The organism is Hymenobacter sp. CRA2 (assembly GCF_002007105.1).
Taxonomy (GTDB): Bacteria; Bacteroidota; Bacteroidia; order Cytophagales; family Hymenobacteraceae; genus Solirubrum.
In genome coordinates, this window is sequence record NZ_MVBC01000021.1 from 1 (window position 1) to 57,671 (window position 57,671).

Genomic DNA, 57,671 nt, shown 5'->3' on the forward strand with positions numbered 1-57,671 from the left:
CAGGCCCGTACCCGTGAAGCACTGGAGGCGGCTATCCAAACCGCGGTTGAGTGGATTTCCAGCAAGGATGCCAAAGCCTGGTTCAACCATTGTGGTTATCATGTACATCGTTCATGAATCCGCTATAGAACGGCGGCTTTATGAACACAGCCAAAACTTAGGACAAACGGGCCGTTTCACCGGGCGTTACCAGTGCAATCTTCTTGTGTACTTCGAGACTTTCCCTGACGCAATTCAGGCTATTGCCCGCGAGAAGGAAATCAAAGGGTGGAGTCGAACGAAGAAAGAAGAGCTGATTGCCACCATGAACCCGGGTTGGATGTCCATTGACCTACGAACCTGGGCTGGCTAGTTTAGCACGTCATGCAGAGCGCAGCGAAGCATCTCGCGTGCTGACGTTAGAGAGCATTTCTCTCGTTCAAAGATTTTACTACCTCGCATCAGCACGCGAGATGCTTCGCTGCGCTCTGCATGACGGTCAACGGCGACGTTCTGATAACCTCACTCCCACCCCGCTCGTCTAAACCGGCTACACCCAATCCGTAGCCGCCCATGAGTCTCTGGGAAATCATCAAGCGTCTGTTTCCTTATGTCCGCCCGTACCGCGGGCTGATCATTGCCACGTTGCTGCTGACGCTGGTGGGCTCGTTGGCGGCCCAGGTCAACCCCTTCGTGCTGCGCTACACGGTGGACACGGTGCAGGCGCTGCTGAACCGCAACGCCACGCTGGCCCAGGGCATGCCCATGCTGCTGCTGGTGAGCGGGCTGCTGCTGGGCAAGGAAATCATCAACACCTTCATCCAGTTCGGGCAGAAGTTCTACGGCGAGAAAATCCGCATCAACGTGTCGAGCACGCTCATGCACGACGCGGTGCACAAGGTGGTCAGCTACCAGCTCGGCTTCTACGCCGACAACGGCAACCAGACCGGCAAGCTGCAGACGCGCATCGACCGGGGCGTGGAGAGCCTGATGAAGCTGGTGCAGAACTTCTTCATCGACATTCTGCCCTTGTTCGCCAATTCCATCGTGGCGCTGGTGGTCATGTTCACCGCCAACGTGTATGTGGGGCTGGTGGCCGTGGCGGTGCTGCCTATCTACTTCTGGCTCAGCTACCGGCAGGCCGATAAGCTCAACGGCACCCGCCGGGCCCTGCGCGGCCTGCGCGAGGCCCGCAGCCAGGGCCTCGTCAACCTCATCGACTCGGCCGTGGTCATCAAGAGCTTCGTGCGCGAGGGCTACGAGGAGCAGAAGCAAAACCAGCAGCAGGATGCCTTGCAGCAGGCCCAGCTCGAAACGCGCAAAACCAACTTCCTCTACGACGGCCTCAAAACCTTCACCGAGCAAATCGGGGTGGTGCTCATCATCATCCTCACGGCCTACCTGGTTTTGGACCGGCAGATCAGCATCGGGGCCATCATGTTCCACATCCTGCTGTTCAACAACGTGTCGGCCCCAATCCGGCAGCTGCACCGCATCTACGACGAGATGAACGACGCGCTGACCTACTCCGAGGGCTTCTTCGACATCCTCGACGCCCAGGACGCCCAGGAGCCCACCGGCCCGCTGCAGCCGGAGCACCTCACGGGCACCTTCGACATCTGCAACGTGGACTTCAGCTACCCCAGCGGCACCCAGGCCCTGCACGACGTGTGCCTCACCATCGAGGCGGGCAAAACCACCGCGCTGGTGGGCCTAAGCGGGGCCGGCAAGAGCACCATCATCAACCTGCTTTGCAAGTTCTACGAGCCCCAAAGCGGCAAAATGCTGCTCGACGGCAAGCCCCTTACCGACTACGACACGCACGCCCTGCGCCAGCAAATCGGGCTGGTGCTGCAGAAAAACCACATTTTCAAGGGCACCATCGAGGAAAACATCCGTTACGGGCTGATGGACGCCACCCTGGAGCAGATTCAGCACGCGGCCAAGCAGGCGTATCTGCACGAGCAGATAATGGACCTACCCAAGGGCTACCAGTCCGACGCCCAGCAGCTCTCGGGCGGGCAGCAGCAGCGTATTGCCATTGCCCGCTTGTTCCTGAAAAACCCGCCCATCATCTTCCTCGACGAGCCCACCGCCTCGCTCGACGCCATTGCCACCGAGCAGATTAAAAACTCGCTCGACGCCATCAAGAAGGGCCGCACCGTAGTCATCATTTCCCACTCCCTGGCCCAGATTGTCGACTCCGACGTCATCTACGTGATGAAGCAGGGCCGCATGGTGGAAAGCGGCACCCACGAGCAGCTCTACGACCTGCGCGGCACCTACCGCGAAATATTCGACGCCTCGGCCCGCAGCCTCAACATCGAGAAACTGGCGCGGGTGCTGGTGGACGACGGGGACGAGGTGGAGGATACGGCGGCGTAGTTACAGCTGTTTTCTGAACGGCTATTGGGCAAGTAAAGACGCGTATTGGCGTTTCATCGTTGAACGACTGGTAGTAAGAAAGCCTGCAAGACGGCGCGGACGCCAATACGCGTCACACCGTTGGTGAAACTGATATATATTTGTCTGAACAGGCATTCAACAGTCATGAAAATAGTTACCTATATTTTTCTAGCCATTGTAGCAATAATTTTAATTGGATACAAAATAGCAGATTACAAGTTCATTAGCTATCAGGAAAAGGAGTATCAAAGAGCACAATTTGCCAATATCACCGAATCACCTAGAACATTTCCTGATTCTATCAAAATGCCAGACAAAAACTTTTGGTATTTGATTAATACATCGAAAGCCAAATACCCTTTCAACTACCGTTTGCAACTGGCTTACCTAACTGACACGCTATCTAAATGCAGCAACAAGGACATAATAGGTTTCGAATGCACTTTTAGAGAAAACATGGTTAGATTATGGAATTACAATATTAAATCCATGTATCAAATTATTGAAGGCAACTATATCTCAACTGATGACTTTGTGTATTTCAGAGGCTACTTGATTTCTCTGGGGCAAGAAATTACAAATACAGCTATACAGAACCCTGACTTGGTATCCGTGCCATTGGACAGAACTGAATGGTCAGGGGAAGACATGATATATGTTGCTGATCAAGCATATTCCACTAAAAACCGCCAATTGAAGGGCTCAACTGCCCCAAGAGACTCGGCGTCAGCGGTGGATTACGATTTTGGCAACTATAAAATGACTGGCCATTATATACCTCTTGATGAGTTTCCCCGGCGTTTTCCGAAGCTAACAGCACGTTATTAAGGCATGTCAAAGGCGCAATTTATAGTACCCCACTGCACTCACTTGGCGCGAGTTTAGCTACGCCGAACTCGCGCCAGCCGTCAGTCTTTACCTCGCCAATTACACTATGACTCTAGACCTCACCGGCATCACCAGCAAAGCCGCCATCCATCAGCTGTTCAAAGAGAAACTGGGCTTTGAAGACTGGTACGGCGCAAACTGGGACGCTTTCTGGGATTCTATTGTAGCCATTGTGGAAATGCCGGAGCAGCTGACGCTGACCAACTGGCAGGAGTTTGCCGAACACTGCCCGCGCGACATGCAGATTCTGCGGCAGGTAATCCAGGACTACGCGGTGGAAATGGCCCCGAAGCGCATCGTGCTGGCCTGATTGAGTACCCGGTACGGGCAGGCGGCGCTTGCGGCAAAACAGCCCGGGGCCACTGAAAATATTTCCCGCTCGCCTCACTTGCCCAAGCTCAGCCTTTCAATACCTTATGTCCGGTCCGGCCCTTGCCGGGTCGGGCTATTTTTCTTCACCAATTACCTTCTTTATCCATGCCCGCTTACCAGAGTTATTTCGACAACTTTTTCGCCACGCTGCCCCTGTCGCGGGTCAACTTCAAGCAGCTGGGCACCGCCACGCTCGGGGCGCTACGCGAGGCCCAATTGGGCAAGGAATTCGCCCCGCACGAGGCCGAGCTGACGGCCGCCCTGGCCGGCTTCGACGTGAACCTCACGGACGCGGCCGAATCCACCAGCGGCGACACGGCGGCGCTGCGCGCGGCCCGCCAGCAGTGGCTCTCGTTCGTCGACGACACCATGAAGGACTACGTGACGCCGCGCCTGCGCAAGCTGCCGGTGTACGCCGATTTCAAGAAGTACCAGAAGAGCAAACTTGCGGCCCTACCCCACGCCGAACTGCTGCAGCAGGGCAAGCAGCTGCTGGGGCTGTATGAGCAGCACGCCGCCGCGCTGCAGTATCCCACGCTGCCGGCCGACGCGCAGGCCGTGTACGCCCAGCTGACCGTCGCCCACGAAGAGCGTGGCACGGCCGGGGCCGCCATTCAGGGGGCCCGCGTGGCCCTGGCAGCCGACTGGCTGAAGCTGGCCCGCGCCCTGTGGCGCCTCAAGGCCCAGCTAGAGCTGCGCTTCGAGGAGCCAGCCGAGGTGTACCGCTTCTTCGACTTCGGCAAGGTGCGCGACGGAGGCAACCGCAAGAAAGCCGCCACCAAAGTGGTGCAGGCGGTAGACTAGCCCATACATAGGCCGCTTCCGGCGCCCGTACGGCCGCCTGCTTCTCGAAGCGGGCGGCCGTTCTTATGCGACAAGCGCCCCGCGTGCAGAAGCGGCGGGTTGTTGCAATGACAACAGCCTTCCGCTTCTTGAAGCAGCGCCTTATTTGCCCTGTGCAAAGGCAACGCTTCGGGAAGCACCGGCCTTTATCAGCGCTGGTGATAGGCTGCTTCGAGAAGCAGAGGCCTGACAACTTTCCAACAGCCGCCCGCTTCTCGAAGCGGCACACTAAGCGGACCACTAAGCGACTTCCCGGCGGCTACGGTGCGAGCCAACCTATTAGCCGACGCAAAGGCGGCGGAGCATTCCGGGGCCATGGCGTCCGATAATTACCCAGGCCACCTTGTTCTATCGGACGAATCAATAGCGCGGAACGCCTGCTTGCTCAGAGCACATGGTAGAAGATGAAGTAATTCATCGTCAGGTTGAAGGCGGCGTGGGTCACTATGGCGCCCAGAATGGATCCGCTACGGGTACGGGCGACGCCAAACAGCAAGCAGGTGCCAAACAGGGCGGCCACCCACAGCAGCGCGGGGCCGGGCAAGAACCGCCAGCTGCCGCCGAGGTACACGAGGCCGAAGTGCGCCAGGTGCACCCCGGCAAATGCCGCGCTGTCGAGGAGGGCAGCGCGGCGGTGCCCGAGGCGGCGGGCGCTGCACTCGTGCACCAGGCCGCGGTAAAACAGCTCCTCGCCGACGGGACTGAAGATCATACTCGGCCCCGAAAAAATCAGGAAGTACACGAGGCGGTTCTGGTCGTTGAGCACCTGGGCGAGGTTGCCGTAGGTGCGGGCAATGTAGGCCAGGCTATTGCCTTCGCCCAGGCCAAACAAGAGGCGCGTCAGGCCGAAGAGCACCGCGCAGCTCAGGGCCCCGAGCACGGCGCCCAGCAGTACGCCGCGCCAGCGCGTGGGCCGCACCAGCCCGATTTGTCGGCGGCCGGCCGGCGTGAGCAGCACCCACGGCAGCAGGGCCATGGCCACGAAGATGAGCGCCACGACCTGGTAGCTGCGCGTAACGTTGGCCTGCAGCACCAGGGCAAACCGCACGAGGCTGAACACGGCAATCAGGCCGGCGCCCGTGCGCCAGTCGAAGCGAAACCACGAGGCGGCCCAGGGCTTTACCAGCGGGGCCGCTGGTGCTGTTACCACAGTTGGCATAGAGGCAGAAAGCGGCCCAAAGGCCCTATTAGCGGTGAAAATAGGCGGTATTTATCGGGGCCGTTTTGCTACGCGCCCTCTCCCCGGTTGCAGCCGATGCGGTGATTGAAGCCCATCAGCAGGCCAAGCAACGGCAGCGACAGGACCACCGGGGCCACGTAGGCGGGCGCCGTAGTATCGAGCCAACTCAAGCTGCAGTACAACACCGCCGCGCCGACTGCCATTCCGGCCAGGCCCAGCACCAGCTGCCCCTGGAAGCGTTCCGTGCAGTTGTTTTCCTTCAGGTACTTGTAGCCAACGCGGGCAATGCCCAGTATCAGCCCCAAAGCCCCGCCGAGTACGGCAAACAACACGGACTCATACAGGCTCTGCCCGGCGTCCACGACACTGCCCAGCAGGCCGCCCACCACACCTCCCAGCACGCCGGTTACCGCGCCGATCAGCGTTTCTTCAAATGCCAGCAGTATTACTTCGACGTTGATTAGCTTGGCCATAGACTTAAGGTTGGTGGGATGGTATCAGATTGGCAAGCAAGCATTCTGCGCGTTAATTATCAAACACCTCTGCCGGACAGCCTGGAAGCTTTGATACTTTAATTCCTGGCTTACCTGAAAGCCCACGAACAGGAATATTGGGTCACCACCTTTTCGGAAGCTATGCAAGCCCTGACCCGGTAAGCGCGGCGTGCCGGGCCCATCGGGGCGGTGCTGTTGCAGGGTCGGCAGAGTAGCTGGACCCGTGTCGGCGCCCGCCAACGCCCATCCTTGCCCATCTTTGCGCCGCTACGGCCGCTGCGCCGTACGACCTTCCCATTTACCCGTTCCTTCGCCCCGCGCATGTTGCCTGTCAAGCGCCTCGCTCTTCTTTCCTTGCTGGCGCTGTCCACCACGCTGGCCGCCGCTCAGAAGTCTGCCTACTCCGTGCAGCCGCTCACGCTACCCCAGGAGTTGGCCGATAAGAACAACCAGTTTTCGGGGCTGTACCGGCACGGCAATCAGCTGCTGCTGCTCTCGGAAAGCCGCCTGCAGGAGCGCGCCGAGGCCAAGGTGTACGCCGTGGACCTGGCCAGCGTCGACGCCCAGCTGCGCGATAAGTCGGTGGCGCTACGCTACCGCAAGTACGCCATCCGGGGCCTGGAGCCGCTGCGCGCCCGCATGGACAGCGCCTGCCAGCACTACGAGGGGCTGGAGGCCATTACGCTGGTCGACAACACGGTGTACCTCACCGTCGAAACCACCACGCCCTCGGCCTACGGCTACCTGCTGCGCGGCGCCCTCGACGAAGGCGGCGGCAGCATCACCTTGGAGCCGAAGTACCTAGTGCCGGTGCCCAAACCGGCCCTGACCAACGGCGCGCATATCTCCAACGCCGGCTTCGAGGCGCTGACCAGCTACAACCGCGACGTGCTGCTGCTCTTTGAGTACAACTACTTCGCCCACGACAACTACGCCTACCGCCTGCCCGCCGGCGCGGCCACCCACGACGTGCCGCACTTCGTGCCGGTGGCGCGCCTGCCCTTCCGCCTCACCGACCTCGTGTACGAGGGCAACAACCGCTTCGTGGGCATCAATTACTTCTACAAGGGCGACGACGACAGCGAATACCGCACTCCGGCCGAGGACGCCAACACCAAACTCATTCAGGCGGGCACAGGCTATAAGAACTACTCCCGGCTGATTCGCCTGGAATACAAGAAGGACCGGCTGACGTGGAAGCCCTTGTTTGAGCTGCCCGCCGAGTACCAGAGCTACAACCTGGAAGGCATTGCGGCTTACAACGGCGGGTATTTCCTGATCAACGACAAGTACGGCCCCTCGAACCAGTCGACGCTGCTGTACTTGCAGAAGAAGTAGGTTGAGCCAGCGAGTAGCTGCGTAGTTTACGGCGACTTTACTCGTATCGGACCGCCAGATTGGCCCATATACAGATGCAGCTTCTATCTTCGAGCTTCCTCATGCCTTGTATGCTCGATATCAACTGTGACATCCAGATCTTGTTTCAGAACCACGGCGTGGGCGTGGTGGCATTGGCAGACAAAGCCCTGTTGCTGACCCGCACGCCGGCACTGGTCTGGGCACAAGTCGTGCTGCAGGAGTATCCGGACGGCGTATCTTCGCAGCTCGACGTGCGCTTGGATATCGGTCCGCAAATGCTGATTGAGTCCTTCGGGGATGTTGGCGAAGACGCGGAAAGTGCGGTGCAGAACAACCTGCGCAACTTCGCCCACAACAGCTTCCACGTGCTGCTAGCGGCGCTGCAGCAAACCACGACCGACAAGCAGATTGACACCGAGGAGTGGACCATAAACGGCCGGCAGTGGCGCGTGTACATGGGCAACTACGGCATCAAATCCCTGGGCGGGCAACCGGTAACGGTGCCGCAGGAATTGGTTACGACCTTAGAATCCATTATCCGGCAGTTGCCGCTCACCCAACCCCACCACTGGTTCCGCCTTTTCCTTTCCTGCCACCAGCGCGAGCTGACCTATGTGGAGTTTCTGATGGATAACGCGCCGGTGCCGACCGTGGAGGAGCAACTACGGCAGCTCGACTGGCAGTTAGCGGACGATTTTTACAGCGTTCGGCTCTTTCTGATGCTGCAGCAATTGCCTACCGGTACTGCTTAGCTCCCTATACCATGCCCGGCGAAACCAACCTCACCCAACTGCTGCGCACCATGCAGCCCGAATTGCAGCCCGGCCGCTACGTGTTTTGCACCGTCGATTCACTCTTGGGCTTCGACGTGAGCGAGGCCATAGGCCTGTTTCGGGAGCGGGAAGGCTGGACGCTCATTCTGCCCCAAGCCGCCGCCGACCGCCTGCAACTGCCCTACTCGTACGTAGCGGCCTGGCTGACGCTGACAGTGCATTCGGCCCTGGAAGCGGTGGGCCTGACGGCAGCCTTTGCGCAGGCGCTGGCCCGGGCCGGCGTGAGCTGCAATGCGGTAGCCGCCTACTACCACGACCATATCTTCGTGGCCGAGCGCGACGCGGAGCGGGCTTTGCAGGTGCTGCGGCAGCTGGCCGCTACCGCGTCCTGATACCCACTGCCTGCGCCTATGGATAACTACCAGGAAAGCATCGACGCCTTCGACCAGCAGGCCGCCGCGTACCAGGCCAAGTTCATGGATGTGCACCTGTACGACGACACCTACGACGCCCTCTGCGAGTTGCTGCCGCCGGGCGCGGCGCGGGTGCTCGACGTGGGCTGCGGCCCCGGCAACATTACCCACTACCTGCTCGCCAAGCGCCCCGGACTGCTTATCGACGCCCTTGACGCGGCCCCGGGCATGATAACACTGGCCCAGGCCAACAACCCCCACGCCACGTGCCGGGTCATGGATTGCCGCGACATCGGCCAGCTTCCCGGTCCGTACGACGCCGTGGTTTGCGGCTTCTGCCTGCCCTACCTCGACCAAGCCGATGCCGCCCAGCTACTGCGGGACGCGGCCGGGCTACTGGGTCGCGGCGGCGCACTTTATGGCAGCCTCATCGAGGGCGACTACGCGCACTCAGGCCCGCAAACCAGCAGCAACGGCCAGCACCGCGCCCACGTGTACTACTACAGGGCCGGGCAGGTACAAAGCTGGCTTGTGGCCAGCGGCCTGGAGTTGCTGACGCTGGTACGCAAGACGGACGCGGCGCCCGGCAGTCCGGCGCCGGTTCAGCTGATTTTTATTGCCCGCAAAGCGTAGGCGCAGCCCCGCGCCGGCCCCGGGTGTATTCGTTGGGCGGCGGCTTACGTATGTGCCCTCGGGCTGGCTTGCTGCCCCAGCCTGGCCGCATTCCGGCGCAGCGTAAAACACATGGCGCTTTCGGGTTCCGGCCGCAGAGCCGGGTTGCTGATACTGGGTATTCTGGGCGTGGTGCTGCTCGGTGCGGGCGTGCTGGGCACGCGCTATGGCCGCCGCTACCTCGAGCAGCAGCTACGCCAGCACCTGGCCGCCAACTCCGATTTGCGGGTCAGCCCGTTACAGGTGCGCCTGTCGTGGCGCGACTTTCCCTACCTGACGGCCCAGCTGCAACCCCTTACCTTCACCGATACGGCCTACCGCCGCGCCGAGCCCGTGCTGCAACTGGGCCGCGTGGATGCCCGCCTGGCCCTGGGCAGCCTGCTGCGGGGCCGCGTGCGCGTAACCCGCCTGGTGGTGCACGGCGCCACCCTGCGCACCTACGTGGACGGGCGCGGCCGGCGCTGGACGCTGCACGGCCGGCGCCGCTCCGGCCCCGGGCAGCCGCCCGCATTTACCTTCGAGCTCGACGCCATCCGGCTCCACAACGTGCGCCTGGCTTTCCGCAACGATTACAAGGGCAGCGCCTTCGCCGCGCAAATCCACGAAGCCCAGCTCCGCGCCGGCCTGCACGGCGACGAGCTGCGCCTCAGCGGGCAGCTCAGTGGCTTGGTTGACTCGCTGCACAACCGCAGCGGGGAAGTGCTGGGGCGCCGCCCCGTGCAGGCCTGGGTGCATTACCGCTACGCCTTCAGTCGGCGGCAGGGCACCTTCTGGCGCACCCGCGCCACGCTCAACGGCGACACGATTCACGTAGCGGGCACCCACACCACGGCGGTTGCCGAACCAGCTGGGTCCATCCTGCGCCTGCGCTTCGAAGGCGAGCAGGCCCTGATGGGCGTACTGCGAACGGCCCTGCCGCCCAGCTTCGAGCCCTTTCTGCACGGGGCACGCAGCCCGAGCAAGGCCCACATCCGCTACACCATTTCGGGCCTGAGCAGCCCCACCGTGCTGCCGCGCAACGTGCTGCGCTTTCAGCTGCGCCGGGCCCGGCTGCTGTGGCCCGATTCCACGCGGCGCATCAACCACTGGGACTTGCTGGCCGTGCTCGACAACGGACCAGCGCACAGCTCCCGCACTACCTCGCTCACGCTGCAGCGCTGCCGCATCTACTCGCCCATGGGTGAGCTGAATCTGCGCGCGACGGTACGCAACTTCGACCACCCCAGTATTATCGGCGAGCTGCGCGGCCGCACCGATCTGCCGGCCCTGGCCGCGCTGGTAGCGCCCGGCGCGTGGCGGGCCGAACGCGGCCGGGCTACCCTGGATGTGCGCCTGCGCGGTCTGCTGCTCACGGCCGCCAACCAAACGCCCGCCGAAATGGCCGGCCGCTTGTCCCTGCGGGGTAGCGTAACGCTGCAGGATGCAAACTTCGAGCTGCTGAGCCGACGCGCCCATGTGCGCAACCTCAACGTGCGCCTGGGCCTGCGCGACAGTTTGTGGCAGCTGACGGACCTATCGGGGCAGGTAGCCGGCATGCGCTTCCGGGCGTCGGCGCGCACGCTGTACCTGCTGGAATACCTCACCGGCCGGCGCCCCGCCACCCAGATTACCGGTTCGCTGGCCGCCGATGAGCTGCGCGTAGCCGAGCTGGGCCAGCTGCTGCGCCCCTCCCGCCCGGCTGTCCCGCGCAACCAACGGCGGTCTTCCTCCCCTGACACTACCTTGCTGCCGTCCGGGCTGCGCCTGAACCTCGGCCTGCAGTGCGCCCGGCTGGTACTGCCCGCCGATACGCTGTATGAGGTAGCCATGCACGTGGCCCGCGACGCTCAGCGCACCCGGCTCAGCAAAGTATCGGCGCGTATGTGGGGCGGCCTGATGCAGGGCCAGGCAGCGTGGCCCGTGCCGAGCCGCCGGACGCTGGAGCCGCCCACGTTTCGGCTGGCGCTGCGCTTCGGCAACGTGGATTACCTGCGCGTTATCCGGCTGCTGGCCCACCCCGACAGCCGGGTGCCCCGGCGGGCGGGTAGTCCTCGGGCCACGGCGAACCAGCGCAGCAGCCTAGCCGTGCGGGAGCTGCTGCTGGCGGCCAACGGGCAGGCCACCTGCCAGATCAACTCCCTGCGCCTGCCAGTGGGCGAAAACCTGCGCCACGTGCGGCTGCAGGTCAGCAAAACGGGCGCTCAGCTGCGCATGCCCGCGTTGTACTTCGCCACCAGTACTGGCGGCGGGGCAGGCTTTGCGCAGGCCACGGCCCGCGTGGTCGAGGGCCGCCTGGCTGCCGCCAGTGCCAATCTGGACTTGCGCTACGCCACCGTGGACGTGCAACGGCTACTGCTGGCCCTGGCCAGCTTGCAGCCACCGGAGGAAAAAGAAGCCATCCGCCGCCGGGCCGCGGGCGAAAAGCCGGGCTCCGGGCGGGCTTCGGCGCTGCTCCGCAACGACCTGCTTACAGCTCGATTGCACGTTCGGGCCGAGCATGTGCGCTACGGAGCCCTTACCGGCACGGGCTTCCGCCTGACCTCGCAGCTGCGGCCCGGCGAGGCCCGGCTGGACGAGTGCGTGCTGCGCGCCTTCGGGGGCGAGGTAAGCCTGCGGGGCCGCCTGCAAACCGATGCGCCCGATGGCCACCACCCCGTGCACGTACAGGCCTTGCTGACTAACATTGCGCTGCCGCGGCTCTTCGAAGTAGCCGACGCGCTGCGCCTGGAAGTACTCGGCAGCGACAACGTGCGCGGCACCATGCGCTGCCAGGCCGACTTATACAGCGACCTGGGCCCCGATTTTCTGCCGGCCATCGAGCGTACGCGGGGCTACGCGCAGGCCAGCATTCAGGACCTGGAACTGCGGAACGTGACGGCCCTGGAGCAGGCGCTGAAGTTTATTGGGGAGCACCGCACCAGCCACCTGTACTTCCGGCCGGTCAATACGCAGTTCTTCCTCGATGGGCCGCGGCTGCTGGTGCCGCAGCTGCTGCTCAACAGCAACCTCACGGATATGGAAATCAGCGGCGAGTACTACCTCACGGGCCGCTCCAATCTGTACGTGGGGCTTAATCCCGTGCAGGCCCTGCTCGGCAATAACCGCAAGCGCACGGCGCGCATCCGCGAGAACCAGCCCAACCGCCGCCCCGACCGGCATCTGCTCTACGTGAACCTGCACCGGCCCGACGGGGGCACGCGCTATGCCGTACGCCTGTTTAAGCGCGGCGAGAAAAAGCAGCAGCAAGCCGCCTTGTACCAGGAGTACCGGCAGCTGCTCCGCCGCCAGCCCGTGGATACTACCCTGCTCCTGCTGCGCCAGTGACGGGTAACCAGGCCATTTGGCACTACCGGCTAATCCGCTTTTTGAAACAGACAGGCCAGGATGCGCGGCATGGTGTTGCGGTCGTCGTCATCGAACCATTCCTGCACGCGCCGCACCTGAAAATGCGCCCGGAAGGCGGCTTCTGTAAAGTCAGATAGGTGGTGCACAAAGGCGGGTGGTTCCACCGTGCTACCCGGGCTGATTTCGAAGCGGGCCCGGCTGCCCTGGTACTGCCGAAAGGGGTGCAGTTCGCCCAGGTAAAACCAGCCGCCCGGCCGCAGTACGCGGCGGGCTTCGGCAAACACGTGGTCGAGGTTGGCAATGTGCTCCAGCACGAGGCTACAGGTCAGCAGATCGGCCGCGGCGGCCGGGGCGAAGTGCCAGGGCTGGGTGATGTCGGCGGACTGAAACCGGATGTGCGGCTGCGGCAGCTTGCGGCGGGCCTGCTCCATCATTGCCGCCGAAAAGTCGACGGCGGTGAGCTGCCCGACCTGCGCGGCCAGCCATTCGGTGTTCTTGCCCGTACCGCAGCCCAGCTCAATAGCCGCGGCGTGCGGCCCGGCCGGCGCCAGCGCCCGGATGGCGCGGGCTTCCAGGTCGCGGGTTTTGTTGAGCATGGCGTCGTAGCTGCCGGCCCAGGCGTCGTAGGCTTGCTGGATATTCATACCCCAAGCTGCACAAAAAAGCCGGGCCGCGCGTGGTTGGCGCGGCCCGGCTTTAGCTGAAACAATGGCAGTTAGCTTACAGTAGGCGGATTGCGTCCGGCGTCGGGGGCGCCGCCGGCTAGCTGCGTCACCATGTCGTCGAGGATTTGCTTGTTGTAGCCCACGCGGTTGGCGTACTCCAGGCACAGCCCGTACTCGCGCGGGTCGATTTGGCCGTCCTGCAGCATCATCTGCACCAGCGTCTGCAGCTCCAGCGTGCGTTGCAGCCCGTCGGCGGCCACCACGAAGCTGAGTACGCTGAGGTTGTCGGCAATGGGGCGCACGTCGTCGTAGCTCAGGCCCAGGCGCTGCCCGATCTGCACCAGAAAGTCGCCTTCGTCTTTGTCCAGGCGGCCGTCGGCAGCGGCTACCAGAATCAGGTTTTGGAAGAAGGCCAGTTTCTTTTGCTGGGTGTCGAGCAGTTTATCGAGCGGGTGGGCGGTCTGCTTGGTTTGCATGAGTCCGGGAAGGTTCAGCGTGAAGGATGGGACAGGCCCTGCGGCCGGGTCGGTTTATTCAACGGCCGCCTGGGCGGAAGGTTGGCGGCAGCCCAGGCAGCAAGCCCGCCCTCACCCGGCTCGACAAGGACCTCGTTACCCCATTTCTAAAGTCTGATTTTACCCGATTATGTGAGTCCGGTGGGTATCGGGTTGCCGTAATATTGTCAGCGGTAGCGGGTACCACCGCCCGCTCATTCATTCGTCTCCTTTTTTTCCTGCCGTCATGAACCAACAACCTTCAACTGCTTTCGTGGGGGCCTCCTGGATGGCCCTGATTATCGGCGTGCTGGCCTACAACATTGGCCTGTGGAACGCCAGCATGGCCCTGAACGAAAAGGGTTACTACTTCACTATCCTTATGTACGGGCTCTTTGCTGCCATTTCGGTGCAGAAAAGCGTGCGCGACCGGCTCGAAGGCATTCCGGTGACCAACCTGTACTTCGGCATCAGCTGGCTGTCCACTATCCTGGCCGTGTTGCTGCTGGTGGTAGGCCTGTGGCACGCCTCGCTCACGCTCAGCGAAAAGGGCTTTTACGCCATGTCGTTTACCCTGAGCCTCTTTTCCGCCATTGCCGTGCAGAAAAACACCCGCGACAACAACCCGCAGCCGAACACCGCTCCTACCCCGCACGTGGAAGAACGCCGGCGGGTGGAGCAGGAGGCCTAAAGACCTCTTGCCCGAACGCAAAACGGCCCCGCGGAAGCTCCGCGGGGCCGTTTTGCGTTAAGCCGATAAGTGTCTTCTACAGCTCGTCCTTCATCACGGCTACGGCCTCGCGCAGCGTCAGGTCTTTGCGCAGGGGCTGGATGAAGCGGCGGGTGCGGCCCTGGGCGAGGCTGTCGGCAGCGGAGGCAGGCGCGGCCATAGCCACGGGGCTCACGTCGAGGGCAACGCCCTGCTGCTGGATCTGCTTGAACTTCTCGGCCGCCGCGTGGGCCTGCTGCTGCTCGGCGCGGTAGGCTGCCAGGTTCAGCGACACCACCGTAGTCTGCCGGCGCTTGGCCATGTCCTGTACCGCATCGTTGAGCACGCGAAAGGCGGGGTTGGCGGCCACGCGGCTGTTGCTGGCGGCTTTCAGCTTGTCCACGGCCGGGGCGGCGGCCCAGGTCTGGTACTTGGCCGGGGCAATTTCGTCCCAGGGCAGCGGGTAATCGGTGTCCTGCTCGCCGTCGGCCAAGGTGCTGTAGCCATCGGGCACCAGGATATCGGGCGTCACGCCCTTAAACTGCGTGCTGGCGCCGTTGATGCGGTAGTACTTCTGGATGGTGAGCTTGAGCGAGCCGAAGGGCTTGAGCGCGGCCAGCTGCGGGTTCTGGTCGGTGTTCATGATGTCGTCGAGCTCGAAAATGCGCTGCACCGTGCCTTTGCCGTAGGTGGTGTTGCCCACAATCACGCCGCGCTTGTAGTCCTGAATGGCACCAGCCAGAATCTCGGAGGCCGAGGCGCTGTAGCGGTTTACCAACACCACCAGCGGGCCGTCGTAAAGCACTTTCGGGTCGGGGTCGCTCACCACTTCGGCGGCGCGCTGCCGGCTCTTTACCTGTACCATGGGGCCGCTGGGCACAAACAGGCCGGCCATGTCGGCCGCGTCCTGCAAGGAGCCGCCGCCGTTGAAGCGCAAATCCAGCACCACGCCCTGCACGTTCTGGGCCTTGAGCTTTTCCAGCTCGGCGCGCACGTCCTCGGCCGAGTTGCGGCCGCCGTTGCGGTTGAAGTCGGCGTAGAAGCTGGGCAGCAGGATGTAGCCGAACTTCTTGCCGCCTTCGTTAATCACGGCCGACTGCGCGTAGGCTTCCTCCAGCACCACCACGTCGCGGATGATGGGAATGACCTTGACCACGCCGTCGGGCTTTTTCACCGTCAGGCGCACCTCCGTGCCCTTTTTGCCGCGGATGAGCTGCACCACTTTGTCCTGGCGCATGCCCTCCACCGACACGGGCTCGGCGGCGCCCTGGCCCACGCGCAGAATCACGTCGCCGGCTTTCAGCTCGCCCTGCCGGTACGAGGCCGAGCCGGGCACGATGGTAGCCACAATGATCTGCCCGTCTTTCTCCCCGATCTGGGCGCCGGTGCCTTCGAGGCGGCCGGTCAGGGCCAGATCGAAGTTGGTTTTATCCTTGGGCGCGAAGTACTCCGAGTGCGGGTCGAAGGTGTTGGCCACGGTGTTGGCAAACGCGGCGAGGCGGTCGGCTTCGTCGGTCTGGCGCAGGTCGTTGAAGTACTCGTCGTAGTACTTGAGCACCTGCTTGCGGGCGTCGGCCTCCAGCTGAGCGGGCGTGCGCACCGGCGTCGAAATGGTGGCCTGCGAGGGTTTGGCCTTGGCGGCGGCCAGCGACTTGGTTTGCTGGCGACTCTGCTCATCCATCATTTCCGAGACGCGCGCCAGGGTTTGGTACTTGAGCAGGCGGCGCCACAAGTCGCGACGGGCGGCGGCATCGGCGGGGAAGTCGAGCTTGTCGGGCTCGGTTTCCAGCGTTTCGTTGGCCGTGAAGTCGAAGGGCTGTTGCAGCAGCTCGCGGTACAGGGCCTGCGTTTCCTGCACGCGCTGGTCGATGAGCTTGGTGCTTAGGTCCAGAAACTCGTGCTTGCCCTGCTGAATTTCGTTGTCGATGTTCTTCTCGTACTGGCGCAGCTGCTTCACATCCTGCTGCAGCAGAAAACGCTTGCCGCCGTCGAGGCGCTTGAGGTAAAGGTCGAACACGCGCTTGGAGAAGGCGTCGTCGAGGCGCTCGGGCTGCACGTGGGCCACGCCCAGGCCCTGGGCTACGGTAGCCAGTAGTACTTCTTTTTTCTGGGGCGGCACCCCGTCGGCCGGGCGCGGCACCGTGCCGCTGCCGGGAAACATCAGCAGGAAACCGGGCAGCAGCGCCGGGAAGAAGCCCAGGGTGGAGCGAAAAGACAACATATAAGCGGAAAAGCGAAGTCGAAGGAAAGGATGGAAAAGCAAGCTACCGAATCGGCGAGGATAAATCGGCGGGGGTGGCCGGTAGTCTGACTACCAAGACACTAATGCCCGAAACGGGTTGCACGCGGGCGGCAGGCTCACATAAGCATGTGAGCCAGTGCAAATCACTTGCCAGCGCACGCGGGGCAAAAACTGAAGCAGGAACATGCGCAGCTGCTTCCGGTATCTTCGCGATGCTCAACGACGAATGCTTTAGTGACTTTGGAAGCGACGGTAACGTATCCGCTCGACTGCGGACGCCACCATGTACTGGACCTGGATGCCGACGAATTCGGCAACTACATAGCCCTGCTCAGCACTGGCGAAGTGTGGACAAATGAACAACGCGTGCCGCTACGCCAACGGTTCACCTCGGCTTACATCCGGCAAGTGGATGCGGACCGGTTTGTCATCGTAGAAATCCGCCGACGCTCCCGTAACAACGCCTTTGTATTCGACGTCACGGGCCGTAAACTGCTCGACTTCGATGCCGGCGACGCGGTGGCGGATGTGTTGGTGCAGGCTGGCCAGATTGTCATTTCCTACTTCGACGAGGCGGCGGGCAGTACCGGCCCGGGCGCCGATGGCCTAGCCGTGTTCGATGCCACCGGCCGGCAAACCTTTGGCCTTAATGCCCAGCACCCCGGCTTCGTGCTGGACTGCTACGCCCTGTGCAAGCTCGGGGCGGACAGCGTGCTGGCGTACACCTACACGGGCTTTCCGCTCGTTGAGCTGCGCCTTACCGATTACCGGCTCCTGACCCAGCCGACGCCCCCGGACGTTGCGGGCGCGCACGAGCTGACGACCAGCTACTCGAACGTCGTCTTCTACGGTTCGTACGCGGAATCTGCCCGCTTCTGTTGGTGGGACCGTAAAACCAACGTCAAGCCCTTTGGCCACCTCCCTACGGCTGGCCTGCGCGGCATCGGGGCCGGCAAGTTTCTGACTTTCGACGCGCGCAGCTTCACCATCATCGACGCCATGGCCTTGATGCAGCAGGAGCACCGCCAACGCTGATGGGCCGTTACTCCAGTTATTGCCCATGGAAACCTACGTTCTCGGTGATATTCACGGCGCGTACCGGGCCCTGGAGCAGGTGCTGGAGCGCAGCCCCTTCCGCCCCGGCATCGACCGGCTCATTCACCTGGGCGACGTGGCCGATGGCTGGCCCGATACGCCCGAGTGTGTGGAACGGCTGCTGAGCATTCCTAACAGCCTGTGGGTGGTGGGCAACCACGACTGGTGGACGGCCGTGTGGATGGCTACCAAGCCGGACTTCGCGCGCCTCAACCAGAACTGGTACACCCAGGGCGGCCGCGCTACCTACGAAGCCTACCAGCGCGGCCCCGCCGAGCGCATTCAGCGCCACTTCGACGAGTTTTTCGGCAAGCAGGAAACGTACTTCGAGGAAGGCAGCAACCTTTACCTGCACGGCGGCTACGACCCTGCCCAGCCCATTGCTGAGCAAGACCCCTTCGAGCTGTTCTGGAACCGTGACCTGTGGCGGCAGGGCCTAACTGCTACGGCCTACCACGAGTGTTTTATCGGCCACACTCCTACCTGGCCGGCCAGCAGCGTGCCTGTGCAGCGGGCCAATGTGTGGAACCTGGACCAGGGCGCCGGGTACGGCGGGCCGCTAAGCATGCTGAACGTGCGCACCAAGGAGTACGTGCAAAGCGACCCAGTGCAGAGCCTCTACCCGGGCGTGCAGGGGCGGTAACAGACCAACTTCTGGCGCTTGGTGTACCGCAGTCTTTCTTAGGCCACAAACATCTCCTAGCCCGAATAGTTGATATAGTACCATTATAAATCCGCACTGTAGCCAGATTTGCACTCACCCGCAACTATTGTACTTATACCTATATAAACGTCGCAAATCGCAAACAACATATTTCTACCAAAAACGCCGTTTTAGCTACTATATCACACTAAAAAGCAACGTTTATAAGGCAAGTTATACCCATAAATTATTGTTGAGCTTGCCATTAGTGCATTTCTTATCTCATTCCACTAATTAGAAATTATAAATATCAGTTATTGTAAATACATAAGAAGTTTGGGTAAATTCTCGCCACACTCACCAACCCTACCTTCTTATGAAAAGACAACTAACTATCCTGCTGTTGGCCTTGCCTGCCGTTGTGCAGGTGGCCGCGGCACAAACCCGATCTGTCAGCGGCCGGGTGACGGACGCGGCCAACGGGCAGGGCCTGCCAGGCGTGACGGTACTGGCCAAAGGCACTTCTACTGGCGCCACTACCGACGCCGACGGGGCGTACTCCATCAACGTGCCGACTGGGACTACTACGCTGCAGTTCAGCTACGTGGGGTACCAGACCATCGACCGGCCCATCGGCAGCGCCGGCACCCTGAGCGTGGCCCTGAGTGCCGACACCCGCCAACTGGATGAAGTGGTGGTATCGGGCCTGGCGTCCACGGTGAAGCGCTCCAACCTGGCCAACTCCGTGGCCACCATTTCGGCCAAGGAGCTGACGGGCATCACGCGCCCGGTGACGGTGGATGCGGCCCTGAACGGCAAGCTGGCCGGGGCCAACATCTCGCAGAACAGCGGCGCCCCGGGCGGGGGCTTGTCGGTGCAACTGCGCGGCATTTCCACCATTTCGGGCAGCTCGCAGCCGCTCTACATCATCGACGGGGTGTACGTGAACAACGAGCAGATCGGCAACGGGGCCGGCTCGCCGGCATTTTCGGGGGCCTCGGCCACCACGTCGCGCACCACCCAGGACCAGACGGTAAACCGCCTGGCCGACCTGAACCCCAACGACATCGAGAGCATCGAGGTGCTGAAGGGCCCGAGCGCGGCCGCCATCTACGGCACGCGCGGCAACGCGGGCGTTATCATCATCCGCACCAAGCGCGGCAAGGCCGGGCAGACGCGCGTGAGCATCACCCAGGACATCGGCATTGCGCGGGCCTGGCGGCTGCTGGGCAAGGAAGACTGGTCGGAGGAGAAAATCCGGCGGGTATTCTCGGGCCAGACGGCCGAAGATGAGGTGGCCCTGTGGCGCACCCAGACGCAGGCCGGCAACGTGTACGACTACGAAGAGGAAATCTTTGGCAACACGGGCGTGCTCAGCAACACCACGCTGAGCGTGTCGGGCGGCAGCGAAAACACGAAGTTCTACGTGTCGGGCTCGACGAACAACGAGTCGGGCATCGTGAAGCACACGGGTTTTCAGCGCAACTCCATCCGGGCCAACGTGGACCAACGCATCGGCAAGCTGGTGGACCTGAGCCTGAACACGAACTACATCAACTCCAATAACCAGCGTGGCTTCACCGGCAACGACAACAACGGCATCAGCTACACCTACAACCTGGCCGCCACGCCCAGCTACCACGAGCTGCACCGCCTGCCCGACGGCACCTTCCCCGACGCCCGCCGCACCCCCGATAACCCGCTGGCCATTGTGGAGCGGGCCAAAAACGACGAAACCACCAACCGCTTCATCGTGGGGCTGAATGCGGCGTTTCATATCATCGAGCGCGAAACCTCCTCGCTGCGCTTCACCGTGCTGGGCGGCACCGACTTTGCCAACACGCGCAACTTCCTGCACCTGCCCTCGGACCTACAGTCGCAGCGCGACCTGCCCAACCCCGGCGCCTCGCGCCTGACCAACACCAACGCCTTCTTCACCAACCTGCAGGGGGCGCTGGTGTACGACTGGCGCCTGCTCGACGGCAACCTGATGCTGACCTCACAGGCGGGCACGGTGCGGCTCACGCGCAAGTTCAACCAGAACTTCAGCCAGGGTGTGGGCCTGCTGCCGGGCCAGAGCAGCACCAACGCGGGCACCATCATCACCCAAAACAGCTTCGAGAGCGAGCAAGCCGACGTGGGCGTGTTTGCCCAGCAGGAAATCAACTGGCGCGACCGAATCGTGGTGACCGGCGGCATCCGCTTCGACAAGACCAACACGGCCGGCGACAAGGACAAGTGGTTTCCCTTCCCGAAGGCCTCGATTGCCGTGAACGTGGCCAACTTCGACTTCTGGACGCTGGACGTGGTGAACGTAGTAAAACCGCGCTTTGCCTACGGCCAGACGGCCGGCGTGCCGCCCTACAGCGCCATCTTTAGTCCCTTGTCGACCATTGGGGCCGGTACGCGGTTGGGTCTGTTGCAGCAGGTGACCATCGGCAACCGCGACGTGGAACCCGAGCGCGCCACCGAGCTGGAAGCCGGCCTGGACCTGGGCTTCCTGGAAAACCGCATCACCTTCGAGGGCACGGTGTACAAGAAGAAGGTATTCGACATTCTGCGGCCGTACACGCTGGCCCCGGGCACGGGCGTGCAGCAGGTGGCCGGCATCGGCGACTTGTCGCAGACGGTGGGCGCCTACCCGGTGGGCGACCTGGAAAACCGCGGCATCGAGCTGGGCCTGGGCATCACGCCGGTGCGCTCCGACAACCTGACCTGGACGGCCACCACGCAGTTCTGGCTGAACCGCAGCAAGGTCACGCGCTCCGTCATCCCGGTCAACACCGTGGGCCTGGGCTTCGGCAACACCTTCGGGCGCAACCTCTGGGCCGAGGGCGAGTCGCCCTCGCGTTGGTTTGGCACCCCCGCCGACCCCAACGGCGTGCTGGGCCTGACAGGCTACGAAGACGCACAGCCGCGCTTCCAGATGTCGTTGCTGAACACGATGACCGTATTCAAGGGCTTTGAGCTGTCCTTCCTGTTTCACTGGAAAAACAAGGGTTACATCAGCAACCTGAGCCGGGAGCTGAAAGACGAAGGCGGCACCACCGAGGACTGGAGCGAGCCCAGCGGGCAGGTAGACGCGCAGGGCAACCCCATTCCGCGCGGCGTGGCCCGGCAGAGCGCCACGGCCCGCGAGTTCATTCAGGATGGCAGCTACGTGCGCCTGCGCGAGGCGTCGCTGTACTACACCATTCCGGTGGCCGTGCGCACCAAGCTCTTCAGCACCTACGTGTCCAACATTCGCCTCGGCGTATCGGGCTACAACCTGATTACCTGGACCGATTACGTGGGCTACGACCCCGAGTCCTCCAACTTCGGCAACGTGGCCAACGCGGCCACCGTGGACGTGGGCTCTTTCCCGAACACGCGCCGCATGTTCTTCCACGTGGCCGTTGAGTTTTAATCTCCCTCCTTTTGACTAGCCTCATGATACGTTTCGTTCATACGCTACGCCTGTGCGGGGTGGCGGCCGCTTTGCTCCTGACCTCGTCCTGCGCCTTCTTCGAGACGCCCGAAGTCACCGACCCGAACAACCCCGATGTGGAGGTGTTCGTGAACAACCCCTCGCTCTCGCAGATTCAGGCCCTGGCCTCGGGCACCGAAGCCTCGCTGCGCCTGGGCTACCAGGGCCAGGGGCCGTACCTGAACATGACCGGCACCTTCGGCCGCGAGGTGGTGGTGCTGGCCTCCAACGAGTCGCGCTGGTACACCGAGCTGCTCGGCACCCGCGACCTGGACAACGCCGCCTTCTACAACTCGGCCTACAACGACTTCGCCCGCTGCCGCCGCGCCGCCCAGATCCTGCGCGAATCGGCCAACACGGCGGCGGTGCTCTCGGCCGAGCAGAAGCAGGTGACGCAGGGCTTTGCCCACACCATGGAAGCCATCAGCGAGCTGTACATGCTGAACCTGCAGGGCGAAAACGGCATCCGCATCGACGTGGACAACCCGCTGCGGCCGGGGCCCTTCGTGTCGTACACGGCCAGCCTCGACCACATCCGCGACCTGCTCGACCAAGCCAACACGGAGCTGACCGGCGGCAGCGCGGCCTTTCCGTTTACGCTGACCACGGGCGGCTTCACCGGGTTTGACACGCCGGCCACGTTCCGGCAGTTCAACCGCGCCCTGGCCGCCCGCGTGGCCGCGTACCGGCAGGACTGGGCCGGCATTACCACCAACCTGGCGCAGTCGTTCTACAGCGAAACGGGTAGCCTCACGCTCGGCCCGTCCATTGCTTACACCCCCGGCCAGCCGCTGGATACCGGCAACCCCTACTTCCAGGCCCTGAACTCCAGCCCGGCTACGCTGGTGGTGGTGCAGCGCTCCATTCTGCAGGACACCCTGCGGCTGACGACTACCGGCCGCGACGCCCGCGTGCGAACGAAGATGGCCCGGCGCGCTACGCCGCGCAGCCTGGGCGGCATCAACGGCACTTACCAGCCGACGGTGTACACCTCCAACACGGCGCGTATTCCCATCATCCGCAACGAGGAGTTGATCCTGCTGGCGGCCGAATCGGCCATTCAGCGCAACAACCTGCCCGAGGGCGTGCGTCTGCTTAACCTGATTCGCACACGCTCCGGCAACATCGGCCCGTACACCGGCGCCGTGACGCAGGCCGCGCTCATCGACGAACTGCTGCTGCAGCGCGAGTTTTCGCTGTTCTACGAAGGCCACCGCTGGGTTGACTACCGCCGCTACAACCGCCTCGCGCAGCTCGACCGGGAGCTGCCCAATCATCAGGTATTTGCGGCCATGGCCCGGCCCTTTGCGGAGGTGGCCTGGGACGCTGCCAACCCGTAATCCCACTCTTGCCGCCCCTTCTCTCTCCGAAACCGGGTCGGGTAGCCTTCGTGCTGCCCGACCCGGTTTTTTATTCCCGCCCGAAAAAGCAGCTGTAGTTATGCAATGTGGGCAGTGTGCGCATCCTACTGCCAAATGCGCTTTTTATGCTTCGACTCTGTACGCTTCTGCTGCTTTTGCTGTGGACAACGCCACTGCTGGCCCAACGCACCCTCACGGGCCGGGTGACGGACAGTAAGGACGGCACCGACCTGGCCGGGGTAACTATTATTCAAAAGAATACCATGAATGGAGTGGCCAGCAGTACCGACGGCTCATTCCAGCTGACAATACCCAGTAGCCCGGACAGCGTAACGTTGGTCTTTTCCTCCATTGGTTACGTACGCATAGAGCGCCGGGTACCACTCAATAAACCGGTCGATATTGCCCTTTCGCAGGATACGCGCCAGTTTGAGTGCGACTTACTTATTGCGTATCCGCGCTATGAGTTAGGGTTATCCAGCGGGGTTCTGCACACGCCTGCAGGCGCTACGCTGCTGTACCGCCCCAAACTGCGCAACCTGGCTACGGTGGTGCTGAGTTATCAAACCAACCTGGGGCGCAATTACCAGGCGTCCGCCGCAGTTACCAGCGCCGAGCAGTACCCGGGGCACACTTTTCAGGGCAACGCGAGCGTGGAACACCGCCGGATTCGCTTGGCTGATGATGGCTTCCACTTTGTCAGCACAGCCCTAACGACTAACGTGTCGCTGCAGCGTTTCCGCTACTTCACCCTGGTACTCGGCACGGGCTATGCGCATCAGCAGACGGAAAACACCCGCGCCTACGGCCTGGGCTACACCTTTGGGGGCCAGAGCTTCGTGCCGGGCGTTGATATTCTGCTACGCGCCCAAGCTACTCGCTGGCCGGGCTACTGGCAGTGGCAGGGTAGCGCAACTCACCAAATGCGGCGCTTAAGGCTGAGCTTGCTGTACAACCAGGTTCGGCAGTACCGAGAGTTCAACTTAGGCGCCAGCTACCCCATATACCGGGAGCGGCCCTAAGCTCCAGCGAGGGGATGGAGCCTTGCGGGCAAGTGCGTAAGTTGCGCTACGCCCAATTGCTTTCTTCCCCGTTTCGTTATGGCTGCTCCTTCCCCCACCGAAGCCGACGTACTCATCATTGGCGCCGGCCTGGCCGGCCTCGTAGCGGCCTGCGAGCTGGCCGAAGCCGGCAAGCACGTGCTGCTGCTCGACCAGGAGCCCGAGCAAAATCTCGGCGGGCAAGCCTTCTGGTCGTTCGGCGGGCTGTTTCTGGTCGATTCGCCCGAGCAGCGCCGCCTCGGCATCCGCGACTCGTTTGAGCTGGCGTGGCAGGACTGGCTGGGCACCGCCGGCTTCGACCGGCCCGAGGACGAGTGGCCGCGGCGCTGGGCCAAAGCCTACGTGCAGTTTGCGGCCGGCGAGAAGCGCAGCTGGCTGCGGCAGCGCGGGGTGCGGTTTTTCCCGGTGGTGGGCTGGGCCGAGCGCGGCGGTTACGGCGCCAGCGGCCCCGGCAACTCCGTACCGCGCTTCCACGTGACCTGGGGCACCGGTCCCGGCGTGGTGGCGCCTTTTGCCGAGCGGGTGCGCGCGGCGGCGCAGCGTGGGCTCATCACCTTCAAGTTCCGGCACCGCGTGAGCGAGCTGCTGACGCAGAACGGCGCCGTAGTGGGCGCAAGCGGCGAAATTCTGGAGCCCAGCAACGTGGAACGCGGACAGTCCAGCTCCCGCAAGGTGGTGGGCGAGTTTAGCTTCCGGGCGGGCGCGGTCATCGTCACGGCAGGCGGCATTGGGGCCAATCACGACTTAGTACGCCAAAACTGGCCCGCGCGCCTCGGTGAGCCGCCGCGCCGCATGCTTTCGGGCGTGCCGGAGCACGTGGATGGGCGCATGCTCGGCATCACGGCGCAGGCCGGCGGGCGCATCATCAACCCCGACCGGATGTGGCACTACACCGAAGGCCTACAGAACTGGGCGCCGATCTGGCCCGAACACGGCATCCGCATTCTGCCCGGGCCCTCGTCCATCTGGCTCGACGCGCGCGGCCGGCGCCTGCCCGGCCCGCTCTACCCCGGCTTCGACACGCTGGGCACCTTGGAGCATCTCATGCGCACCGGCTACGACTACTCCTGGTTTGTGCTTACGCGCAAGATTATCCGCAAGGAGTTTGCCCTGTCCGGATCGGAGCAAAATCCTGACCTGACCAACAAGAGCGTGCTACAGACCTTTGGGCGGGTGCGCGGCGGCGTGCCCGGCCCGGTGGCCTCGTTCATGGAGCACGGCGCCGATTTTGTGGTCCGCCCCACCCTGCCCGAGTTGGTGCAGGGCATGAACGCATTGGTGGGCGGCGAGCCGCTCATCGAGCTGTCGGCGCTGGAGCAGGAGCTGCGCGCCCGCGACCAGCAGCTGGACAACAAATTCAGCAAGGACGGGCAGATTACGGCCATTCGCGGGGCCCGCGCCTACCTCGGCGACCGGCTCATCCGCACGGCCCCGCCCCACCGCCTGCTCCACCCGGCCAACGGGCCGCTGATTGCCGTGCGGCTGAACATCCTTACCCGCAAAACCCTCGGTGGCCTGCAAACCGACCTCAGCGCCCGCGTGCTCGGCCTCGATGGGCAACCGGTGCCGGGCCTGTACGCAGCCGGCGAAGTAGCGGGCTTCGGCGGGGGCGGCATGCACGGCTACCGGGCGCTGGAGGGCACGTTCCTGGGCGGCTGCATCTTCTCGGGCCGCGCCGCCGGGCGGGCCGCGGCGGGTGCGGTATGAGGTTTTGGCAGTATTATTTTCCTTCTCGACTATGAGTCTGGTTCTACTTGCCCGGGTACTTATCGGCCTCATCGCCGCTATCCACCTGTACATTCTCTGGCTGGAGATGTTTGCCTGGACGACGCGCGGGCCCAAGGTGTTTCGCAACTTCCCGCCCACGCTCTTTCCAGCCACCAAAACGCTGGCGGCCAACCAAGGCCTGTACAACGGCTTTCTGGCCGCCGGCCTGCTGTGGGCGCTGTTGATTACCGCCCCGGTTTGGCAGCGGTATGTGGCGTATTTCTTTCTCGGGTGCGTAGCCGTGGCCGGCCTGTATGGTACCATCACGGCCAGCCGCCGCATCTTCTGGGTACAGGCAGCGCCGGCCTTGCTTGCTCTATTGCTGCTGGCGCTGGCTAGCTAGTACCGCAACCCGCAGCTATAATAAATTCCGCCGCAGCCGTTTAGCTCCTGCCCGGACCTCGGCCGTAGTACCGCGGCTCCCTGTTAGCTGCTTTTGCCTGTATGCGCCATTTTGTTTTTCTACTCCTGCTGCTTGCCGGCAGCGTGCTTCCGCTTCGTGCCCAGCGCCTGCAGCCCGGCTTCGACAAAGCCGAGTACCTGGAGCTGCTGCGCCTGCACGCGCGCATGTCCGAGGCCAGCGCGCTTTACCACGGCATTGCGCCGCCCCAGCAGTTCCGGCGCGTGTACCGCTCGCCGGTGCTGGGCCTCGACAACCGTTGGGAATTGTGGCATAACGGGCACGGCGTGGCGGTAGTCGGTATTCGTGGCACCACCGCCCGCACCGAAAGCTGGCTGGCCAACTTCTACGCCGCTATGCTGCCGGCCAAGGGGGAGCTGCATCTAAGTTCCAAGCAAACGTTCCGCTACGAGCTGGCCCAGAACCCACGGGCGGCCGTGCACGCCGGTTGGCTGCTGGGCTTGGCCGTGCAGGCCGACGGCATCCTCGCCCGCCTCGATTCCTGCTACCGCCGCGGCACCAAAGACGTTATCATCACGGGACACAGCCAGGGCGGGGCCATTGCCTTTCTGCTCACGGCGCATCTGCGGCACTTGCAGCGGCAGGGTCGCCTGCCCGCCGACCTCCGACTGAAAACCTACTGCAGCGCCGCGCCCAAGCCCGGCAACCAGTATTTTGCCTACGAATACGAGGCCCACACGCAGGCCGCGCAGGGCAGCTGGAGCGTGAACGTGGTCAATGCCGCCGACTGGGTGCCCGAAACGCCCGTGTCCGTGCAGACGCTCGACGACTTCAACCAGCCCAACCCGTTTGGGACCGGCAACGGCTTTCTGCGGCGCCAACCGCTGCCGCAGCGCCTGGTGTTGCGCTACGTGTTCAAGCGCCTCGATAAGCCCACCCGCAAAGCCCAGCGCAGCTACCAGCGTTACCTGGGCAAGCTGCTCGAAGGGCAGGTGCGCAAATACCTGCCGGAGTACCAACCCGGCCCCTATCTGCCCAGCACCAACTACGTACGCGTTGGGCCCACCATCGTGCTGCTGCCCGACGCGGCCTACCACCAGCGCTTCCCCAACAACTCCGACCAGGTGTTCACGCACCACCTCTTTCTGCCCTACCTGTACCTGGCTCAGCGGCTGCCCTGAGGCTGCTATACCAGTTGGCCGTCTACAAGGCCCGGGGCTACGGCCGGCGCGGGCAGACTGATGATAAACTCGGTGTACTCCCCGGGTTCGGTTTCCACCGAGAGCGTGCCGCCGAGTCCCTGCACGATTTCGCGGCTCAGCCCCAGGCCCAACCCTAGGCCTTCGCCCGCGGGCTTGGTAGAGAAAAACCGGTCGAATACGAACGGCAGCGCCGCCGGTGAAATACCCAGGCCGTTGTCGCGCACCCGCAACTGGATTTCTTCGTCGCTGATGCGCTGGGTAAAGAGGGTCACTTGCGGCACGTATTCATCCGCTTCGGCCGCGTCGCGGGTTTGCTGGTGGCGCTGCTGCACGGCGTAGAAGGCGTTGGCAAATAAGCTGATGAGCACGCGCCCCAGGTCGTGTCGCACCACGTTGACGATGCCCAGAGCCGGGTCGAGCCGCGGCAGTAGCGCGGCATGAAACTGGTTTTGCTTGGCGCGCACGTCGTGGTAGGTCAGGCGCAGGTAGTCCTCGGCCAGGGCGTTCAAATCGGTGTGCTGCCGGGCGCTGGGCTGGGTGCCGCCGTACTCCAGCATGCCGCGCACCAGGGAAGTCACGCGCTGGCCGTGCTGGGCAATTTTGCTTTGGTGCCGCGTCAGGTTCAGCAGCATCTCATCGAACAGTTCCAGCTCGCCGGGGGCGAAGCTGCCTTTAAGCAGCTCGGCCCGCAACTCCTGGCCGAGCTGCCCGCTCACGCCGGCCAGATTGCCGATGGCCTGCGCGGGCTGCTGAATTTCGTGGGCCAGCCCGGCTATCAGCTCACCCAACGACGCCATTTTTTCGCGCAGCACCAACTGGTGCTGGGCCGTGCGCAGCTCCTGCAGCATGGCGGCCAGCCGGTCGCGCTGCGTGGTCAGCTCCTGCTTTTGCTGCGTGACCTGCTCGTTCAGGGCCTGCAGTTGGGCGTTGGCGCGGCGCTGCTGGCGGTTGTGCCACGCCATCAGCAGCACCAGCAGCCCCAGCACGCCCAGGCCGGTAGCCAGGGCGTAGGTGCGCAGGCGGGCGCTGTACTCCGCCCGCTCCTGCTCCAGCTGGTACAGGCGCTGTTGCTCGGCAAAGCCAATGGCATCGAGCTGCTTGATGCGCTGCGGATCATACAGGCTATCTTCGGCCATCTGCATGATGCTCAAGTATTTCAACGTACTATCACTGGCGCGGCGCCGGGTAAAGGCATTGGCCAGCAACCGGCTGCTGCGCATCACGCCCACCACGTAGGGCAGCGTCAGGCCTACGCTGAGCGCACGCCGGGCATAGTACACGCTCGAATCGGCCCGCCCTTGTTCGTGGTACAGTTCGGCCAGGTACTGGAAGGCCCGCGCTACGCTGCGCTGGTCATTCTCGGGCACGGCACTGCGGGCGCTGTGGTGATAATACCGCACCGCCTCGGCCTGCTGCCCCTTGGCCACCGCCAGCAGCCCCAGCTCGCGCAGCACGTAGGGCATGGGGTTGCCCCACGGGCTCTGGTTGATGGTTTTGGAGCGCGTGGTCAGCGCGTACGCCTGCTGTAGAAAGTACTCCGCCGAGTCCAGCTGGTGGCACCCCTCGTAGGTCGAGCCCAGGTTGGTGAGCACGCTGACGAGTTGCGAATCATCACCAACCGGCCCTTGCTCGTAGATGGCTTTGGCGCGGAAATAGTAATTCAGCGCTGGGCGGTAATCGTCGAGGGCCTGGTAGAGCAGCCCCGTCTGGTTGAGGGTGCGGGCCGTGCCCTCGGCGTCGTGGCTGAGTTGGTTGAGCCGCAGCGCTTCCAGATTGGTACGCAGGGCCTGTGGCAGGTTGCCCCGCTCGCCCTGCAGCAAGCCAATGCGCGCCAGGCAGCGGCCTTCGCCCTTGAAGTAGCCGATGCGGCGGGCCAGCACCAGCCCCTCGCGGGCGTAGCGCTGCACCGAATCGAAGTGCGAATAGCGAAAGGAAGCACTCAGATCGGCCAGCAGCAGCACCCGGCTCGTATCGGTGGTGGCCTGTGCCAACGCCCGTCGTAACGCGGGCGTTTGCGGGCTCTGGGCCGCACCTGACGTACCTATTCCAACCGCGACCAGCAGCCCTGCAAGAGCCGCGCAACTGTACTTCATGCCTGAAAACTAGACAAATTTCAGCACTTTTATTGGCCTCACCCGGGACCAGAGCATCTCTGCCTGCTACCGATTGTGCGCATCGGCTCGGCCCCAGAGCACCGCCAAGGCCGAACCCACAGCCGCCGACGCCGTTCTGCCTTCCATGCTCTTATTTGTTTATTCCGCGCTGACTTCCGCCGCGCAGGCGCACTTGCGCCAAGCCCTTCCAGCCGAAGTACAAGTTGTTTTTCGAACCGAGCTGCCGGCTGCAGACCAACGCCCGGCCCTGCAACGGGCGGATGTGCTGCTGGGTAATCCGCCTGCCGACTGGCTGGCGCCCCTACCGCCGCTGCAGTTCTGGCAACTCGACTCGGCCGGTTTCGAACGGTACCGGGCCCTGCAGGTCGGTTTTCCGGTAGCCAACGTGGGAGACTATTTTGCCTGGCCCTGCGCCGAAACCATCGTGGCCGGTGTGCTGGCCCTGTACCGCCACCTGGACGAACTGGCCGTACTGCAGCAGCGGCAGCAATGGGCGGGCCTGGCCGTGCGCCGCCAGCTGCGGCTGCTGCGCGGGCAGCGGGTGGTTATCCTCGGCGCCGGTGGCATTGGGCAGGCCGTGGCCCAGCAGCTCAGCGGTTTTCAGTGCCAGGTACAGCTGATGGCCCGCACCAGCCCCCTGGCTCAACTGCACAGCGTGGAAGAACTGAAAGCCGCACTACCGACCACCGACCTGGTCATTAACTGCCTGCCCGGCAGTGCCAACGGCTTTTTCTCGTCCGAGCTGATCCAAGCTATGCCACCCGCCAGCATATACGCCAGCGTGGGCCGCGGCAATACTACCGACGAGCCGGCCTTGATTGCGGCTCTGCAGAGTGGACACTTAGGCGGCGCCGTTCTCGACGTCACGGCCCAGGAGCCCTTGCCCGCCGACAGTCCCCTGTGGACGCTGCCGCGGGTGCTGCTCACCCAGCACACGGGAGGAGGCCAGCCACACGAAGACGAGGGCAAAGTGGACTTATTTATGCGAAACTTCCAGCATTTGCGCCGTAGCGAGCCGCTGGAGAATCTGGTGGACTTACGACGCGGATACTGAAGCTGCCAGCTGTACTGGCCCAGTTCCTCCTCACCACCCACAGCTTGCCCGCCGGGCTGGGACAACACAACCCAATTCAATCGGACTAAAGCTCAGGTCTTTTAGCCAACAGTTGAGTAATACACACCCCGCCTCTGCGATGGACTTGCGTCATCGTTTTTTCCTATTACCTTGCTCAAGTCACATACTTCACCTACCCCAACCCAAACTTCTATGAAGACACTTAAAACCCTATCTGTTCTTGCTATGCTGGCCCTGGCATCTGCCTGCGGCAAGCAAGACAGCATCCCGGCGCCCAAACCGACGGCCACTTCGAGCAGCGATGTGAAAGTCGACCCGGGCTACGACTGCCTGGACGTGTATGACCCGGTGTGCGGCAGCAACGGCGTCACGTACAGCAACGCCTGCTATGCTCAGCGAGCCGGCGTTACGTCCTATACCCGTGGCGCTTGCGGCGGCGGTGGCGGCGCCATCTAACCCCTCACGGCACCCTCCTATTGCAACATAAAAAAACGCCCGGCCTTGCGGCCGGGCGTTTTTCGTTTCAGAGTGCCTTAGGCTTCTTTGCTGGTTACCTGCGTGATGGCCTCCACCATGGCTTCCGAGATGCCCGTGGTGCTAAAGCCGCCGTCGTGCATCAGGTTCTGCATGGTTACGTAGCGCGTCAGGTCCGAGAACAAGGACACGCAGTAGTCGGCGCAGGCCTCGGCCGGGGCGTTGCCCAGCGGCGAGAGGCGGTCGGCATACTCGTAGAACGCATCGAAACCGCTGATGCCGGTACCAGCCGTAGTTTTGGTCGGCGACTGGCTGATAGTGTTTACGCGCACTTTCTTTTGCGTGCCAAGGCGCTGGCCGTAGCTACGGGCAATGCTCTCGAGCACCGCCTTGGCCTGCGACATGTCGGTGTAATCGAGGAAGGCGCGCTGGGCGGCGATGTACGACAAGGCTACCACCGAGCCCCATTCAGCCAGCGCGTCCTGCTTCTCGGCCACGTGCAGCATCTTGTGGAACGACAGGGCCGAAATGTCCAGCGTCTTCTGAAACCAGTCGTAGTTCAGCTCGCCGTAATGCTTACCCTTACGGATGTTCGGGCTCATGCCAATACTGTGCAGCACGAAGTCAATCTTGCCGCCGAGCTGCTCCACCGCGCCGCTGAACACTTTTTCCAGGTCTTCTACCACCGTGGCGTCGGCCGGGATGATGGGCGCCGAGCACTGCTCCGCCAGCTTATTGATTTCGCCCATGCGCATGGCCAGTGGGGCGTTGCTGAGCACAAAGGTGGCGCCTTCTTCGTGGCAGCGCTGGGCCACTTTCCAGGCAATGGATTGTTCGTTGAGGGCGCCGAAGATGATGCCGCGCTTGCCGGCAAGAAGGTTGTTGGCCATAAGGAGGCTAAGTCGAATCAGGGAAAAGAACGGGCAAAAATAGGGTTTCGCAGGGAAGTGCGCTGAATTAATGAGTGGGCTAACAGAACGTCATTCCGAGCGCAGTCGAGGAATCCCGCGTGCTCCATCAGGGCAACAAACCAGCACGCCATGTCGAGCTTGTCGAGACATCTCGCGTGCTGACTTCAGGTACTATTCTTTTCGTTGAGTTTTCTATCAGGAGTTAGCACGCGAGATGTCTCGACAAGCTCGACATGACGTTCTTTCCAGTTCGACTTCCCCTCTCCTACGCTGCCACCAAGTCGCTTTCCCCGCGCATGGCCAGCAGCTCCCGGGCGCTCTGTACCGCGTTTTCGCTGACGCGCGCACCCGAAATCATCTGCGCAATTTCGCGGATGCGCTCCTCCTCGCTCAGGCGTCGGATGCGGCTCACGGTGCGGTCGGGGCGGTCTTCCTTGTACACGAAGAAGTGCACGTCGCCGGCGGCGGCCATCTGCGGTAGGTGCGAGATGGTGATGAGCTGGTGCTTCTTGGCCATCTGCTGCATCATGCGACCCACTTTCACCGCTATTTCGCCGCTGATGCCCGTGTCGATTTCGTCGAATACTATCGTGGGCAGCGCGGTCTTGTCGGCCAGCAGGTACTTCACGCATAGCATCAGGCGCGAGAATTCCCCGCCCGAGGCGGCCTTGCTCAGCGTCTGGGGGTGGGCGCCTTTGTTGGCGGTGAAGAGCAGGTTGATAACGTCGGTACCCGAGGCAGCGGGCTGACCGGTGCTGTGCTGCACCAGTAGGCGGGCGTTGGGCATGCCCAGGTCAAACAACAGATCGGCTAGCTCCTTCTCAAACTGCGGAAAGGCCTTGCGACGCTGCTCCGAGAGGTGCGCGGCCCGCTTGTTCACCGTGGCCAGGGCGCCGTCGGCGTCGCGGCGCAGGCGGTTTATTTCCTTGTCGAGGTTGAGCACTGAGCCTACTTTCTGCTGCAGCTCCTCGCGCACGGCCAGCAGAGCGGGCAGGTCGCGTACTTGGTGTTTGCGCTGCAGGTTGTAGAGCACCGTCAGGCGCTGCTGCACTTCGTCGAGGCGGCGCGGGTCGGCTTCGGTGCGCTGCTCGGCCTGCTCGGCCTCGTCGGCTACGTCGCGCAGCTCAATCAAGCAGCTGTCCACGCGCTCCTTGAGCAGGCGCGCCGCGTCGGAGTAGCCCGCAATCTGGCCCAGCACCACGCTGGCTTCCTTGAGCGTGCTGGTGGCGCAGTACTCCCCTTCCGACAAACTCTGCAGGGCGTGCGTCAGCTTGAGCTTGATTTCTTCGGCGTGCTCCAGCTCTTTCAGCTCCTGCTCCAGCGCCCCCTGGTCTTCGCCGTCGAGCCGGGCCTCCTCCAGCTCGTTGAGCAGGAAGCTGTGGTAGTCCAGTTCCTTGTTGGCCTGGGCTATCTGGTCCTCCAGGGCCTTCAGGTCGGCGGCCAGCTTGCGGTATTGACGGAAAGCCGTGCTGTACTGCGTGCGCGTGGGCACCAAGCCGGCGTACAGGTCGATGAGGTTGAGCTGAAATACCGGGTCGCCGAGCAGCAGCGTGTCGTGCTGGGAGTGGATGTCCATCAGGTTTGCCCCGATCTTGCGCAGCGTCTCCACCGTCACCGGCGTGTCGTTGACGAAGGCGCGGGACTTACCCGAGGGCGCAATTTCGCGGCGCAGAATGCATTGGGCGTCGTAATCCAGGTCCTCGGCCTCGAAGATATCCTGGAGGTGGTAGCCCGAAATGTCGAACTGCCCCTCAATCACGCACTTTTTGTCGTTGTTGAAGAGCAGCTTGGAGTCGGCCCGGTTGCCCAGCAGCAGGCCAATGGCGCCGAGCATAATGGACTTGCCGGCCCCGGTTTCGCCCGTGATGATGTTGAGCAAGCCCGAAGGTCTAAGCTCCAGGGCCTCAATCAGGGCGTAGTTTTGAATGCGAAGGTCAACCAGCATACGGATAGCGGTTGCGTGAGACGATAGGAATGGGCGCGCCTCCACGGCCAGCAAGCAGCCGGTGGTCAGCCGATTACAAACCTACTAAATCATTTAGCAGAAGAGCAAGCGCACACCCTAACCTATTTAGCAGTTTACCAACTAAAACCGCATCCACGCTGCTTTCCAGCGCGATAAAAAAAGTGGCCGGGTCCTCACCAGTTGGTAAGAACCCGGCCACTACAAGTATTAGCCGACGGCTATCTGTTCTGCAAAATCACCTGATACTTGGCTGAGTTGGTCGGGTCTACTTCCTGCAGCAAGGCCACCACGGCCTGCTTCTGGTCGGGCGAGGCACTGCTGCGGTACAGGTTGGCAATTTCGTCGGCCTTGGTTTCGAAAAACGAGCGAATCAGGGTGGAGCCGGGCCGGCGCTGCGCTGCCTGCTGCACGCCCTGCAGGGCCGTCAGGATGCTGGTGCGGGCGTCGTCGGGCTTCTGAATGAACACATCCAGGCCCTGGCGATAGTAGGCATATACGGCCGTGCGCAGGGCTTCCAGTTGCGGGTCCTGTAGGCCGCTGAGCAGCCAGTACCGGCTGCGTTGGTCGCGCTTGCCGTTGTCTTTCCAGCCCTCGTCGCCGTCCTGGTTTTGGGCCCCGGCGTTCAGCATGATGTTGCGGGCCCGGTCGAAGGTGCGCGAACCGCCCAGCGGCGCGAAGCTGTCCTGATCCATGCCGATGATGGTCAGGGCGTAGAAGCTCAGGATGGATGAGAGGTTGTTGACGTAGCTGTTCTCGGAGAAGTCGAGCGGCTGGCCGGGCAGGTACGTGAACTTCCACGACTCGGCGTAGTTCATCAGGTTGGTTTCGTACGCCGTGCCGTACACCGGGCGGGTACTCAGGATGCGCGCCGTGGCCAGGTACTGCCCGTTCTGCGGAATGGCATTGATGCCGATGAAAATGCGGCAGCGGATGCGCTCCTCCGCCTTGTACACATCGTTGGTCCACTGCCGGTTGTTGAGGAACTGCGTGATTTCGTTCTTCATCTGCGTGAGCAGCTGCCGGTCGGTGATGGTCACGTTTTCCGTCGTGATGGTCACCTCGGCCAGCAGTTCCTGGCCGGCGGCGCGGCGCGCGGGCAGCGCCAACAGCACCACGAGCAGCAAACCAAGCCAGAAGGGAGTACGATTAAGCAACATGGGGCTGAAGGCGGGCAAGAATGGCAGAAACAATGTCGCGGGCGACGTCGGCTTTGGGCTTCAAGTCAAAGGTAGTCACGCGGTCAGCTTCCACGAGGGTGATTTTATTCGTGTCGTGGCGGAAGCCCGCGCCCGCGTCGCGCAGGGAATTCAGCACCACTAGGTCGAAGCGCTTGCGGCGGAGCTTGCCTTGAGCGTTCAGGAGTTCATCCTGCGTCTCCAACGCAAAACCGACGGAAAATTGTTCAGGCCGCTTCGTCTGGCCGAGCGTGGCGGCGATGTCTACGTTCTTCACCAGCTCGATGGTGAGGGTTTCATCGGTGCCGTCGTCGCGCTTCTTGATTTTCTCCGCCGCCACGGTGCGCGGACGATAATCGGCCACAGCCGCGGCAAATACCCACACGTCGGCGGCCGGGGCTACGGCAGCGGCCGCTTCGTACATCTCCTGGGCTGTTTGCACCCGCACCACCTGCACCGCCGGGTGGCTGATGCTCAGGTTGGTCGGCCCGCTCACCAGCGTCACCTGAAAGCCATTTTCGGCAAAGGTTTCGGCCAGGGCATAGCCCATCTTGCCGGTGGAGTGGTTGCCGATGAAACGGACCGGGTCAATGGGTTCGTAGGTGGGGCCGGCGGTGAGCAGAACGTGCATTCTTGGGAAGGAAGAATGGAAAGGGAAGAAGGAAAACGCCTGAACGTCATGTCGAGCTTGTCGAGACATCTCGCTCGGGGCTAATCCCTCGTTGCACGAGAAAGTTACTATAGGGCGTCAGCACGCGAGATGTCTCGGCTGCGCTCGACATGACATTCAATTTGGCTGTTGCTTATCGGCGAAAAATGCCTCCAGCTCGCGCACAATGTCCTCAGGTTCCAGCATACGGCCGGGGCCCGACAAGCCGCTGGCCAGCTCGCCGGCCGGCGAGTCGAGCACGCGCACGCCGTCTTGGCGCAGCTGAGCCAGGTTGCGTTGGGTGGCGGGGTGCTGGTACATGTCGAGGTCCATGGCCGGGGCTACCAGCGTAGGGCAGCGCGCCGACAGGTACACGGCCGTGAGCAGGTTGGGGCACTGGCCGTGAGCCAAATTGGCCAGGGTATTGGCGCTGGCCGGCGCAATGAGCAGCGCGTCGGCCCACAGGCCCAGGTCCACGTGGTTGTGCCACACGCCGCCGGCTTCGTCCTTGATGAAGCCCTGTAGTACGGGGCGCTTGGCCAGGGTGGCCAGGGTCAGGGGCGTAACAAAAGCCGAAGCCGAGGGCGTCAGGATAACCTGCACCTCGGCTTCGGCTTTGATGAGCAGCCGCACCAGGGCGGCCGATTTGTAGGCGGCAATGCTACCGCTTACGCCCAGCACAATGCGGCGGGAAGCCAGCATAAGCAGCGCAGGCTGATACGTGAGACTACTCGGCTTTCTCGGCCGTGGGCTCCTCCAGCTCGGGCGTGCGGAAGGTCACTTTGCCTTCCAGAAACTCCTCGATGGCGAGGTTGGTGGGCTTGGGCAGGCGCTCGTAGTGCTTGCTGATTTCGATCTGCTCGCGGTTTTCGAACACCTCTTCGAGGTTGTCGACCGTGGTGGCAAACTCCGACAGCTTGCCGTTCAGCTCTTCCTTGAGCTTCACCGAAATCTGGTTGGCGCGCTTCGAAATGATGGCAATCGACTCGTACACGTTGCCGGTTTCGTTCACGAAATCCGACAGGTTGCGCGTAACGATGGAAGCAGGAACGTTGCTCGGTACTTTCATGGCTTGAGGGGTCAAATTGTCAAATGGCTAAATCGTTGAATTGCTAGCGTTGGCGGGGGGTGCTTGGCAGTGGGCCCAGCCGTTTAACCATGCAGCAATTTAACCATTAAAGATTAGTTGGTGGTTTGGGCCGTGTTAGGGGCTCCCGTCGGCGCCGGGTGGTCTTTGAGGAACTTCTGCGCGGTGTCGTAGGCCACTTCGGCTTCCTTCAGGCTCTTGCTCTGCGGGAAGGCATCCACGAAAGCCTGGTAGAAAGCCACGGTTTCCAGGTAACGGTCGCGCTGCTTTTCCTCCACCGATTCGCGGGCCAGGTCATACTGCGACATAACCTTCAGGAAAGCGGCCTGCTCGCCGTACGCCGAAGCGGGGTACTGCTGCTGGAAGGTCGTCAGGGCCACCACGGCCGACTGGTAGTAGCGCAGCGAGTAGTACAGCTTGGCGCCTTCGAAGGCCTTCACTTCCATTTTCTTCTGCAGCTCGCTCGACATGCCCTCGGCTTCCTGGCGGAACTTGCTTTCGGGGTGGCGGTTCAGAAAATCCTGAATGGCGGCCACGGCCTGCACGGTATTGGTCTGGTCCAGTTCGTACTCGGGGGAGTCGCGGAACAGGGCCTTGGCGTGCATGAACTCGGCTTCCTCGGCCAGGGGCGAAGCCGGGTACACCGTCGCGAACTGGTCGAAGTAGTAGGCGGCGAGCGTGTAGTTGCGCTGGCGGAAGTTGGTGTGGGCGAAGTAGAACTCCGCTTTTTCTGCTTCGGGGCGGCCTTTCAGCAACGGAATCAAGGGCTCGAGCAGGGTGCCGGCCTTGTAGTAGTCGTGCTTGTTTTCGTAGTAGTCGATGGCCGCAGTGTACTTCTGGTTCACGTCGGTGCTCTTGAGCAGCTTTTGATAGGAGCTGCAGGCACCGAGCAACAGAGTGCTCATCAGCAGGGCAGCGACGCGGAGACGGAGTACGGGCATAAGGGAGGCAAAGGTAAGGATTTGGCGCGGGCGACGCAAAGCCGCTCATCGTCAGGAGGCCGGCGCGGCGGCAAAGGTTGCGCCGCGCAGGGCCCTAACATTCAAGGACGTGTTTTAGTGCTACTTGCCGGCTTGGGTACGGCCGCCGCAGGTTTGGCCGTGGGCGTAGGTACTGCGGGCTTAGCAGCGGGTTTGGCTTTGGGAGCCGGCTTGGTTTTGCCCTTAGCAGGCTGAGCTTTCGATTTGGCTTTGGGCTTGGCCTTTTTGACGGGCAGCGCGAAATGCTTGCCTAGCACCTGCCGGCGCGTGGGCTTCTGCTCGATCAGCCACTGAAAGCCCTTGAGCTGCTTGTCCTCCTCCTTCAGCTCGTGGGGAGGAATAAAGCTGGCGTCGGGGTTGGTAAGGAAGCTGATGGTTTGCAGCTTGCTTTCGGCAAAGCGCAGGGCCATGTTGGCCGACAGGGCCTTGTTGACGCCGGTGGTGGCCGTGTCGTTATCAAGGGCATAGTAGAGGCTTTCGGCGTTGCCGAGCACGTCCACTTTGCGCAGCTTGTTGTCCTGGAAATACGCCACCATGTTACGGCCCTTCACCTGATTGAAATTCAGCAAGGTATCCTGCCCGATGATGAAGGAGTTGGCGTACAGGCGCATCTGATCAATCTTCTGTCGCCGCAGCCGAATTTCCATGGAATCGGCCGTGAGCTGGTTTTTTTGGCTCCAGAGCACCGGCTTGGTGTTCAGGTAAATGACCGAGTCGCGGCGGTTGTAGGTCAGCGAGTCGCAGCGGCCCTGCAGGTCGCCGCGGAAGATTTTCACCTTGCGGTAGGCGTAGATGATGCCCGGGTCGTTGGTGGCGCGGCTTTCCACGTTCACCAGCGTATCGGCAGCCAGGTACAAGGTGTCGCGGTCGGTGATGTTGCGCATCACCGGCGAGCCGTACACCTTGGCTCGTCCCAGCCCGCGCCAGTAGCGGCCCACGTCGCCCCGAATCACCACGTTGTCCTTCTTGGCCGTCATCGACACGTGGCCGGTGGCCACGCCGTACTGCCGCGCTTCGTCGTACACCAGCTTGTCGCCGCCAAGCAGGTAGTTCGGCGTTTCGATCTTGGCGTTCTGCTGGAAGTCCGACACCCGGGTACGGGTGTCGTAGGTGCCTTTTTCGGCGTACAGGTTGCCCTGCTTGCCCTGAATGCGCGTCGGCCCGAAGAAATAGGCCACCTTGCTCTGGGTGTTGTACTGCAGCGTGTCGGTATCGATGCGGTTGTCCTTGGTCACCAGCCGCACGTTGGTGCGGAAGCTAAACACCTGTGTCTGCGTGTTGTAGTAGCCGCGCTGCGAGTCGAGGGTATTTTCGGGGTCGGTGAGGTGGCCGCCGGTGCTGTAGAAGGCGGTGCGGCGGTTCAAGTCGTAGTCCAGCACGGAGGTGGTCAGCGTCATGCGCGGGTCGCGCATGACCACGTTGCCGGTCATGCGGGCGGTGCGCTTGTCGCCGTCGTAATAGCCCCGGTCGCCGGTGATGGTGATGGTGTCGTTCTGCACCACGCGCACGTTGCTGAACGCCTCGATGGCGTTGCGGTCGATGTACTGGTAGGCCGAGTCGCAGTACAGCAGCGCGTCTTCCTGCTTAAAGCTCACGTTGCCGATGAGCTTGCGGATTTGCTGGCCGTTGAAGGAACCGCCCACCAGCGTGCCGGCCCCCAGCAGCTCTACGCGCTGGCCTTTAGGCGGAGTGGTGGGCCCCTGCCCTTTCGACGCGGGGCGTGCGGGAATGGGCTGCGCGGGGGCAGTGGGGCGCTGGGCCCACGCCAGGGGCGCGCTCAGCAGCAACGAGAAGACTACGAGAAGAAAACGAAGGCGCATGCGGCGCAAAAGTACGGAACCCCCGCCCTAACGCATATGCCGTCCGTTTGGTGCATTAGCCGCCGCCTGAGGAACCGCAGCGGAAGCCGGCCGGCCACGGCGGCCCAGCAGGCTCAGCAGCACCGGCACATTGTCGACCTCGATACCGTCGGGCCGGCAGCTCAGCAGGCGCTCAATGGCTTTGCGGGAGCGGCCACCGAATACCACCACCTGCAGCCCGCGGGCATGCGCCTGCACCACCCGCTCCGGCGTGATGATGTACTTGGACAGCACCACGGCTTCTACTCCCGTCGCGGTGGCTTCGCCCAGCCGCTGGTCAAAGTTCTCGTTGATTTCCAGGCCCAGATCAGCCCCCGGCAGCTCGCGCCGCAGCTGCCGCAACGAGGGCGCATAGTCAGTCAGGATGAGCACCCGAGCCAGCGGTACGCGATGCTGGCGCAGCACCCGCCCCAGCGCCCGCACCAGCATGGGGGAGCGGACGTAGGGCGTAGCACCGGCCGCGCCGTCTTCTTCGTGCAGGTCCAGGTGCAGATAGGGAAACGTGGGCTGGTCGGCCAGCTCGGTCAGCAATTCGTCGAACGTGGCAATACGCTCGTGCTGAAACCAATCATACGGCCAGCCGCCATGGTAACGCAGCTGCGTAAGCTCGGCGGCGGTATGCTGGCTAATATAGCCCTGCACGCCGGTGCGGTTCGCGAGGTCCACGTCGTGAAAGAGCATGGGCACGCTGTCGCGGCTGAGTTGAATGTCGATTTCCACGCCGTCGGCGCCGCGCTCCAGGGCATGCCGGATGCCAGCCAGGCTGCTCGGAGGCAAGGGGTTGAAGGGATTGATGGGCGTGAAAAAGCCCGAGCCGGCATGCCCGATTACCTGTGGGCTGTCCAGTCGGTGTCGGCCCCGCTGCCGGTTGGCACTGCTTGGGCGCGCGCAACCCATCAGCAGCAAGCAGCTCAGTACTACACCCAAGAGTAAATTTGTACGCATCGCCCCCGCTGAGTTTCGATACCCTGGAATCAGGCAGCTATTCCTACTGCCCCACTCTGCGGGTGTACTGCCATAAGGCCGCGTAGGTTGAGGCTGGTAAGTATCCTGCAGGCTACTGCCACAAAACTTCAGGCGTGCGGACTTTTAGAGCCCTATCCGACAAGTGGTACAGACTGAAATAGGCGGTCATGTCGAGCGAAGCCGAGACATCTCGCGTGCTGATGCCCGATAGTAACTTTCTCGTGCAACGAGAGGATTAGCCCCGAGCGAAATGTCTCGACAAGCTCGACATGACGCCCTGAACCTGTCGAATAGACTTTTAAGCTCAGGACAATTGTTTCCTGCCCCCGGCCGCGGCGCTACCTTTGCAGCAGCTTTTGCGCTTTCCCGTTATGCTCTCCGACCTCGTCCGCCGCTTTATCCTCGATAATCAACTCTTCGACCCCGCTACCGACCAAGTGTTGGTAGCCGTCAGCGGCGGCCTCGATTCGGTGGTGCTCCTGGATGTGCTGCACCGCATGGGCGTGGGCGTGGGCGTGGCGCACTGCCACTTCGGGCTGCGCGGCGAGGAATCCGACGCCGACGAGGAATTCGTGCGCAAGCTGGCCAAGAAGTACGGCGTGCCCTACTTCGCCGAGTTCTTCGACACCAAAGGCTTTGCCGAGCAGGAAGGGCTGTCGACGCAGATGGCGGCCCGCGTGCTGCGCTACCAGTGGTTTGAGCAGGTCCGCCGCAGCCAGGGCCTCGACTACGTGGCCACGGCCCACCACCAGCGCGACGCGGCCGAAACCATGCTGCTCAACCTCACCCACGGCACCGGCCTTTCGGGGCTGCACGGCATCCCGGTGCGGCAGGGCCGCGTGGTACGTCCGCTGCTGGGCGCCGCCAAAGATGATTTGTACGACTACGTGGTGGAAAAGCACTTGGCCTGGCGCGAAGACTCCAGCAACGACAGCACCCTGTACCAGCGCAACCGCCTGCGCCACGACGTGCTGCCGGTGCTGCGCGAGCTGAACCCCAACTTGGACCAGACCCTGCAGCACACCGCCGAGCGGGTGCGCGGCGCCGAGCTGCTGGTACAGCACCTGGTAGATCAGACGACCAAAGAAGTCCGCCGCGACGAGGCTGAAGCCACTTACATCAATATCGCCGTGCTGCAGGCCACGCCCGCCACGGCCGTGCTGCTGCACGAAATGCTGCGGCCGTTCCACTTCTCCTGGCTGGTGGTGAAGGACATCGTGGAGTCCTTCCGTTCGGTGTCGGGCAAGCAGTTTGAGTCGCCCACGCATCGGCTGGTGAAGGACCGCGACCAGCTGGTCATCACCCCCAAAAACCTCAGCGGCTTCGGCACTTACCGGTGGCCCGAAGGCCAGGCCGAATTAGTGGTAGATAAACTTCGGCTGACCGCCAAAGAACGTGATGCGGCCGGTTACTCGGTAGCCAAAGCCAAGGACGTAGCTGCCCTCGACCTCGACAAGCTCAAGTTTCCCCTGACGCTGCGCCGCTGGCGCGAGGGCGACTGGTTTATGCCCATCGGCCTGAAGGGCAAGAAGAAAATCAGCGACTTTCTTATCGACCAGAAGGTGCCGCTGAACCTGAAAGACCAGGTGCTGCTGCTCACCTCCGCCGACGGAAAAATCGTGTGGGTGGTAGGCATGCGCCCCGACGACCGGTTCAAGGTGACCGAAGAGACGCAGCGGGTGCTGGAGGTGCGCCAGCAACGCTAAAACTCGCGCTGGCCGGTGTTTTCCAGGCTTGTTCTGCGTGCTCCTGCTATTATTTTGTTCAAACGCCGGCCTCGCGCCGGCGTTTTGCATTTCGGTTAAAAACTCCAGCCCCAACGCGCAGCACTACGCCCCGCTGCTTACCTTGCAGGCGTAACCCCATCATCAATTCCCAATCACCACCCCATGAAAGTAACCGTTGTAGGGGCCGGCAACGTAGGCGCTACCTGTGCCGATGTGCTTGCCACCCGCGAAATTGCCAACGAAGTAGTTCTGGTTGACATCAAAGAAGGCATTGCCGAAGGCAAAGCCCTCGACATCTGGCAAAAGGCTCCCATCATTGGTTACGACACGCGCACGGTGGGCGTCACCAATGACTACGCCCGCACTGCCGATTCCGACGTGGTGGTTATCACCTCGGGCCTGCCCCGCAAGCCCGGCATGAGCCGCGACGACCTCATTTCGGTTAACGCCGGCATCGTGAAGTCGGTGACCGAAAACGTGGTGAAGTACTCGCCCAACGCCATCATCATCGTCGTATCGAACCCGCTCGACGTGATGACCTACCAGGCGCACCTCACCTCGGGCCTGCCCCGCGAAAAGGTGTTCGGCATGGCCGGCATCCTCGACACGGCCCGCTACCGCGCGTTCCTGGCCGAGGCCCTGAACGTGAGCCCCAAAGACATTCAGGCCGTGCTGATGGGCGGCCACGGCGACACCATGGTGCCGCTGCCCCGCTACACCACCGTGGGCGGCATCCCCGTTACGGAGCTAATCGGTAAGGAGCAGCTGGACGCCATCGTGCAGCGCACCGCCGTGGGTGGTGGCGAGCTGGTGAAGCTGATGGGTACTTCGGCCTGGTACGCTCCCGGCGCCGCTGCCGCCCAGATGGTAGAGGCCATCGTGCGCGACCAGCGCCGGGTGTTCCCGGTGTGCATCGAGCTGAAAGGCGAGTACGGCATCGACGGCGTGTACCTGGGTGCTCCGGTTATCCTGGGCAAGAATGGTATCGAGCGCGTGATTGAATTGCAGCTCAACGACGAGGAAAAGCAGCTGCTGGAAACCTCGCGCGGCCACGTGAAAGAAGTAATGGACGCGCTGGACAACCTGGGCAAAGCTCAGCCGGCCAACGCGTAAGCCATTGGGCTTACGCCCGCTTCCGGGCCGCTCCGCTTTGTGCGGGGCGGCCCGGTTTCTTTTTGGTCGCCCACAGCTGAAAGCCAGTATCTTGGCGCCGAAACCTACTTCATGCACTTAAACTTAATCGACACCAACCCCGAGGTGGTGGCCGCCTGGCAGCAGGTTTTTGCCGGCGTTGCGCAGGTCAGCGTCCGTCACGCCTCCATCTTCGAGCACCCGGCCGACGCCATTGTCAGCCCCGCCAACAGCTTCGGCTTCATGAACGGCGGCATCGACTTCGCTATTTCCAAGCACCTGGGCTGGCACCTGGAAAAGGACCTGCAGCGCGTCATCCGGGAGAAACACTACGGCGAGCTACTGGTAGGGCAAGCCGAAATCATCGAAACCGGCAGTCAGCTGTTTCCCTACCTGATTTCGGCCCCTACGATGCGCACGCCCATGACCATCACCCGTGGGCCGAACGTGTACCTAGCCATGAAAGCCATTCTGGTGCTGCTGCGCTACGGCCGCTTGAGTACCGGCGAAGCGGTAGCTGATAGGGTGAAGACCGTGGCTATTCCGGGCCTGGGCACCGGCGTAGGACAGGTGCCGCCGCTCGTATGCGCCCGGCAGATGCGCCTGGCCTGGGAAGATATGGCGCAGGAGAAATACGCTACCAAGCAAGGTTGGGAGGAGTTGCGCTCCAACTACGCCTTCTTCTATACCCACGACCCGAAGCACATCACTTACGACATTCCGTAAGCCATGCCCACCGCTGCCGATCTGCTGACGCGCATTCATGCCCTAGCCGACCCAGTCCGTGCCGCAGCCGTGGCCCGCTTCTTCAAAACCGGTCCCGGCCAGTACGGCGAAGGCGACCAGTTTCTGGGGATGCCAATGCCGCAGCAACGGGCCTTGGCAAAGGAATTCTGCACGCTGCCGCTGGCCGAGGTGGAGCAGCAGTTGGTGCACAGCCCCTGGCACGACTGCCGCTCCATTGGGCTGATCATCTGGACGCTGCAGTTTGCCAAGGCAGGCCCGGCGGGGCAGCAGGAAATCTACGAGCGGTACCTGCAGAACCGCCGCTACGTCAATAACTGGGACTTGGTGGATATCACCGCCCCGGCCATCGTGGGTGGCTACCTGCTCCGGCGCGACCGAAGCCGGCTCTACAAGTTGGCGGCGGAAGACCACGTCTGGAGCCAGCGCATGAGTATTGTCAGCACGCTGGCCTTTATCCGCAAAAATCAGTTTGCCGACACCTTAGCCCTGGCCGAGCAGCTCCTCCCCCACCGCCATGACCTCATTCACAAAGCCGTGGGCTGGATGCTGCGCGAAGTAGGCAAGCGCAACGAAGAAGCGTTGGAAGAATTCCTCGCCGACCACGCCCGTCAGATGCCGCGCACCATGCTGCGCTACGCCATTGAGCGACTTGCGCCAGCTCAGCGCCAACTGCACCTGCAGAAATAACAACGGCCCGTCTGCTCGACGGGCCGTTGCGTTTATGATGCCACTAGCTTTACTGCTGGCTGGCTTTGAAGAGCTTCTGCTTTTCTTCCTTCGACAGGCTTTCGTAGCCCGAGCGGGAAATCTTTTCCAGAATCCGGTCGATTTCCTCCTGGGCGGGTTGAGCCAGCGGGCCGCGCTTACCGGCCGGCGTTTCCTGCGGACTGCGGTGCGTCACGCGCAGGCGGCGGCGGCCGTGCAGCAGGGCATTAATCCACTCGCCCACCGCTACCACGGGCCGGCCCATGTCGTGGCCCCGCTGCAGCAGGCGGATGTAGGCGTAGCCCAACGCCGCGCCGCCCAGGTGGGCAATTTGTCCGCCAGGATTGGAGCTATTGACACCTGCCAGCGAAATCACCACTACGGCGGCGGCAATGTACTTGATGCGGACCGGTCCAAACAGAAACAGGTTGAAGGTGTAGTCGGGCAACAGCGTGGCGCCGGCTACGATAACGGCCGTGACGGCGGCCGAAGCGCCCACCATGGGCACACCCAGGAAGGGCTGCAGCTTGGGCAGCAGGTTGTAGCTCAGCAGGAAAAACAGCGCCCCGGCAAAAGCCCCCAGGATGTAAATGCTGACCAGGCGACGGTCGCCGAGGTACTCGCGCACCAGCATACCGAACCAGTACAGGTTCAGCATATTGAAGAGGATGTGAAAGAAGCCTTCGTGGGTGAAGGCGTAGGTAAGCAGCGTCCAGGGGTGGCGCAGCAGGCCGGGCAAGTCAGAGGGCAGAGCCAGTTGCCGCAGCAGCGCGTCGTAGGCGGGTGTGGCCCCCGTCAGGTGCAGCACGGCCCCCAACGTTACCAACACCACAAATACCAGCACGTTGATGACCAACAGCTGATTGAGGGCGTTGTCGCGGCGGCTGAACGTGGCCTGAATATCGGCGAGGATGCTCATGAAGGGGCGGGTGGGATTAGTAGAAACGCGAGTGATGACGTTCCCAGTATTTTAACAGCAGGAAGCCGAACAACATTCCGCCGAGGTGGGCGAAGTGGGCTACCGTATCGCCGGGCGCCCGCTGAATACCTCCATACAGCTCGTACAGTCCGTACAGCGCGACGAAGTATTTGGCCTTAATAGGAAAGGGGAAAAACAGGAGCATCAGCTCGGTGTTGGGGAAAAGATAGGCAAAAGCCAATAGAATCCCGAACAGCGCCCCGGAGGCCCCCACCATGGGTACGTTGTTGCTGGCTTGGTAGATTTCATCGACGGTGCGGATGGCGCTCTGCTGCAGGCGCGCATCGTCCGGCGTTCTGCGCAGGGCATTGGCTACTACGGCCGCGTCGTCGAAAGCCTCGGGGTAATAGTTGCGGAAGAAGTCGCTGTAGCCCACCGCCGAGGGTGCTTCCAGAAACGCATCCCGGTCCTGGCGCATGTGCGAAATTTCGTACTGCCGGATGCCCGAGTAGAGCAGGCCCGCTCCTACCCCGCACACCAGCCAGAACACCAGGAAGCGCTGCGCGCCCCAGCGCATTTCCAGCATCGGCCCGAAGGAAAACAAGCCGAACATATTGGAAAGCAAGTGCCCGAATCCCGCGTGCAGAAACATGTAGGTCACGTGCTGAAAGGGCTGGAAGTACTCCGAGGTCCACGGGTACAGGGCCAGCAGTTTCGGCACGTTGCCCAGCGCCCCCATGGACTCCAGGAACAGCAGGGCGACGTTGATGAGCAGCAGGTTGCGCACCATCGGGGTGACGTTGAACATAAAGCGCAGGTTAAATCCGCTGAATACGGCTGGGTGACTACTGATGTCGACGCTGCAAAGCCCGTCTTTTCGCGCCGCCACCAGCCTGCATACGCAAAGCCGCGGGGCACAACGGTGCCCAGCACCGCCGCGACGACGGCAACGAAGGTAAAACGGCGGCACCAACTGCGCTGATTAACCAGCGCAGGCAGGAGCTAAGTAGCTGGAAATATGCCAGGAGGAAAATTTACCAGCCTTAGCGCAGGAAGAATTCCTGCAGCTGATACAGCTCCAGCATTACCAAAGTGCGCTGCCCGTCGGGGGTGTAGCCGGGTGTCTGGCAGGCGAAAAGGCGGTCCACCAGCGCCGTCATTTCCATCTCGCTGAGGCGGGCCGCAGCGCCGGCGGCCACGCGGTGAGCCAGGGCGCGAGCCAGCTGCTCGCGGCGGTCGAGGCGGGCGCGGCCCACGGGCATACGGAACTGCTCCAGCAGGCCTTCCAGCAGCTCTTTCTCGTTGCTGCGGGCCGGCACGTCGACGGGCAGACCTTCAACCACGATGGTGTTGGGGCCGAATTCATTGAAGCGGAAGCCCAGCGCGTGCAGCTCGGTAGTGACTTCGCGCAGCACGGTGTAGTCGGCGGGCGAGAAAGACACAGTGCGCGGAAACAGCAGCGTCTGCGAAGAACTATTTTCCTGCGCCGCGGCGCGCTGATACTGCTCGTAGAGAATCCGTTCCCGCGCCGCCAGGTGGTCAATCAGCATCAGCCCCGACTTCACCGGCACCAGCACGTACTGCTGCACCTGCACGGCGCGGCGGCCCGGTACCGCCGCTTCAGCGCTCAAAGCTCCTGCCCCTGCGCCGGCGTGCGTGAGCGGCAACTCAGGGGCGGGAGCGGCCATAGCCGCAGAGGGCGGCGCCGTGGGCACAGCCGGCACCACGGGCAAATCGGGCACCAATGCGGCCACCGCCGTTACGGGCAGCACCGGAATCATGGGCAGCGGCTCGGGCTTGGCATCGGGAGCTTCGGCCTCGATGTCTTCGAGGGCGCCGGGCTGGCTGAGCGAGCGGTAGAAGTCTTCCAGCGCCTTGCGGGCCTGCTCGGTGGGGCGCGGCGTGAGCGGCTTTTCGTCGACTCCGCCGCGGCTGCCGGTGCCGCGCGACTGGCGGGCGGGCGTAGCCGCAGCGGCCATGGCCGCGGCCAGGGCGCCGCCTTCGCGGCCTGCGTCGAGGCCGGCGTCATCATCGGCGCCCGCAAACTCGGAGCGGGTGCTGGTGCGCAGGCCGGACAGCGGGGCAAAGTTCACGTCGCTTTCAAAGTCGAGCGAGGGCGCCATGTTGTGCAGGCCCAGCGCCTGCTTCACGGCGGCGCGCATGATGGCGTACACGGTTTTCTCGTCCTCGAACTTGATTTCCGTCTTCGTCGGGTGCACGTTGATGTCGATGGCCTTGGGGTCCAGCTCCAGGAAGAGCACGTAGAACGGGTGCGTTTCCTTGGGCAGCAGCCCCTCGTAGGCGGCCAGCACGGCGTGGTTCAGGTACGCCGAACGGATAAAGCGGCCGTTGACGAAGAAGAACTGGTCGCCGCGGCTTTTCTTGGCCGAAGCCGGCTTGCCGATGTAGCCCTTCACCGAGATGAACGGCGTGACTTCCTCCACCAGCGCCAGCTGCTCCTTGTAGCTGTTGCCGAGCAGCTGCACCACGCGCTGGCTGAGCTTGCCGGCGGGCAGGTTGAATACCTCCAAATCGTTCTGGTAGAGCGAGAAGCTCACGTTCGACTTTGACAGGGCCACGTGCTGAAACTCGTCCAGAATGTGGCGCATCTCCACCGCGTTGCTCTTGAGGAAGTTGCGGCGCGCCGGCACGTTGTAGAACAGGTTCTTGACGGCAATGCTGGTGCCGTCGGGGCAGGCTGTGGGTTGCTGTTTCACCACTTGCGAGCCTTCCACCAGCAGCTGGGTACCGGTGTCCTGGGCGCGCAGCTTGGTTTTGATTTCGACCTGGGCCACGGCCGCAATGGAGGCCAGCGCCTCGCCGCGGAAGCCCAGGGTCCGGATCTGGAACAGGTCCTCCGTCGTGCGGATCTTGCTGGTGGCGTGGCGCTCCAGGCTCATGCGCGCATCCGTAGCCGACATGCCCGAGCCGTTGTCGACCACCTGCACCAGCTGCTTGCCGGCTTCCTTCACGATGAGCTGAATCTGGGTGGCGCCCGCGTCGACGGCGTTTTCCAGCAGCTCCTTTACCACCGAAGCCGGGCGTTGCACGACCTCGCCGGCGGCAATCTGGTTGGCGAGGTACTCGGGTAGCAGTTGAATAATGTCGGACATGGCAGCACACGAACCGCCGAGGTGGCGGCGTTAGTTTTCACAGCAGCGCAAAGGTACGGCAGCCGGCCGGGCCTTGCTGCTATATAGCCGGCCTTTGCGCGGGCGGCTGGATTCTGACCGCAGCCCGATCGGAATATTTCCGGAACCCTGCACTGGCCGGAACCTCCAACGCGTGCCCGCTGTCATTGGCACGGGCTTCGCATCAATCCCCCACCGGAAATAATGCGTAAGTTTGTGGTCAGCTTTTGCTTGCGGGCTCGCGCCCCGGGCAAAGCCGGCCGCCGTCTTCCGGGCTACGGCCGGTTATTTCCGCTCCGCGTGTCAGCGCCCTTCCCCGGCGGCTTCGGCCGTCGCCGAAGGGCGTCGGCGCAGGCGGCGGAGTTGACCATTTTACCATACGCGACACGACTCAGAAGGCCAATGGGCAAGGATTTTCGGATTGGACTGGTACTGCTGTTGTTGGCCATTACGGGTCTGGTCGTGTCGTCGTCGGCGCCCCTGAAGGACGGGCTGCGGCCGGCTTCCGTAGCCGAGCAGCAGTGGGTGGACTCCGTGTTCAACTCCCTCACGCCCGAGCAGCGCCTGGGGCAGCTGTTTATGGTGGCGGCCTACTCCAACAAGGACAAGAAGCACGTCAACTACACCGAGTTTCTCGTCCGCGAGTACAACATCGGCGGGCTGATGTTCCTGCAGGGCGGCCCGCGCCGCCAGGCCATCCTTACCAACCGCTACCAGGCCGCCGCCCGTACGCCGTTGCTCATTGCCATGGACGCGGAGTGGGGCCTGAACATGCGCCTGGACTCGTCCATGCACTTCGCCAAGCAAATGACGCTCGGTGCCATGGACAACCCGCAGTACGTGTACCAGATGGGCCGCGAAATTGCTCTGAAGCTGCGCACCATCGGCGTGCAGGTGAGCTTTTCGCCGGTGATGGACGTCAACTCCAACCCGAACAACCCCGTCATCGGTAACCGCTCCTTCGGCGAGAACAAGGAGCAGGTGACGCGCTTTGGCCTGGCCTACATTCGCGGGCTGCAGGACCACGGCGTCATTGCCGTAGCCAAGCACTTCCCCGGCCACGGCGACACCGACGTGGACTCGCACCTGGCCCTGCCGGTTATCAACACCGACATGGCCCGCCTGACCAACGTTGACCTGTTTCCCTTCCAGAAGTCCTTTGAGGCCGGGGTGATGGGCGTGATGGTGGGCCACCTGTACATGCCCTTGTTTGACACGGTCCGCAACCAGTCGGCCACCATTTCGCGCAACCTGGTGACGGGTCTGCTGAAGGAGAAGATGGACTACCGCGGGCTGGTGTTTACGGACGCGCTCAACATGAAGAGCGTCACGAACCTGTACAAGCCGGGCGAGTTGGATGCCCTGGCCCTGCTCGCCGGCAACGACGTGCTGCTGTTTTCGGAGGACGTGCCCATGGCCGTGCAGAAGATCAAGCAGCTGGTGGTCGACAACAAGATTGCGCAGGAAGACATTGACTACCGGGTGCGCAAAATTCTGCGCGCCAAATACTGGGCCGGGCTGAACCGCCTCCAGCCCATCGACGTGCCGCGCCTGATGGACAACCTGAACCGCCCGCTGAGCCGGGTGGTGCAGCAGACCATCTACGAGCACGCCACTACCGTGGTGAAGAACGAGGACGACCTGTTGCCCTTCGCCCATCTCGACACGCTGAAAATGGCTTCCATTGCCATCGGGGCAGTCAACGGCAACTGGTTTGGGGAGACGATGCAGCATTACATGCCCTGCTCCACTTACACCATCACCAACCGCTACGCCCCGGACTCGACGTTTCAGCGCCTGCTGACCAAGCTCGACGGCTACAACACGGTGGTGGTGAGCCTGCACAACATGAACAACACGCCGGCCCACAACTACGGCCTGGGCGACGGAGCGCTGAAGTTCATCAAGCAGCTGCAGGCGCGCAAGGACCTGAAAACCGTGGTGGTGGTGATGGGCAACGCCTACGCGCTCAAGTACGTGGAGGACGCCCGCACGCTGGTTTGCGGCTACGAGGACAACTACGCCTCGCAGCAGGTGGTACCGCAGATTCTGTTCGGCGCCATGCCCGCCAAAGGCCGCCTGCCCGTCACAGTTTCGGAGAAGCTGGTGGCCGGTGTGGGCTTGCCCACGGCCGATTTCCACCGCCTACGCTACGAAACTCCCGAAGCTGTAGGCCTCGACTCAAAAGTGCTGGCGCAAATCGACAACGTAGCTACCGAGGCCATTGCCTACGCGGCCACGCCCGGCTGCCAGGTGCTGGTGGCCAAGGACGGCGCCGTGGTGTTCAACAAGAGCTACGGCTACTGCACCTACGATAAGTCGCAGCCCGTTACGAACGAGACGATTTACGACCTGGCTTCGGTGTCGAAGGTAGCCGGCACGCTGCAGGCCATTATGTGGCTCAAGGACGAGGGCAAGATTAACCTCGACAGCAAGGTAGCCGACTACCTCACCGACCTGAAGGGCACCAACAAGAAGGACATGACCGTGCGCGACGTACTGCTGCACCAGGCCGGTCTGAAGGCAGGCATCCCGACCTGGGAGCGGACGGTGACGCGCACCGGCGAGCTGAAGCCGACCTTCTACGCCAGCACGCAGAACGACGTGTACCAGCGCGAAGTCATTCCGGGCACCTACGTGTCGCGCACGGCCGAAGACTCGGTATGGACGTGGATCAAGCGCAGCTCGCTGCTGCCGAAGGTAAAGGGCGCTTACCCCACCGAGTACTCTGATCTGAGCTTCATCATCCTGAAGCGCCTGGCCGAAAAGCAGCTGAATCAGCCGCTGGAGGCTTTCCTGCAGCAGAATTTCTACGCGCCGCTGGGCCTGAGCACGATGACTTACAACCCGCTGCAGCGGTTCCCGAAGTCGTGCATCGCGCCCACCGAAAACGACACGTACTTCCGCCACGCGCAGCTGCAGGGCAGCGTGCACGACCAGACCGCAGCCTTCATGGGCGGCGTAGCCGGCCACGCGGGCCTGTTCTCCAATGCCAACGACCTGGCCGTGCTCATGCAGATGAACCTGCAAAACGGCCGCTATGGTGAACGGAAGTTCTTCAACACGCCGGTGGTGGCCGAGTTTGCCCGCCAGCAGAGCGCTACCAACCGCCGCGGCCTCGGCTGGGACCACGGCGACCCGAGCAAGCCGGAAGGCCCGACCAGCAACCTTTCGCCGGCCGCCACCTTTGGCCACACGGGCTTCACGGGCACCTGCGTGTGGATGGACCCGGACAACAAGCTGCTGTACATCTTCCTATCGAACCGCGTATATCCGGATGCCGGCAACAACAAGCTGCGCCAGTACAACATCCGTACGCGCATCCACGACGTCATCTACAAAGCCATCTTAAAAGACGTGGACAAAGCCAAGGGCTAAACTGCTAACGAGGAATTGGTTGACTTGAGGGGGAGCATTTCTATGTGGTGTGGAACAAGCAACCCCTTGACCGACGCGCTGTCCCTGACCAGGACAGCGCGTTCTTTTTTGCCCTACAGCCCACGTCATGCCCAACTGTGGCTACCCAATTCGGTGCCGGATTACGTATCCATTAAGCCCGGCAGAATTTTAGCCGTTTTGCCAACTTGCCGCCGCTTGCGCGGTTAAGCTGCAAATCTTCTTCTCTCCTCCCTCAGCCGCCCCACCCTGTATGAACATTGGCATTGTCTGTTACCCCACCTTTGGCGGCTCGGGTGTCGTCGCGACGGAGCTGGGCAAGGCCCTGGCCGAGAAGGGCCACCGCGTGCACTTCATCACCTACAGCCAGCCGGTGCGGCTGAGCTTCGTCAACGAAAACCTCTTCTACCACGAGGTCTTCGTGCCCTCCTACCCCTTGTTCCAGTTTCCGCCCTACGAGCTGGCGCTGGCCTCCAAGATGGTCGACATCGTGCAGAACGAAAAGCTCGACGTGCTGCACGTGCACTACGCCATTCCGCACGCCTCGGCGGCCTACATGGCCAAGCAGATTCTGCGTACCAAGGGCATCAATATCCCGGTCATCACCACGTTGCACGGCACCGATATTACGCTGGTGGGCAAAGACGCCTCGTTCGAGCCGGTGGTAACGTTCAGCATCAACCAATCGGACGCTGTAACCTCGGTTTCGGCGGACCTCAAGGACGAAACCTATCAGTACTTCGCCGTCGAGAAGGAAATTGAGGTCATTCCTAACTTCATCAACCTGGAGCGTTTCAAGAAGCAGCCCAAGGAGCATTTCCGCGCCGCCATTGCGCCAGAGGGCGAAAAGCTGCTCATCCACACCTCCAACTTCCGCTCCGTCAAGCGCGTCGACGACGTGGTGCACATCTTCGACGGGGTGCGCCAGCAGATTCCGGCCAAGCTGCTGCTCGTGGGCGATGGGCCTGACCGCCCGCGCATCGAGAAGCTGTGCCGGGAGCTGAACCTGAGCAGCCACGACGTGCGCTTCCTGGGCAAGCTCGAAGCCGTGGAGGAAGTGCTCAGCGTGTCGGACCTGTTCCTGATGCCTTCGGAGAAGGAGAGCTTCGGCCTGGCGGCGCTGGAGGCCATGTCCTGCGAGGTGCCCGTCATCAGCACCAACGCCGGCGGCATTCCGGAACTGAACGTGGACGGTGTCACCGGCTTCGTGAGCAACGTGGGCGACGTAGCCAGCATGGTCAAAAATGCCCTCTACGTGCTCGACGACGCCAACCTATCTCGTTTCAAAGCAGCAGCCCGTGCCCGTGCCGAGGAGTTTGCCGTGGAGAACATCCTGCCCCGCTACGAGGCCTGCTACCAGCGGGCCATTGACGCGGTAATGGCCGGGGTGTAGCAAACCTCCGGTTCATCCCGCTATCATTGCAAGGAGGCACGACATTCCGCGCATCAAGCGGCGTCAATCCTTCCTCTAGTAGTACCGACGGCGCAATACTTACTAACCGAAAACAGCACCGCCCGAAACCTTGCATCTGAGGTTCCGGGCGGTGCTGTTTTTAGGCTACTGCCAATTGAGCCGTTTCTACCGCGAAAGGCAGGATTGGCTACACCTTCCTGCGGTTGCTCTGTCGTGCCTCCTCGCAATGACAGCGGGGTGAGCCGCTGGGCTAGAACAGCCCCACCGCCTCGCGCTTCACGGTTTCGATGGCGGACGTGGTCGGATCGACTTCGTCGGTGAGCAGGGCTTCGAGCACGCGCTTGGCCAACTCGGTGCCGCGGGCCTGTTGCTGGTTAGGCAGGGTCTGGTAGGCTTTGTTGATGAGCGTTACGACGCTTTCCTTGGCCTGCCGCACCTGGGCCCAGGCTTCAGGGCTCATGTAGAGCTGCTGGGAAAGGTTGTGCTCGTACTCGGCCCGGATTTCCTGGATTAGCACGCGATGGTACTCGGGAGCCGTCTGGCCAGCCGAGCTGAGGCGCACCATCAGGTTGTTGGGCGTGATGCGCTCCAGCAGCAGGATAACCCGCTCGTAGGCCTGCAGGCGCAGCGGTAGCGTGGTTTTGGAGCTTTCCAGGCGCAGCTCGATGAGGCGGCGCTGCTGCTCCTTGGTGAGGTACTGCTGGAGGAGGTAGTACACGGTGCCGGCTACGATGAGCGCGGGAAGGGTAATCTTGAGCAGATCAATGATCAGGGAAGAATCCATGCGGGCAAGAGGCGCAAAAGCTCCGCGCGGGGCGCGAAGCAGAAAAGGTCAGAAGCAGTACGGGTGAAGCGAGGCGCCGAAGGCGGCCGGCAAAGATATACGTGAACCGGACGCGCGGGGCTACTGTTAAGGGAATGATACGGCGAATCGCCCGAGGACAGTATCTTTGTAGTCCGGGCGGATGAGCCCCTTCTTCCGAAGTTCCTACGCAACAACTTTCGACTATGGCAACTGCCACGGCTTCCACCAAATTGGCCCCCATCTCGCTGACGCCCCGCGCGCTGGAGGAAGTAAAGAATATCCTGCGCGAGAAGAACGTACCGACCGACTACGGCCTGCGCGTAGGCGTACAGGGCGGCGGCTGCTCGGGTCTGAGCTACCTGCTGGGCTTTGATAAGGCCAAAGACCAGGACGAAACCTTTGACCTCGACGGCGTGATGCTGATCATGGACAAGAAGCACGCGATGTATGTGATGGGAATGGAAGTCGACTTTCAAGACGGCCTGAACGCTCGCGGCTTTATCTTCAACAACCCCCAAGCCAAGAGCACCTGTGGCTGCGGCTCTTCGTTCTCGGCGTAGTCAGCCCCGGTTTCAGCACCAAAAAAGCCCCGGTAACTCGAAAGTTACCGGGGCTTTTTTCTGGGTTTTGGTTTCCTGCGGGAAACCAGCCAGCTTAAAAAGTTGGCTGCGACTACCACGCCTAGCCTTAACTGAGGCCAACCGAGCTACTGGATTTTTTCGCCGCTTATCACTTTCACCGCCGAGCCATCGGCCATGAATAAGGAGCGCGGTGCCTCACTCAGCGGCTCCACGAAGGCTGGTCCGTAAAGCTCTGCCACGCTGCATCCGGTAATCGAGCACGCGGTTTGCGTTCCAGCGCGGGTGCATCACTTCGTATTGCCCAGGCTGGTTAGTCGCTTACTTGCTGAAATCGTACGGGTAGCCGATTTCCTGTAAGTCCGCTTCCAGCTGAGCCCAGTCCTCTGTCTCCTCGTTGATGCGCTGCACTGCTTCCTTGGTCAGCACCTCACCGCGGTACACGCGCGACACGTCGGCTGCATCGATGAGCTGGCGGCCGGTGTCCTCCACAAAGTACTCGTTGGCCCATTCGGTGTAGGCCTCGGGGCGTCCGTCGAAGAGGTAGAGCATTTCTTCCGAGCCGTCGTCGGCGTTTTCGTCCACCACGCCGGTCTGCCAGCCCTGCGTCGGTGTGTACCACAGGCAAAAGGTGGTACCGATGGAGGCCACCGGCTCGCCGAACACAAACTCCTCAAAGGCGGCGGGCAGGCCTTGCGTCACCTGCGCCTTATCGGGCTGGGCGTAGCCGTCGATGAAGCCGTTGATGCAGCAACCCTCGGGCCGGAAGATAACCAGCATTTCGTCGCCTTCGCCGGTATTGAGCTGAAATACGGCTTCGTCGAGTCCCCAGGCCGGGTCGTAGGAATGGTAGCGGTACTCCCACTCCGGGGAGTTGATGGCGTCGAGCACGGCCATGGCTTTGCAGAGCTGCTGCAGGGCAGCGGCGTCGGGCAGAGCGGCGTAGTTTTTCGTGGAAATCATGGGACAAAAGTCAAGGTAAAAACCGGAAGTGGGGGTACAGGGCCGCCCGCCTTGTACCGGCAAGGGCCCGGCTTTTAGTACGTCTTAATCATATCGGCCGGCACCACCAGCACGTAATCTGCCTTTTTCAGGTTCTCCTTATCCAGCTTCCCCAGTTGCTCCTGCGTCACGGTGCTGATCGTAAGAATGCGTAGACTGGGCTCGGCCTGGCGGAGGTACCACACGATGCCGTCGTGGTTGTCGGAGTGGTAAGAGCCGTTCAGATGCAGCAGCAGTTGGCCGGGCTGCCGGCTCTGGCGGATGAAGTGGGCCATGGTAGCATCCTTCAGCGCCTGGGCCTGGATAATGTTGTGCACGCCGGCGGCGTGGCTGGCGTCGCCGCCGAACATCTGCGCCATGCCCTTGTAGCCGGGCAGCTCGTAATCCACTTTGATGGGCAGCGGAGCCAGCCAGGCTTTTTCAGCAGCGGGCAGGGCATCCAGTGCCGTCAGACTGCCCTTGGCCACTTGCTGGGCGTAGCGGCGCGGCACGTTGGTGCCCACCACGCGCAGCTTCTGCTGTCGGGCCAGCTCCAGCAGGGGCTTGTAGTCGGTGACGTAATTGGGCCAGGGTCGGCTTTGCTCTTCGAAGGCCTTGGCCTCCAGTTCGCCTACGTTGTACTGTTCCACCAGGGGCTGCACGTCGCGCTCAAACATTTCCAGGCCCAGTACCAGCTGCCCCGCCTTGCGCCGGGCCAGCTCTTTGGCTACCTGCAGCTCCAGCCAGTGCGCCATGGGGTCGTTGTGCTGCTCGCCGAAGAGCACCACGTCGGCCGCGGCCAGCTCCTTGGTCATTTTGCCGAAGTCCACGGGCTTGCCGTCGGCGGTGAACAGGCGGTAAGCGGGCCGGTCGTTGGCAGGCTCGGCAGCTTGGGCAGTCATGGTCAGCAGCGCAAGAAGGCAGGCAAGTAAGAGACGCATAACGGCAAGATACGCCCCGCGGCGCGCCGCGGCAGCCAAGTAGCCGCAGTGTTTGTCCAATGACGCTGGCGGTATGGCGCAGAAAAAAGCCCCGCAGCGTATTGCTGCGGGGCTTTTTTACCTGGTAGGTAATCCGATTATCCTTTGTAGAACAGCCACTTCGACAGCTCC

Annotated in this window: 50 protein-coding genes (1 of these 50 running past the window's edge); 28 read left to right on the forward strand and 22 right to left on the reverse strand. The window is 62.5% G+C overall.

Annotated elements, in window-relative coordinates; translation table 11 throughout:
• The first annotated feature begins 100 nt into the window (after positions 1–100).
• The 5 genes from B0919_RS22705 to B0919_RS22725 all read left to right on the forward strand — a co-directional run bounded on the left by B0919_RS22705 (position 101) and on the right by B0919_RS22725 (position 4,449).
• Complete coding sequence (locus B0919_RS22705) at positions 101–352, forward strand: GIY-YIG nuclease family protein (protein WP_217701066.1); 252 nt, start codon at positions 101–103, stop codon at positions 350–352.
• A gap of 200 nt (positions 353–552) precedes the next feature.
• Positions 553–2,364 (forward strand): ABC transporter ATP-binding protein, encoded by a 1,812-nt coding sequence (locus B0919_RS22710; protein ID WP_078014601.1) that lies wholly within the window; start codon positions 553–555, stop codon positions 2,362–2,364.
• 165 nt (positions 2,365–2,529) lie between these two features.
• Positions 2,530–3,213 (forward strand): DUF4240 domain-containing protein, encoded by a 684-nt coding sequence (locus B0919_RS22715; protein ID WP_078014602.1) that lies wholly within the window; start codon positions 2,530–2,532, stop codon positions 3,211–3,213.
• A gap of 106 nt (positions 3,214–3,319) precedes the next feature.
• Positions 3,320–3,583 carry a barstar family protein gene (locus B0919_RS22720; protein ID WP_078014603.1) on the forward strand — a complete coding sequence of 88 codons (264 nt, stop codon included), beginning with the start codon at positions 3,320–3,322 and terminating at the stop codon, positions 3,581–3,583.
• A 167-nt stretch (positions 3,584–3,750) separates the two neighbouring features.
• Positions 3,751–4,449 (forward strand): hypothetical protein, encoded by a 699-nt coding sequence (locus B0919_RS22725; protein WP_078014604.1) that lies wholly within the window; start codon positions 3,751–3,753, stop codon positions 4,447–4,449.
• A 424-nt stretch (positions 4,450–4,873) separates the two neighbouring features.
• Here B0919_RS22725 and B0919_RS22730 read toward each other — a convergent pair whose 3' ends face one another.
• Together B0919_RS22730 and B0919_RS22735 are read right to left on the reverse strand one after the other, a co-directional pair.
• Entirely contained in the window at positions 4,874–5,647 is a 774-nt protein-coding gene (locus B0919_RS22730) for a CPBP family intramembrane glutamic endopeptidase (protein WP_078014605.1), read from the reverse strand.
• Positions 5,648–5,715: 68 nt separating this feature from the next.
• Positions 5,716–6,141 (reverse strand): hypothetical protein, encoded by a 426-nt coding sequence (locus B0919_RS22735; protein WP_078014606.1) that lies wholly within the window; start codon positions 6,139–6,141, stop codon positions 5,716–5,718.
• Between the two features lie 270 nt (positions 6,142–6,411).
• On the opposite strand from B0919_RS22735, the gene B0919_RS22740 reads away from it, so the two are divergent.
• The 5 genes from B0919_RS22740 to B0919_RS25900 all read left to right on the forward strand — a co-directional run bounded on the left by B0919_RS22740 (position 6,412) and on the right by B0919_RS25900 (position 12,682).
• Complete coding sequence (locus tag B0919_RS22740) at positions 6,412–7,500, forward strand: hypothetical protein (RefSeq protein ID WP_139362334.1); 1,089 nt, start codon at positions 6,412–6,414, stop codon at positions 7,498–7,500.
• A 110-nt stretch (positions 7,501–7,610) separates the two neighbouring features.
• Positions 7,611–8,273: a DUF6348 family protein gene (locus B0919_RS22745; RefSeq protein ID WP_078014608.1), complete on the forward strand. Its 663-nt coding sequence runs from the start codon at positions 7,611–7,613 to the stop codon at positions 8,271–8,273.
• An 11-nt stretch (positions 8,274–8,284) separates the two neighbouring features.
• Positions 8,285–8,686 (forward strand): ACT domain-containing protein, encoded by a 402-nt coding sequence (locus tag B0919_RS22750; RefSeq protein WP_078014609.1) that lies wholly within the window; start codon positions 8,285–8,287, stop codon positions 8,684–8,686.
• Between the two features lie 18 nt (positions 8,687–8,704).
• Positions 8,705–9,340 carry a class I SAM-dependent methyltransferase gene (locus B0919_RS22755; RefSeq protein ID WP_078014610.1) on the forward strand — a complete coding sequence of 212 codons (636 nt, stop codon included), beginning with the start codon at positions 8,705–8,707 and terminating at the stop codon, positions 9,338–9,340.
• Between the two features lie 144 nt (positions 9,341–9,484).
• A complete protein-coding gene (locus B0919_RS25900) occupies positions 9,485–12,682 on the forward strand; it encodes an AsmA-like C-terminal region-containing protein (protein ID WP_078014611.1) in 3,198 nt (1,065 codons plus the stop codon).
• A 29-nt stretch (positions 12,683–12,711) separates the two neighbouring features.
• Here the strand turns inward: B0919_RS25900 and B0919_RS22765 are convergent, their stop codons facing one another.
• Positions 12,712–13,347: a class I SAM-dependent methyltransferase gene (locus B0919_RS22765; protein WP_078014612.1), complete on the reverse strand. Its 636-nt coding sequence runs from the start codon at positions 13,345–13,347 to the stop codon at positions 12,712–12,714.
• 71 nt (positions 13,348–13,418) lie between these two features.
• Positions 13,419–13,844, reverse strand: coding sequence for a TerB family tellurite resistance protein (locus B0919_RS22770; protein WP_078014613.1), 426 nt, complete (start codon positions 13,842–13,844; stop codon positions 13,419–13,421).
• Positions 13,845–14,109: 265 nt separating this feature from the next.
• Between B0919_RS22770 and yiaA the strand changes: the two genes are divergently transcribed.
• On the forward strand, positions 14,110–14,553 hold the full coding sequence (gene yiaA, locus B0919_RS22775) for an inner membrane protein YiaA (RefSeq protein WP_078014614.1): 444 nt from the start codon (positions 14,110–14,112) through the stop codon (positions 14,551–14,553).
• A gap of 76 nt (positions 14,554–14,629) precedes the next feature.
• Here the strand turns inward: yiaA and B0919_RS22780 are convergent, their stop codons facing one another.
• Complete coding sequence (locus tag B0919_RS22780; protein ID WP_078014615.1) at positions 14,630–16,792, reverse strand: carboxy terminal-processing peptidase; 2,163 nt, start codon at positions 16,790–16,792, stop codon at positions 14,630–14,632.
• A 261-nt stretch (positions 16,793–17,053) separates the two neighbouring features.
• Here B0919_RS22780 and B0919_RS22785 point away from each other — a divergent pair, with 261 nt between their 5' ends.
• The 8 genes from B0919_RS22785 to B0919_RS22820 all read left to right on the forward strand — a co-directional run bounded on the left by B0919_RS22785 (position 17,054) and on the right by B0919_RS22820 (position 27,748).
• The gene (locus B0919_RS22785; RefSeq protein WP_078014616.1) at positions 17,054–17,848 is read left to right on the forward strand and encodes a hypothetical protein; all 795 of its coding nucleotides are present in this window, start codon (positions 17,054–17,056) and stop codon (positions 17,846–17,848) included.
• Between the two features lie 25 nt (positions 17,849–17,873).
• Entirely contained in the window at positions 17,874–18,551 is a 678-nt protein-coding gene (locus B0919_RS22790) for a metallophosphoesterase (protein WP_078014617.1), read from the forward strand.
• A gap of 376 nt (positions 18,552–18,927) precedes the next feature.
• The gene (locus B0919_RS22795; RefSeq protein WP_078014618.1) at positions 18,928–21,957 is read left to right on the forward strand and encodes a SusC/RagA family TonB-linked outer membrane protein; all 3,030 of its coding nucleotides are present in this window, start codon (positions 18,928–18,930) and stop codon (positions 21,955–21,957) included.
• A 23-nt stretch (positions 21,958–21,980) separates the two neighbouring features.
• Positions 21,981–23,357 (forward strand): RagB/SusD family nutrient uptake outer membrane protein, encoded by a 1,377-nt coding sequence (locus B0919_RS22800; protein WP_078014619.1) that lies wholly within the window; start codon positions 21,981–21,983, stop codon positions 23,355–23,357.
• A 146-nt stretch (positions 23,358–23,503) separates the two neighbouring features.
• A complete protein-coding gene (locus B0919_RS22805; RefSeq protein WP_078014620.1) occupies positions 23,504–24,400 on the forward strand; it encodes a carboxypeptidase-like regulatory domain-containing protein in 897 nt (298 codons plus the stop codon).
• A 78-nt stretch (positions 24,401–24,478) separates the two neighbouring features.
• Complete coding sequence (locus tag B0919_RS22810; RefSeq protein ID WP_078014621.1) at positions 24,479–26,146, forward strand: FAD-binding dehydrogenase; 1,668 nt, start codon at positions 24,479–24,481, stop codon at positions 26,144–26,146.
• A 37-nt stretch (positions 26,147–26,183) separates the two neighbouring features.
• Positions 26,184–26,549 (forward strand): DUF1304 domain-containing protein, encoded by a 366-nt coding sequence (locus tag B0919_RS22815; RefSeq protein ID WP_078014668.1) that lies wholly within the window; start codon positions 26,184–26,186, stop codon positions 26,547–26,549.
• Positions 26,550–26,650: 101 nt separating this feature from the next.
• Positions 26,651–27,748 carry a lipase family protein gene (locus B0919_RS22820; protein WP_078014622.1) on the forward strand — a complete coding sequence of 366 codons (1,098 nt, stop codon included), beginning with the start codon at positions 26,651–26,653 and terminating at the stop codon, positions 27,746–27,748.
• Positions 27,749–27,753: 5 nt separating this feature from the next.
• Here the strand turns inward: B0919_RS22820 and B0919_RS22825 are convergent, their stop codons facing one another.
• Positions 27,754–29,760 carry an ATP-binding protein gene (locus B0919_RS22825; protein WP_176133185.1) on the reverse strand — a complete coding sequence of 669 codons (2,007 nt, stop codon included), beginning with the start codon at positions 29,758–29,760 and terminating at the stop codon, positions 27,754–27,756.
• 247 nt (positions 29,761–30,007) lie between these two features.
• Between B0919_RS22825 and B0919_RS22830 the strand changes: the two genes are divergently transcribed.
• Both B0919_RS22830 and B0919_RS22835 read left to right on the forward strand, forming a co-directional pair.
• On the forward strand, positions 30,008–30,937 hold the full coding sequence (locus B0919_RS22830) for a D-2-hydroxyacid dehydrogenase (protein WP_078014624.1): 930 nt from the start codon (positions 30,008–30,010) through the stop codon (positions 30,935–30,937).
• A gap of 213 nt (positions 30,938–31,150) precedes the next feature.
• Positions 31,151–31,414, forward strand: a complete 264-nt coding sequence (locus B0919_RS22835; protein ID WP_254846650.1) for a Kazal-type serine protease inhibitor family protein — start codon at positions 31,151–31,153, stop codon at positions 31,412–31,414.
• Between the two features lie 77 nt (positions 31,415–31,491).
• Here the strand turns inward: B0919_RS22835 and B0919_RS22840 are convergent, their stop codons facing one another.
• The 9 genes from B0919_RS22840 to B0919_RS22880 form a co-directional block, all read right to left on the reverse strand.
• Positions 31,492–32,322 carry an enoyl-ACP reductase gene (locus B0919_RS22840; protein WP_078014626.1) on the reverse strand — a complete coding sequence of 277 codons (831 nt, stop codon included), beginning with the start codon at positions 32,320–32,322 and terminating at the stop codon, positions 31,492–31,494.
• A 286-nt stretch (positions 32,323–32,608) separates the two neighbouring features.
• A complete protein-coding gene (gene recN, locus B0919_RS22845; protein ID WP_078014627.1) occupies positions 32,609–34,288 on the reverse strand; it encodes a DNA repair protein RecN in 1,680 nt (559 codons plus the stop codon).
• A gap of 239 nt (positions 34,289–34,527) precedes the next feature.
• A complete protein-coding gene (locus tag B0919_RS22850; RefSeq protein WP_078014628.1) occupies positions 34,528–35,466 on the reverse strand; it encodes a DUF4835 family protein in 939 nt (312 codons plus the stop codon).
• Positions 35,456–36,115, reverse strand: coding sequence for a phosphopantothenoylcysteine decarboxylase (locus tag B0919_RS25990; RefSeq protein WP_078014629.1), 660 nt, complete (start codon positions 36,113–36,115; stop codon positions 35,456–35,458). Before B0919_RS25990 ends, B0919_RS22850 begins: the two co-directional genes overlap by 11 nt.
• 156 nt (positions 36,116–36,271) lie before the next feature.
• The gene (locus B0919_RS25995; RefSeq protein WP_078014630.1) at positions 36,272–36,835 is read right to left on the reverse strand and encodes a flavoprotein; all 564 of its coding nucleotides are present in this window, start codon (positions 36,833–36,835) and stop codon (positions 36,272–36,274) included.
• 25 nt (positions 36,836–36,860) lie between these two features.
• Positions 36,861–37,202, reverse strand: coding sequence for a DNA-directed RNA polymerase subunit omega (locus B0919_RS22865; RefSeq protein WP_078014631.1), 342 nt, complete (start codon positions 37,200–37,202; stop codon positions 36,861–36,863).
• Between the two features lie 113 nt (positions 37,203–37,315).
• Positions 37,316–38,161: an outer membrane protein assembly factor BamD gene (locus tag B0919_RS22870; RefSeq protein WP_078014632.1), complete on the reverse strand. Its 846-nt coding sequence runs from the start codon at positions 38,159–38,161 to the stop codon at positions 37,316–37,318.
• Positions 38,162–38,262: 101 nt separating this feature from the next.
• On the reverse strand, positions 38,263–40,020 hold the full coding sequence (locus tag B0919_RS22875; protein WP_078014633.1) for an OstA-like protein: 1,758 nt from the start codon (positions 40,018–40,020) through the stop codon (positions 38,263–38,265).
• 27 nt (positions 40,021–40,047) lie between these two features.
• On the reverse strand, positions 40,048–40,836 hold the full coding sequence (locus B0919_RS22880) for a glycerophosphodiester phosphodiesterase (RefSeq protein ID WP_176133186.1): 789 nt from the start codon (positions 40,834–40,836) through the stop codon (positions 40,048–40,050).
• Positions 40,837–41,396: 560 nt separating this feature from the next.
• Between B0919_RS22880 and tilS the strand changes: the two genes are divergently transcribed.
• The 4 genes from tilS to B0919_RS22900 all read left to right on the forward strand — a co-directional run bounded on the left by tilS (position 41,397) and on the right by B0919_RS22900 (position 45,317).
• The gene (tilS, locus tag B0919_RS22885; RefSeq protein WP_078014669.1) at positions 41,397–42,731 is read left to right on the forward strand and encodes a tRNA lysidine(34) synthetase TilS; all 1,335 of its coding nucleotides are present in this window, start codon (positions 41,397–41,399) and stop codon (positions 42,729–42,731) included.
• 183 nt (positions 42,732–42,914) lie between these two features.
• Entirely contained in the window at positions 42,915–43,865 is a 951-nt protein-coding gene (gene mdh / locus B0919_RS22890; RefSeq protein ID WP_078014635.1) for a malate dehydrogenase, read from the forward strand.
• Between the two features lie 111 nt (positions 43,866–43,976).
• Entirely contained in the window at positions 43,977–44,609 is a 633-nt protein-coding gene (locus tag B0919_RS22895) for a macro domain-containing protein (RefSeq protein ID WP_078014636.1), read from the forward strand.
• Positions 44,610–44,612: 3 nt separating this feature from the next.
• On the forward strand, positions 44,613–45,317 hold the full coding sequence (locus tag B0919_RS22900) for a DNA alkylation repair protein (protein ID WP_078014637.1): 705 nt from the start codon (positions 44,613–44,615) through the stop codon (positions 45,315–45,317).
• A gap of 49 nt (positions 45,318–45,366) precedes the next feature.
• Here B0919_RS22900 and B0919_RS22905 read toward each other — a convergent pair whose 3' ends face one another.
• From B0919_RS22905 to mutL, 3 genes are all read right to left on the reverse strand, one after another.
• The gene (locus B0919_RS22905) at positions 45,367–46,254 is read right to left on the reverse strand and encodes a rhomboid family protein (protein ID WP_078014638.1); all 888 of its coding nucleotides are present in this window, start codon (positions 46,252–46,254) and stop codon (positions 45,367–45,369) included.
• 16 nt (positions 46,255–46,270) lie between these two features.
• A complete protein-coding gene (locus B0919_RS22910) occupies positions 46,271–47,062 on the reverse strand; it encodes a rhomboid family intramembrane serine protease (protein ID WP_078014639.1) in 792 nt (263 codons plus the stop codon).
• 235 nt (positions 47,063–47,297) lie between these two features.
• Positions 47,298–49,367 (reverse strand): DNA mismatch repair endonuclease MutL, encoded by a 2,070-nt coding sequence (gene mutL, locus B0919_RS22915; RefSeq protein WP_078014640.1) that lies wholly within the window; start codon positions 49,365–49,367, stop codon positions 47,298–47,300.
• Positions 49,368–49,787: 420 nt separating this feature from the next.
• Here mutL and B0919_RS22920 point away from each other — a divergent pair, with 420 nt between their 5' ends.
• Together B0919_RS22920 and bshA are read left to right on the forward strand one after the other, a co-directional pair.
• Positions 49,788–52,763, forward strand: coding sequence for a glycoside hydrolase family 3 N-terminal domain-containing protein (locus B0919_RS22920; RefSeq protein WP_078014641.1), 2,976 nt, complete (start codon positions 49,788–49,790; stop codon positions 52,761–52,763).
• Between the two features lie 271 nt (positions 52,764–53,034).
• On the forward strand, positions 53,035–54,174 hold the full coding sequence (gene bshA, locus B0919_RS22925) for an N-acetyl-alpha-D-glucosaminyl L-malate synthase BshA (protein WP_078014642.1): 1,140 nt from the start codon (positions 53,035–53,037) through the stop codon (positions 54,172–54,174).
• A gap of 271 nt (positions 54,175–54,445) precedes the next feature.
• Here bshA and B0919_RS22930 read toward each other — a convergent pair whose 3' ends face one another.
• Positions 54,446–54,979 (reverse strand): hypothetical protein, encoded by a 534-nt coding sequence (locus B0919_RS22930; RefSeq protein WP_078014643.1) that lies wholly within the window; start codon positions 54,977–54,979, stop codon positions 54,446–54,448.
• A gap of 224 nt (positions 54,980–55,203) precedes the next feature.
• On the opposite strand from B0919_RS22930, the gene B0919_RS22935 reads away from it, so the two are divergent.
• Complete coding sequence (locus B0919_RS22935; protein WP_078014644.1) at positions 55,204–55,560, forward strand: HesB/IscA family protein; 357 nt, start codon at positions 55,204–55,206, stop codon at positions 55,558–55,560.
• A 339-nt stretch (positions 55,561–55,899) separates the two neighbouring features.
• On the opposite strand, the gene B0919_RS22940 is transcribed toward B0919_RS22935, so the two are convergent.
• From B0919_RS22940 to B0919_RS22950, 3 genes are all read right to left on the reverse strand, one after another.
• The gene (locus B0919_RS22940) at positions 55,900–56,541 is read right to left on the reverse strand and encodes a hypothetical protein (RefSeq protein WP_078014645.1); all 642 of its coding nucleotides are present in this window, start codon (positions 56,539–56,541) and stop codon (positions 55,900–55,902) included.
• A 74-nt stretch (positions 56,542–56,615) separates the two neighbouring features.
• Positions 56,616–57,461, reverse strand: a complete 846-nt coding sequence (locus B0919_RS22945) for a ChaN family lipoprotein (protein WP_254846651.1) — start codon at positions 57,459–57,461, stop codon at positions 56,616–56,618.
• A 176-nt stretch (positions 57,462–57,637) separates the two neighbouring features.
• On the reverse strand, positions 57,638–57,671 hold the 3' end of the coding sequence (locus B0919_RS22950) for an ABC transporter permease (RefSeq protein ID WP_078014646.1). The gene runs 1,301 nt beyond the window's last position; the window shows 34 of its 1,335 coding nt (coding positions 1,302–1,335); the start codon falls outside the window, past its right edge — the gene reads right to left on this strand; its stop codon occupies positions 57,638–57,640.

Coding starts and splice junctions, on each gene's coding strand:
- B0919_RS22705 (WP_217701066.1), top strand. CDS start 101: ATGTACATCGTTCATGAATCCGCTATAGAACGGCGGCTTTATGAACAC.
- B0919_RS22710 (WP_078014601.1), top strand. CDS start 553: ATGAGTCTCTGGGAAATCATCAAGCGTCTGTTTCCTTATGTCCGCCCG.
- B0919_RS22715 (WP_078014602.1), top strand. CDS start 2,530: ATGAAAATAGTTACCTATATTTTTCTAGCCATTGTAGCAATAATTTTA.
- B0919_RS22720 (WP_078014603.1), top strand. CDS start 3,320: ATGACTCTAGACCTCACCGGCATCACCAGCAAAGCCGCCATCCATCAG.
- B0919_RS22725 (WP_078014604.1), top strand. CDS start 3,751: ATGCCCGCTTACCAGAGTTATTTCGACAACTTTTTCGCCACGCTGCCC.
- B0919_RS22730 (WP_078014605.1), bottom strand. CDS start 5,647: ATGCCAACTGTGGTAACAGCACCAGCGGCCCCGCTGGTAAAGCCCTGG.
- B0919_RS22735 (WP_078014606.1), bottom strand. CDS start 6,141: ATGGCCAAGCTAATCAACGTCGAAGTAATACTGCTGGCATTTGAAGAA.
- B0919_RS22745 (WP_078014608.1), top strand. CDS start 7,611: ATGCTCGATATCAACTGTGACATCCAGATCTTGTTTCAGAACCACGGC.
- B0919_RS22750 (WP_078014609.1), top strand. CDS start 8,285: ATGCCCGGCGAAACCAACCTCACCCAACTGCTGCGCACCATGCAGCCC.
- B0919_RS22755 (WP_078014610.1), top strand. CDS start 8,705: ATGGATAACTACCAGGAAAGCATCGACGCCTTCGACCAGCAGGCCGCC.
- B0919_RS22765 (WP_078014612.1), bottom strand. CDS start 13,347: ATGAATATCCAGCAAGCCTACGACGCCTGGGCCGGCAGCTACGACGCC.
- B0919_RS22770 (WP_078014613.1), bottom strand. CDS start 13,844: ATGCAAACCAAGCAGACCGCCCACCCGCTCGATAAACTGCTCGACACC.
- yiaA (WP_078014614.1), top strand. CDS start 14,110: ATGAACCAACAACCTTCAACTGCTTTCGTGGGGGCCTCCTGGATGGCC.
- B0919_RS22780 (WP_078014615.1), bottom strand. CDS start 16,792: ATGTTGTCTTTTCGCTCCACCCTGGGCTTCTTCCCGGCGCTGCTGCCC.
- B0919_RS22790 (WP_078014617.1), top strand. CDS start 17,874: ATGGAAACCTACGTTCTCGGTGATATTCACGGCGCGTACCGGGCCCTG.
- B0919_RS22795 (WP_078014618.1), top strand. CDS start 18,928: ATGAAAAGACAACTAACTATCCTGCTGTTGGCCTTGCCTGCCGTTGTG.
- B0919_RS22800 (WP_078014619.1), top strand. CDS start 21,981: ATGATACGTTTCGTTCATACGCTACGCCTGTGCGGGGTGGCGGCCGCT.
- B0919_RS22805 (WP_078014620.1), top strand. CDS start 23,504: ATGCTTCGACTCTGTACGCTTCTGCTGCTTTTGCTGTGGACAACGCCA.
- B0919_RS22810 (WP_078014621.1), top strand. CDS start 24,479: ATGGCTGCTCCTTCCCCCACCGAAGCCGACGTACTCATCATTGGCGCC.
- B0919_RS22820 (WP_078014622.1), top strand. CDS start 26,651: ATGCGCCATTTTGTTTTTCTACTCCTGCTGCTTGCCGGCAGCGTGCTT.
- B0919_RS22830 (WP_078014624.1), top strand. CDS start 30,008: ATGCTCTTATTTGTTTATTCCGCGCTGACTTCCGCCGCGCAGGCGCAC.
- B0919_RS22835 (WP_254846650.1), top strand. CDS start 31,151: ATGAAGACACTTAAAACCCTATCTGTTCTTGCTATGCTGGCCCTGGCA.
- B0919_RS22840 (WP_078014626.1), bottom strand. CDS start 32,322: ATGGCCAACAACCTTCTTGCCGGCAAGCGCGGCATCATCTTCGGCGCC.
- recN (WP_078014627.1), bottom strand. CDS start 34,288: ATGCTGGTTGACCTTCGCATTCAAAACTACGCCCTGATTGAGGCCCTG.
- B0919_RS22850 (WP_078014628.1), bottom strand. CDS start 35,466: ATGTTGCTTAATCGTACTCCCTTCTGGCTTGGTTTGCTGCTCGTGGTG.
- B0919_RS25990 (WP_078014629.1), bottom strand. CDS start 36,115: ATGCACGTTCTGCTCACCGCCGGCCCCACCTACGAACCCATTGACCCG.
- B0919_RS25995 (WP_078014630.1), bottom strand. CDS start 36,835: ATGCTGGCTTCCCGCCGCATTGTGCTGGGCGTAAGCGGTAGCATTGCC.
- B0919_RS22865 (WP_078014631.1), bottom strand. CDS start 37,202: ATGAAAGTACCGAGCAACGTTCCTGCTTCCATCGTTACGCGCAACCTG.
- B0919_RS22870 (WP_078014632.1), bottom strand. CDS start 38,161: ATGCCCGTACTCCGTCTCCGCGTCGCTGCCCTGCTGATGAGCACTCTG.
- B0919_RS22875 (WP_078014633.1), bottom strand. CDS start 40,020: ATGCGCCTTCGTTTTCTTCTCGTAGTCTTCTCGTTGCTGCTGAGCGCG.
- tilS (WP_078014669.1), top strand. CDS start 41,397: ATGCTCTCCGACCTCGTCCGCCGCTTTATCCTCGATAATCAACTCTTC.
- mdh (WP_078014635.1), top strand. CDS start 42,915: ATGAAAGTAACCGTTGTAGGGGCCGGCAACGTAGGCGCTACCTGTGCC.
- B0919_RS22895 (WP_078014636.1), top strand. CDS start 43,977: ATGCACTTAAACTTAATCGACACCAACCCCGAGGTGGTGGCCGCCTGG.
- B0919_RS22900 (WP_078014637.1), top strand. CDS start 44,613: ATGCCCACCGCTGCCGATCTGCTGACGCGCATTCATGCCCTAGCCGAC.
- B0919_RS22905 (WP_078014638.1), bottom strand. CDS start 46,254: ATGAGCATCCTCGCCGATATTCAGGCCACGTTCAGCCGCCGCGACAAC.
- B0919_RS22910 (WP_078014639.1), bottom strand. CDS start 47,062: ATGTTCAACGTCACCCCGATGGTGCGCAACCTGCTGCTCATCAACGTC.
- mutL (WP_078014640.1), bottom strand. CDS start 49,367: ATGTCCGACATTATTCAACTGCTACCCGAGTACCTCGCCAACCAGATT.
- B0919_RS22920 (WP_078014641.1), top strand. CDS start 49,788: ATGGGCAAGGATTTTCGGATTGGACTGGTACTGCTGTTGTTGGCCATT.
- bshA (WP_078014642.1), top strand. CDS start 53,035: ATGAACATTGGCATTGTCTGTTACCCCACCTTTGGCGGCTCGGGTGTC.
- B0919_RS22930 (WP_078014643.1), bottom strand. CDS start 54,979: ATGGATTCTTCCCTGATCATTGATCTGCTCAAGATTACCCTTCCCGCG.
- B0919_RS22935 (WP_078014644.1), top strand. CDS start 55,204: ATGGCAACTGCCACGGCTTCCACCAAATTGGCCCCCATCTCGCTGACG.
- B0919_RS22940 (WP_078014645.1), bottom strand. CDS start 56,541: ATGATTTCCACGAAAAACTACGCCGCTCTGCCCGACGCCGCTGCCCTG.
- B0919_RS22945 (WP_254846651.1), bottom strand. CDS start 57,461: ATGACTGCCCAAGCTGCCGAGCCTGCCAACGACCGGCCCGCTTACCGC.